Annotated in this window: 47 protein-coding genes, 2 tRNA genes and 1 pseudogene (1 of these 50 cut by a window edge); 25 read left to right on the top strand and 25 right to left on the bottom strand. The window is 27.9% G+C overall.

The genetic code is table 11. The features are described 5' to 3' along the window. Positions 1 to 72 precede the first annotated feature (72 nt). On the top strand, positions 73 to 594 hold the full coding sequence (locus QIA27_RS03325) for a DUF3996 domain-containing protein (protein WP_301353856.1): 522 nt from the start codon (positions 73 to 75) through the stop codon (positions 592 to 594). Positions 595 to 757: 163 nt separating this feature from the next. Continuing rightward, a complete protein-coding gene (locus tag QIA27_RS03320) occupies positions 758 to 1,303 on the top strand; it encodes a DUF3996 domain-containing protein (RefSeq protein WP_301386441.1) in 546 nt (181 codons plus the stop codon). A 20-nt stretch (positions 1,304 to 1,323) separates the two neighbouring features. Here QIA27_RS03320 and gnd read toward each other — a convergent pair whose 3' ends face one another. Beyond that, the gene (gene gnd / locus QIA27_RS03315; protein ID WP_301386440.1) at positions 1,324 to 2,718 is read right to left on the bottom strand and encodes a decarboxylating NADP(+)-dependent phosphogluconate dehydrogenase; all 1,395 of its coding nucleotides are present in this window, start codon (positions 2,716 to 2,718) and stop codon (positions 1,324 to 1,326) included. A gap of 112 nt (positions 2,719 to 2,830) precedes the next feature. Between gnd and htpG the strand changes: the two genes are divergently transcribed. Next, complete coding sequence (htpG, locus tag QIA27_RS03310) at positions 2,831 to 4,681, top strand: molecular chaperone HtpG (protein WP_301403596.1); 1,851 nt, start codon at positions 2,831 to 2,833, stop codon at positions 4,679 to 4,681. Positions 4,682 to 4,717: 36 nt separating this feature from the next. On the opposite strand, the gene crr is transcribed toward htpG, so the two are convergent. The 6 genes from crr to QIA27_RS03280 all read right to left on the bottom strand — a co-directional run bounded on the left by crr (position 4,718) and on the right by QIA27_RS03280 (position 10,606). Then, positions 4,718 to 5,287 (bottom strand): PTS glucose transporter subunit IIA, encoded by a 570-nt coding sequence (gene crr, locus QIA27_RS03305; protein WP_301353852.1) that lies wholly within the window; start codon positions 5,285 to 5,287, stop codon positions 4,718 to 4,720. Between the two features lie 4 nt (positions 5,288 to 5,291). Further along, entirely contained in the window at positions 5,292 to 7,013 is a 1,722-nt protein-coding gene (ptsP, locus tag QIA27_RS03300; RefSeq protein WP_301386439.1) for a phosphoenolpyruvate--protein phosphotransferase, read from the bottom strand. Positions 7,014 to 7,033: 20 nt separating this feature from the next. Then, the gene (locus tag QIA27_RS03295; protein WP_183219403.1) at positions 7,034 to 7,294 is read right to left on the bottom strand and encodes an HPr family phosphocarrier protein; all 261 of its coding nucleotides are present in this window, start codon (positions 7,292 to 7,294) and stop codon (positions 7,034 to 7,036) included. A gap of 133 nt (positions 7,295 to 7,427) precedes the next feature. After that, a complete protein-coding gene (locus tag QIA27_RS03290; RefSeq protein WP_301353849.1) occupies positions 7,428 to 8,297 on the bottom strand; it encodes an FAD binding domain-containing protein in 870 nt (289 codons plus the stop codon). After that, a complete protein-coding gene (locus tag QIA27_RS03285) occupies positions 8,290 to 8,757 on the bottom strand; it encodes a hypothetical protein (RefSeq protein ID WP_301353847.1) in 468 nt (155 codons plus the stop codon). The genes QIA27_RS03290 and QIA27_RS03285 overlap by 8 nt, the downstream gene beginning before the upstream one ends. Next, positions 8,744 to 10,606 (bottom strand): hypothetical protein, encoded by a 1,863-nt coding sequence (locus QIA27_RS03280; RefSeq protein ID WP_301403712.1) that lies wholly within the window; start codon positions 10,604 to 10,606, stop codon positions 8,744 to 8,746. The genes QIA27_RS03285 and QIA27_RS03280 overlap by 14 nt, the downstream gene beginning before the upstream one ends. Positions 10,607 to 10,888: 282 nt before the next feature. Between QIA27_RS03280 and QIA27_RS03275 the strand changes: the two genes are divergently transcribed. Next, positions 10,889 to 12,400 carry a hypothetical protein gene (locus QIA27_RS03275; RefSeq protein ID WP_301403595.1) on the top strand — a complete coding sequence of 504 codons (1,512 nt, stop codon included), beginning with the start codon at positions 10,889 to 10,891 and terminating at the stop codon, positions 12,398 to 12,400. Positions 12,401 to 12,424: 24 nt separating this feature from the next. Here QIA27_RS03275 and ligA read toward each other — a convergent pair whose 3' ends face one another. Beyond that, positions 12,425 to 14,407: an NAD-dependent DNA ligase LigA gene (gene ligA, locus QIA27_RS03270; RefSeq protein WP_301403594.1), complete on the bottom strand. Its 1,983-nt coding sequence runs from the start codon at positions 14,405 to 14,407 to the stop codon at positions 12,425 to 12,427. A 248-nt stretch (positions 14,408 to 14,655) separates the two neighbouring features. Between ligA and QIA27_RS03265 the strand changes: the two genes are divergently transcribed. The 6 genes from QIA27_RS03265 to QIA27_RS03240 are packed head-to-tail and all read left to right on the top strand — an operon-like array spanning position 14,656 to position 19,906. Then, positions 14,656 to 15,036, top strand: a complete 381-nt coding sequence (locus tag QIA27_RS03265; protein ID WP_301353842.1) for a response regulator — start codon at positions 14,656 to 14,658, stop codon at positions 15,034 to 15,036. 10 nt (positions 15,037 to 15,046) lie between these two features. After that, positions 15,047 to 15,463, top strand: a complete 417-nt coding sequence (gene fliS / locus QIA27_RS03260) for a flagellar export chaperone FliS (protein ID WP_301353841.1) — start codon at positions 15,047 to 15,049, stop codon at positions 15,461 to 15,463. Then, positions 15,453 to 15,854: a hypothetical protein gene (locus QIA27_RS03255; RefSeq protein ID WP_301403593.1), complete on the top strand. Its 402-nt coding sequence runs from the start codon at positions 15,453 to 15,455 to the stop codon at positions 15,852 to 15,854. The genes fliS and QIA27_RS03255 overlap by 11 nt, the downstream gene beginning before the upstream one ends. Further along, complete coding sequence (polA, locus tag QIA27_RS03250) at positions 15,851 to 18,577, top strand: DNA polymerase I (RefSeq protein WP_301403592.1); 2,727 nt, start codon at positions 15,851 to 15,853, stop codon at positions 18,575 to 18,577. Before QIA27_RS03255 ends, polA begins: the two co-directional genes overlap by 4 nt. After that, positions 18,559 to 19,176, top strand: a complete 618-nt coding sequence (coaE, locus tag QIA27_RS03245; protein ID WP_301386432.1) for a dephospho-CoA kinase — start codon at positions 18,559 to 18,561, stop codon at positions 19,174 to 19,176. The genes polA and coaE overlap by 19 nt, the downstream gene beginning before the upstream one ends. After that, positions 19,160 to 19,906: an SPOR domain-containing protein gene (locus tag QIA27_RS03240; RefSeq protein ID WP_301403591.1), complete on the top strand. Its 747-nt coding sequence runs from the start codon at positions 19,160 to 19,162 to the stop codon at positions 19,904 to 19,906. The genes coaE and QIA27_RS03240 overlap by 17 nt, the downstream gene beginning before the upstream one ends. Here the strand turns inward: QIA27_RS03240 and QIA27_RS03235 are convergent. From QIA27_RS03235 to QIA27_RS03215, 5 genes are all read right to left on the bottom strand, one after another. Continuing rightward, complete coding sequence (locus QIA27_RS03235) at positions 19,889 to 21,253, bottom strand: FGGY-family carbohydrate kinase (RefSeq protein WP_301403590.1); 1,365 nt, start codon at positions 21,251 to 21,253, stop codon at positions 19,889 to 19,891. The two genes, QIA27_RS03240 and QIA27_RS03235, sit on opposite strands and share 18 nt — an antisense overlap. A gap of 3 nt (positions 21,254 to 21,256) precedes the next feature. After that, entirely contained in the window at positions 21,257 to 22,477 is a 1,221-nt protein-coding gene (locus QIA27_RS03230; protein WP_301403589.1) for a ribose-phosphate pyrophosphokinase, read from the bottom strand. A 162-nt stretch (positions 22,478 to 22,639) separates the two neighbouring features. Continuing rightward, complete coding sequence (locus QIA27_RS03225; RefSeq protein WP_301386428.1) at positions 22,640 to 23,278, bottom strand: hypothetical protein; 639 nt, start codon at positions 23,276 to 23,278, stop codon at positions 22,640 to 22,642. Between the two features lie 124 nt (positions 23,279 to 23,402). Then, positions 23,403 to 23,930 carry a tetratricopeptide repeat protein gene (locus QIA27_RS03220; protein ID WP_301386427.1) on the bottom strand — a complete coding sequence of 176 codons (528 nt, stop codon included), beginning with the start codon at positions 23,928 to 23,930 and terminating at the stop codon, positions 23,403 to 23,405. A 233-nt stretch (positions 23,931 to 24,163) separates the two neighbouring features. Then, on the bottom strand, positions 24,164 to 24,391 hold the full coding sequence (locus QIA27_RS03215; RefSeq protein WP_004789464.1) for a KTSC domain-containing protein: 228 nt from the start codon (positions 24,389 to 24,391) through the stop codon (positions 24,164 to 24,166). A 296-nt stretch (positions 24,392 to 24,687) separates the two neighbouring features. On the opposite strand from QIA27_RS03215, the gene fusA reads away from it, so the two are divergent. From fusA to QIA27_RS03185, 6 genes are all read left to right on the top strand, one after another. Then, positions 24,688 to 26,769 carry an elongation factor G gene (gene fusA, locus QIA27_RS03210; protein ID WP_301353832.1) on the top strand — a complete coding sequence of 694 codons (2,082 nt, stop codon included), beginning with the start codon at positions 24,688 to 24,690 and terminating at the stop codon, positions 26,767 to 26,769. A gap of 31 nt (positions 26,770 to 26,800) precedes the next feature. Then, positions 26,801 to 27,499 (top strand): Bax inhibitor-1/YccA family protein, encoded by a 699-nt coding sequence (locus QIA27_RS03205; protein ID WP_301353831.1) that lies wholly within the window; start codon positions 26,801 to 26,803, stop codon positions 27,497 to 27,499. Positions 27,500 to 27,541: 42 nt separating this feature from the next. After that, on the top strand, positions 27,542 to 27,940 hold the full coding sequence (locus QIA27_RS03200; RefSeq protein WP_301403588.1) for a bactofilin family protein: 399 nt from the start codon (positions 27,542 to 27,544) through the stop codon (positions 27,938 to 27,940). Next, positions 27,937 to 28,581 (top strand): tetratricopeptide repeat protein, encoded by a 645-nt coding sequence (locus QIA27_RS03195; RefSeq protein WP_301353827.1) that lies wholly within the window; start codon positions 27,937 to 27,939, stop codon positions 28,579 to 28,581. Before QIA27_RS03200 ends, QIA27_RS03195 begins: the two co-directional genes overlap by 4 nt. A gap of 48 nt (positions 28,582 to 28,629) precedes the next feature. Beyond that, positions 28,630 to 28,702 (top strand) — tRNA-Lys (locus tag QIA27_RS03190). Positions 28,703 to 28,810: 108 nt separating this feature from the next. After that, positions 28,811 to 28,883, top strand: a tRNA-Lys gene (locus QIA27_RS03185). Between the two features lie 153 nt (positions 28,884 to 29,036). Here the strand turns inward: QIA27_RS03185 and QIA27_RS03180 are convergent. From QIA27_RS03180 to QIA27_RS03165, 4 genes are read right to left on the bottom strand one after another with little or no spacing between them, the layout of a single operon-like run. Continuing rightward, positions 29,037 to 31,838 (bottom strand): M16 family metallopeptidase, encoded by a 2,802-nt coding sequence (locus QIA27_RS03180; protein ID WP_301403587.1) that lies wholly within the window; start codon positions 31,836 to 31,838, stop codon positions 29,037 to 29,039. Then, on the bottom strand, positions 31,819 to 32,595 hold the full coding sequence (locus tag QIA27_RS03175; RefSeq protein WP_301353825.1) for a hypothetical protein: 777 nt from the start codon (positions 32,593 to 32,595) through the stop codon (positions 31,819 to 31,821). Before QIA27_RS03175 ends, QIA27_RS03180 begins: the two co-directional genes overlap by 20 nt. A gap of 15 nt (positions 32,596 to 32,610) precedes the next feature. Then, entirely contained in the window at positions 32,611 to 33,378 is a 768-nt protein-coding gene (xth, locus tag QIA27_RS03170; protein ID WP_301403586.1) for an exodeoxyribonuclease III, read from the bottom strand. A 20-nt stretch (positions 33,379 to 33,398) separates the two neighbouring features. Further along, positions 33,399 to 34,160, bottom strand: coding sequence for an MBL fold metallo-hydrolase (locus QIA27_RS03165; protein ID WP_301353822.1), 762 nt, complete (start codon positions 34,158 to 34,160; stop codon positions 33,399 to 33,401). Between the two features lie 199 nt (positions 34,161 to 34,359). On the opposite strand from QIA27_RS03165, the gene QIA27_RS03160 reads away from it, so the two are divergent. From QIA27_RS03160 to QIA27_RS03145, 4 genes are all read left to right on the top strand, one after another. After that, complete coding sequence (locus QIA27_RS03160; RefSeq protein WP_301403585.1) at positions 34,360 to 35,658, top strand: hypothetical protein; 1,299 nt, start codon at positions 34,360 to 34,362, stop codon at positions 35,656 to 35,658. 2 nt (positions 35,659 to 35,660) lie between these two features. Further along, on the top strand, positions 35,661 to 36,275 hold the full coding sequence (locus QIA27_RS03155; RefSeq protein WP_301353820.1) for a glucosaminidase domain-containing protein: 615 nt from the start codon (positions 35,661 to 35,663) through the stop codon (positions 36,273 to 36,275). Continuing rightward, complete coding sequence (locus QIA27_RS03150) at positions 36,259 to 37,068, top strand: TIGR02757 family protein (RefSeq protein WP_301386422.1); 810 nt, start codon at positions 36,259 to 36,261, stop codon at positions 37,066 to 37,068. Before QIA27_RS03155 ends, QIA27_RS03150 begins: the two co-directional genes overlap by 17 nt. Before the next feature lie 87 nt (positions 37,069 to 37,155). Then, positions 37,156 to 38,103, top strand: coding sequence for an aldo/keto reductase (locus QIA27_RS03145; RefSeq protein WP_301386421.1), 948 nt, complete (start codon positions 37,156 to 37,158; stop codon positions 38,101 to 38,103). A 21-nt stretch (positions 38,104 to 38,124) separates the two neighbouring features. Here QIA27_RS03145 and QIA27_RS03140 read toward each other — a convergent pair. Then, positions 38,125 to 38,914, bottom strand: a pseudogene (locus tag QIA27_RS03140) (type III pantothenate kinase). Then, on the bottom strand, positions 38,907 to 40,721 hold the full coding sequence (locus QIA27_RS03135; RefSeq protein ID WP_301403584.1) for a hypothetical protein: 1,815 nt from the start codon (positions 40,719 to 40,721) through the stop codon (positions 38,907 to 38,909). Before QIA27_RS03135 ends, QIA27_RS03140 begins: the two are co-directional and overlap by 8 nt. A 105-nt stretch (positions 40,722 to 40,826) precedes the next feature. On the opposite strand from QIA27_RS03135, the gene QIA27_RS03130 reads away from it, so the two are divergent. Then, complete coding sequence (locus tag QIA27_RS03130) at positions 40,827 to 41,246, top strand: hypothetical protein (RefSeq protein WP_301403583.1); 420 nt, start codon at positions 40,827 to 40,829, stop codon at positions 41,244 to 41,246. Between the two features lie 26 nt (positions 41,247 to 41,272). Here the strand turns inward: QIA27_RS03130 and QIA27_RS03125 are convergent, their stop codons facing one another. Continuing rightward, positions 41,273 to 42,127, bottom strand: coding sequence for an inositol monophosphatase family protein (locus tag QIA27_RS03125; RefSeq protein WP_301353814.1), 855 nt, complete (start codon positions 42,125 to 42,127; stop codon positions 41,273 to 41,275). A gap of 705 nt (positions 42,128 to 42,832) precedes the next feature. After that, positions 42,833 to 44,371 carry an NAD(+) synthase gene (nadE, locus tag QIA27_RS03120; protein WP_301403582.1) on the bottom strand — a complete coding sequence of 513 codons (1,539 nt, stop codon included), beginning with the start codon at positions 44,369 to 44,371 and terminating at the stop codon, positions 42,833 to 42,835. A 378-nt stretch (positions 44,372 to 44,749) separates the two neighbouring features. Between nadE and grpE the strand changes: the two genes are divergently transcribed. Genes grpE through rlmB form a run of 4 tightly spaced genes read left to right on the top strand, consistent with a single transcriptional unit; the run spans position 44,750 to position 49,081 of the window. Continuing rightward, complete coding sequence (gene grpE / locus QIA27_RS03115) at positions 44,750 to 45,313, top strand: nucleotide exchange factor GrpE (RefSeq protein ID WP_301353811.1); 564 nt, start codon at positions 44,750 to 44,752, stop codon at positions 45,311 to 45,313. 24 nt (positions 45,314 to 45,337) lie between these two features. After that, complete coding sequence (gene dnaK, locus QIA27_RS03110; RefSeq protein ID WP_301353809.1) at positions 45,338 to 47,245, top strand: molecular chaperone DnaK; 1,908 nt, start codon at positions 45,338 to 45,340, stop codon at positions 47,243 to 47,245. Beyond that, on the top strand, positions 47,245 to 48,339 hold the full coding sequence (gene dnaJ, locus QIA27_RS03105) for a molecular chaperone DnaJ (RefSeq protein ID WP_301353808.1): 1,095 nt from the start codon (positions 47,245 to 47,247) through the stop codon (positions 48,337 to 48,339). Before dnaK ends, dnaJ begins: the two co-directional genes overlap by 1 nt. Before the next feature lies 1 nt (position 48,340). Next, complete coding sequence (rlmB, locus tag QIA27_RS03100) at positions 48,341 to 49,081, top strand: 23S rRNA (guanosine(2251)-2'-O)-methyltransferase RlmB (RefSeq protein ID WP_301403581.1); 741 nt, start codon at positions 48,341 to 48,343, stop codon at positions 49,079 to 49,081. Positions 49,082 to 49,139: 58 nt separating this feature from the next. On the opposite strand, the gene trxB is transcribed toward rlmB, so the two are convergent. The 4 genes from trxB to QIA27_RS03080 form a co-directional block, all read right to left on the bottom strand. After that, positions 49,140 to 50,120, bottom strand: a complete 981-nt coding sequence (gene trxB / locus QIA27_RS03095; RefSeq protein ID WP_301403580.1) for a thioredoxin-disulfide reductase — start codon at positions 50,118 to 50,120, stop codon at positions 49,140 to 49,142. Positions 50,121 to 50,190: 70 nt separating this feature from the next. Next, positions 50,191 to 51,891: a phenylalanine--tRNA ligase subunit beta gene (gene pheT, locus QIA27_RS03090; protein WP_301403579.1), complete on the bottom strand. Its 1,701-nt coding sequence runs from the start codon at positions 51,889 to 51,891 to the stop codon at positions 50,191 to 50,193. Next, complete coding sequence (pheS, locus tag QIA27_RS03085; RefSeq protein WP_301403578.1) at positions 51,879 to 53,441, bottom strand: phenylalanine--tRNA ligase subunit alpha; 1,563 nt, start codon at positions 53,439 to 53,441, stop codon at positions 51,879 to 51,881. Before pheS ends, pheT begins: the two co-directional genes overlap by 13 nt. 11 nt (positions 53,442 to 53,452) lie before the next feature. Then, a protein-coding gene (locus tag QIA27_RS03080) for a SpiroCoCo family coiled-coil protein (RefSeq protein ID WP_301403577.1) crosses the window boundary here: on the bottom strand, positions 53,453 to 57,671 show its 3' portion. Its footprint extends 2,270 nt past the window's final position; 4,219 of the gene's 6,489 nt are visible here — the last part of the coding sequence; the start codon falls outside the window, past its right edge — the gene reads right to left on this strand; it ends in the stop codon at positions 53,453 to 53,455.

Genomic DNA, 57,671 nt, shown 5'->3' with positions numbered 1-57,671 from the left:
TTTAGATAAAAAAAAATATTGAACTAAAATTGTTTTAAAAGCTAAAGTGCTACACTTAGGAGGTAAAAAACAATGAGAACAAAAATAATAATTATCACGTTAATTATTATTTTATTAGTCCCAATCTCAGGGTTTGCTAATTCAACAAAATATGCAAGGGGTAAGTATGGAGCGGGGATCATACTTCCATTACCAATTGCTTTACACATTAATCTGGGAAACTTTGATCTTGACATTGGTCTTTACAGTGGAGTAAATAATTTATTTACAGACTGGAAAACACTGTTTATAGCATTGGATTATATTTTCTACACACATACATTCCCAGGGTCTGCTAACATTTTGGATTTTTCAGTTGGAGCTGGGGGGTATGGAACAATATGGTTTTCCAGATTTAGTGGCAGTCAATCGGGCTCTGGGCCAATAAGCATTGGAGCAAGATTGCCTTTGGCTTTAAATATTGCAGTATTTAGAAAAAAATTCGACATATTTTTAAGAATAGCACCAGGACTCGGAATGAATATTTGGAGCAATGGAATTGGATTTAGATGGGAAGTATTCGCGGGATTGGGACTAAGATTCTGGTTTGCTTAAAATACAATTTAAAAAAACAATTTTTACAATTGTAACAATTGTAAAAAACCGAGCAACTCAAAAGAGTTTAAACACAAAATTTAAATGGTCAAAGGTTTTTTTTATTGTTTTAAAATTCAAAAATAAAATACTATAATAATAAGACAAAATTTGGGAGACAATCGTGAAAAAAATCTTCATGTTCATGTTATTCATCATGATTGCAAATATATCCACAAATGGTTTTGCAAAAGATTCATATTTAAATAGAGGTATTGGCTTTGGAGCAAGCATTGGAAATCCAATTATTAACTTAATAATGTCACTCCCTTTTATTGACTTTGAAATAGGCTATGGCGGTAGCAATGGAATAAATTTATCGGGATTTAAACTTGAATCAAAATTTTATGATTTTAATTTATTAGCAATAGCAGTACTTGATTTCATTTTTACAATATCTTTGATAAAAAATTTAAATTTGGGAGTTGGAATAGGAGGAAATATAAGCCTCTCGTCTCACACATCTAAATTAATAAATATAGAATTAGGATTTGGAATAAGAATTCCATTAGTTATTTTTTACGACATTACAGAAAATTTAGAAATAGGTATAAAAATAGCACCTTCAGTAGAATTAATCTCAAACACAAGATCTCTTGCACATCACAGAACCTACTCAGGAATAAAATCAAATTTTGCCGGGGGAATATTCGCTAAGTACTATATCTAGATCCACACACCACATTAAATTTATTGCCAAGCACTATGAAAAAATTCACCTCGTTTTGAATCCAATCTTTCAAAAGAATGCGCACCAAAAAAGTCTCTTTGTGCTTGAATTAGATTAGAAGGTAAATAATTAGTGGAATAAGAATCTAAAAACGAAAGACTGGCATAAAATGCTGGCAAAGGAATCCCAATTTCACTAGCCTTTGAAATTATTCTTCTTAAAGATTGATGATTATTTTTTAATAAATCTAAAAAATAATCATCAAAAAGCAAATTAATAAGATGGGGATTTTTATCATAAGCTAATTTAATCTTATCTAAAAAACTGCTACGAATAATACAACCTTCTCTCCAAACTAAAGAAATTTTACCCAAATTTAAATCCCAACTATAATTCGCAGATGCGGTCTTAAGCATCATAAATCCTTGAGCATAAGCTACTATTTTTGAAACTAAAAGAGCATAATAAAGATCCAAAATCCAATCACTAAGCTCAAACTCAAAAGAAGCGGTATCCATCTTAAGCAAATCACTAGCAATAATCCTTTCGTGTTTTAAACCTGACATAAATCTTGAAAAAACAGATTCAATAATTAAATTTACAGGCATGCTAAATTCAAGAGCATCAATAGATGTCCAAACGCCAGTACCTTTTTGATTGGCAATATCTAAAATCTTATCAACTAAATATTCATTATTTTCCTTATACTTAAGAATCTTAGAAGTTATTTCCAGCAAATACCCTGAAAGATCTCCTTCATTCCACTTTTCAAAAACTTCAGAAATTTTTGAATTATCTAAATTGAAAGCTTTTTTCATGAAAAAATAAACTTCGCTGATAAGCTGCATATCAGCGTATTCCACCCCATTATGTATCATTTTAACATAGTGCCCAGAACCATTCTCTCCAATATAAGCTGAACAAACATCGTTGTTTTTAGTTTTAGCCGCAATTTTATTTAATATAGGTTCAAGAATTTCATAAGCTGATTTACTTCCTCCATACATTAAAGCAGGACCAAACCTTGCCCCCTTTTCTCCTCCAGAAATTCCAAGACCTGCAAAATAAATATCCTTAGCAAACAATTCTTTTTCCAATCTCATTGTACTCTTGTAATGAGAATTTCCACCATCAATAATTATGTCCGATTTATTCATAAAGGGCAAAATTTGGTCAATAACCTTTTCTACAGCCGAACTTGTCACCATTAAGATGATTTTTCTTGGGGGTTTTAAGCTTTTAACAAAAGATTCAACATCTTTAAAGCCATTTATCTTCTTATGAGAATTTTGTTTAACAAAAATTTCAGTTTTTTCACTATCTCTATTATAAACAGAAACATTAAAACCGTTATCAGCAATATTTAGAGCCAAATTACCACCCATAACACCAAGACCATAAATTCCTACATCCATTGCATTCTCCTTGATTCTAATTTTCTATTTTAAACAAACTGCTTTATTTATTATTTTTAGATTATGTTATATTATAAAAAAAGTAAAGATTAAATTGAAAAGGAAAATTTACATGAAAAAACAATTTGATACAGAAGTAAATGATTTGCTTTATTTAATCATTCACTCTCTTTACTCTCATAAAGAAATATTTTTAAGAGAATTGATATCAAATGCGTCTGACGCCATTGATAAACTCAAGTTTTTAAGTTTGACAAATGAAAAATTCAAAAACATTGTTTTAGAACCAAAAATAGAAATAACATTTGACGATAAAAGTATCCTAATTAAAGATAATGGCATCGGAATGAACGAAGAAGATTTAACTAATCATCTTGGGATAATTGCAAAATCAGGAACTAAAGAATTTATTAACAATTTAAAACAAGATGAAAAAAAATCTGCAAGTTTAATTGGTCAGTTTGGAGTTGGATTTTACAGTGCATTCATAGTATCAGAAAAAGTAGAAGTTACATCAAAAAAAGCACTAGAAAGCGATGCTTACATTTGGTCTAGCGATGGCAAAACAGGATATGAAATAGAAAAAGCAAAAAAAGAAGAGTCCGGCACAGAAATAAAGCTTTATCTTAATAAAGAAGGGCTTGAGTATGCTAATAAATGGAAAATTCAAGAAATTATCAAAAAATATTCAAATCACATAAATTATCCCATTTATATAAAATACAGCGAACCTATAATGAAGGACGGAAAACAAGAAGGAATAGAAGAAAAAGAAGAAAAATTAAATGAAACCACTGCTCTTTGGACAAAAAATAAAAGCGAAATTAAATCAGAAGAATACAATGAATTTTACAAAAATACAACCTTTGACTATGAAAATCCATTGCTGCATATTCATACAAAAGCTGAAGGGAATTTAGAATATACTAATTTATTTTATATTCCAAGTAAAGCTCCTTATGATTTATATTACCCAAACACTAAACCTGGGGTAAAGCTATTTATAAATAGAATCTTTATTACAGATTCTGAAGGCAGTTTGCTCCCAAACTATCTAAGATTTATAAAAGGAATTATAGACTGCCAAGATTTACCACTCAATGTAAGTAGAGAAATTTTACAGCAAAATAAAATTTTGTCTAAAATAAAATCATCTTCTGTAAAAAAAATACTAGGCGAGCTTGAAAAGCTAAGTAAAAAAAATCCTGAAAAATTTTCAGAGTTTTCCAAAGAATTTGGGAGATGCATTAAAGAAGGTGTTTATTCTGACTTTGAAAACAGAGAAAAGCTTATCTCATTGATAAGATTTAAATCTTCAAGCGTAGATGGATTTGTGTCTTTTAAAGAGTACAAAGAAAGAATGAATGAAAGCCAGAAAAGCATTTACTATATAACAGGTGGTAAAGAAAATATATTAAAAGAAAATCCAATAGTAAGCGCCTATAAAGAAAAAGGATTTGAAATCCTAATCATGGACGATGAACTTGATGAGGCTATTTTAAATCTAATTCCAGAATACGAAGGATTAAAATTAAAAGCAATAAACAAAAATGAAACTAGCAATGAATTAAAAGATGAAAATTTCAAAAAAATTGAAGAAGAGTTCAAAGATATTCTTACAAAAGTAAAAGAAATCCTTAAGGATCACATAAAAGAGGTCAATCTTTCGGCAACATTGATAAAAGAACCTTCAGCAATAATTGTTGATAGCAACGATCCAACTTACCAAATGCAGAAAATCATGCTGTCAATGGGACAAGAGGTAAAAGAAATTAAACCAATACTTGAATTAAACCCTAATAATAAAATAGTCCAAAATTTAAAAAATCTAGAGCCTGAAAAATTGGAAAAAATAAGTATTCTCCTTTTTGAGGAAGCTATGCTAACTTCAGGAATGCCTAGCAAAAATCCAGGAAAATTTATAAACATAATAAACGAATTTTTAGAAAAAGACTTGTTATGACTAAAAACAAAAGAGAGGGTTTAAAACTCTCTCTTTTTACTTTTTAACTCGCAACACTAAATCTTTACCTGCAGTAACAGGCTTTGTTTGAGATATTTTATGTCTAATTTCCTCTGTCAAAACAGTTGAAGACAGCAAAATATATTCGGCCTCATTTTCAAGCTTTCCAAAAGAATATTCTATACTTGAAACTTCATCGGAATTTGCAATAACAACCGGAGTAATAACGGATTCCGAATGCTCTTTTAAATATTCAAGATCGAGCCTAATAATAACTTCGCCTTGCTTGACATTAACGCCTTCTTCAGCAACTCTTGTAAAACCTTTGCCATTTAAATTAAGAGTATTAATTCCAAAATGGACAAAAATTTCAACACCTTCTTTGGTTTCAAGGCTAAAGGCATGATTAGTTTTAAAAATTTTACCTATTTTACCATCACAAGGCGCCAGCAACTCATTACTTGTTGGAAGAATTGCAATTCCATCACCGACTATTTTTTCAGCAAACGCTTCGTCGGGAACCTTATCAATTGACATAACTTTTCCACTAATCGGAGCAATCAAATCCAATGTAGCGGTTTTTTTAAAAAAATCTAAAAACCCCATATAACTAATCTCCTATAAATTTATCAAAATAACTTAAAGTTTCTTGCTCAGAATCGCTATTTAAAACCCTATTTGCCAATTCTTCCAATTCCATTATTGTATACTTTTTAAGCAAATATTTAATTCTAAGTGTAGCACTAGGAATCATACTCAAAGATCTAAATCCAAGACCTACAAGAAGTAACGCTCCAGCATCATCTCCGCCAAGCTCGCCACAAACAGATACATCAATTCCAGAACTAACTCCATCGTCAAGAACCTTTTTGATTAATTTCAAAACAGCAGGATTATACTTATCATATAAATTTGATATTTTTTGATTACCACGATCAACAGCTAAAACATATTGGGTTAAATCGTTAGTTCCTATACTAAAAAAATTCAATTTATTAGCAAGTTTAGAAGAAATTAAAGCTGCAGAAGGAACTTCTATCATGCAACCCACTTCCAAATTTTCATCAAAAGGCAAACTTCTAGACCTCAAATTGATTTTTGCATTATTCACAAAATATTCGATCGTTTCAATCTCTTCATATCTGGTAAGCATAGGCACCATTACCCTTATCTTCCCATAATGACTGGCTCTAAAAATAGCATTAAACTGTGCTTGGATTAATTCCTCATATTCCTTATACATCCTAAGCGCCCTAAAGCCCAAAAAGGGATTCTCCTCTTTTTTAAAATTAAGATAGGGAATTTCCTTATCCCCACCAACATCAAGAGTACGAATCGTAACAACCCCTTTCTTTTCCATTGTATCTATAACTCTTTTATAAGTTTCAAACTGCTCATCTTCTGTTGGGGGCTGTAAAGACTTCATATATAAGAATTCTGTTCTAAAAAGACCTATTCCCTCAACACCGTATTTATTAACATAGGTAACATCAACAGGTGTTCCAATATTTGCCTTTAAAAACACTTTTACGCCATCTTTTGTTTCAGCAGCTTTATCTTTTAAAGAAAAAAGCTCTTTTTCCATCTCTATTTGACGCAAAATCTTCCCTTCATAAAGATTAAGCTCATCAGAAGAAGGATTTTTAATAACAATAGAAGATATTGCATCAATGACTATTTTATCACCATCCTTTAACGCATCAATGTCTAGTAAAGTCATAACAAGCGCTGGAAGCCCCATTGTTCTTGCCAAAATAGCAGCATGAGAAGTTTCTCCTCCAACTGCAGTTAAAAATCCTTTAACATAATTTAAGTCAAACTGCATGGTATCAGACGGTGTTAATTCCTCGGTAACAAGAATAACATCTTTATTAATCTCAGAAAAATCGGTTACTTGACCTAAAATGATGGAAATTAATCTATTTCTAATGTCCTTATAATCAGATGCTCTTTCTTTTAAATAAGGATCTTTATAGTCTTCCACGCTTTTAACCAAATTTTCAAACGCCAAATAAATAGAATAAGCAGCGCTATAATTTTCCTTTGTAATAAACTCAATAACAAGCTCAGAAAATTCATCGTCTTCAACAATCAACACTTGACCTTCAAAAATACCTTTCTTGTCATCTCCAAATTGAAGCACGGCCTTTCTCTCAAGATCCTTAAGCGCTTCAATTGCTTTTGACTTAGCTTTATTGAATTTTGATATCTCACTATCAACTTGAGAAAAATCGATTTTTTCTCTACTTACAATTTTATCAAAATTTTTCCTAATACAAAGAACTTCTCCAATGCCTATCCCTTTAGATATTCTTTTACCCGATAAAGTCATAACTTAAATCCCTCTAAAATTCATTCCTTAAAAGATTCAATAAGCTTTGCAAGCTCTGAAGCAGCAATCTCCTCATCCTCACCCTCAGCACATATCAAAAGCTTTTTACCTGATGACAATTCCAAAGTTTGAAGCCTGAATAAACTCTTTCCGCTAACAGACTTCCCATCAGATTCTATTGTTATCTCACTAGAATATTCTTTAGCTTTTTTCACAAAAGTTGATGCAGGCCTAACATGTAAACCATTTACAGCCTTAATAATTGCTTCTTTTTTTACCATAAGTATAGAAACCCCTCATTATGAATATTATTTTTTGATTAACTTTTTACATTATAATACATAAAAATAAATATATTCCCTTTATATAAGAAATATAGCATACTAAAGATAGTAATTAAACTTATTTGGACCATTAAAAACTAAAACTCATTAATATATCTAAATAAAAATTCTTTATTAGCTTTAAATTTCTCTCTCCTATATTAAAATTTTTAGAATCTCTTATATTTTTATCCAACATTTTAAGAGAATTTTCTATTTCAGAAAATGAAAGCGGCAAAGATTTGTTTAAAAGTAAAATCTGAAAATCCTTTATGACGATCACTTTATCATCATAAAATATTTTTAACAAAAAATCATTTATAACATCTCTTTTTATGTTTAAAAGAATACATATAAAAATAATGTCCGTTTCTTCTAAAATGTCAAAAGACGAGGTATTGAAAAATACTTTATGATAAAAGCTTCTGTTCCATAGATTCATCATTGGAAATTTAAATTTAGTAACAAGAACAATACTTCGGTTTGCAATATACTCAACCCTATTTAAATTATAAGCACTAAAAACATAGGTTTTTTTAGTCAAAACATTTTTAAATTCAATTTGAGCATCAAGGCTCAACAATAAAGGATAAATATCAAAAATAGTATTTTTATAATAAAACCCATTTGCAAGGTTAATGCTATTTAAATATATTTTATCATTAAATTTTGAAATAAATTCATAAAGCAAACTTGGAATATTTTGCTTACCAATCTGAAGTATCTCGTTATAAGTAACGCACGGTCCCATTTCAAGAAAATTACCCCTTAAAGACACTTTATTAAATTTTTCAAAATTACCAACAAGAAAAAAATTATCAATGTGTGTTTCTTTATTGAATAAATTAGGATTTTTTTTAAAATCTAGCTCATTATAAATGATATAATTATTTAAATTTTTGTTAAATAAATTAGCGAGTATATTAAAACTTTCAGGATAATAAACCTTAACATTAACCATTTTTTCTATACAACTCTTCAGCTTTCAAATAGAGAGATAAAAAAGTATTAACATCCATACAATTACATTTTAATGAATTTCTATAGGCTAAAATATCCGATTTGCTTACAATCTTATTTTCCAAAAAGTAATAAAACAGCAAAATATTGGATTCAAAACAATTGCTACAAAAATTAAAATCATCTTCTAATAAAATCTTTTGCATGTACTGATAAAAACTTTTTTTCTTGAGTCCTTCAAGAGTAACTACACTACGACCATTTAAAATAAAAGCGGGAATTAAATTAGAATAAACAAGTCTAGAATCTAATAAAATTAAAAAAAATCTGTTATTATTAACGTACTCCAAACTATTACTCTTAGCAAAAAATATAGACTCCAAGAGACTTCTAGTCGCCAAAGAAAGACTAATCTTTTTTGAAACACTCTCCCCATTTAAATTGAAATTAATTAATATCAATTTTTACACTCCAGCTATTTAAAATTTCTTCAAAATCAAGAGGCGTACTACTTGTATTAAAAGCAAACATCTGGATCAAAGCAGTTCGAATTGCAGAAACAGAAACGATAAAAAAACTTCTAAAAGAAAAAACAAACTCGCCATCTTCAATAAATTCTAAGCTCAAACAATCTTTAATGTTGTAATTTACATTAGCACTGCAAAATACATAATCAACCGCTAACCCAAATATTGTACGAATTCTTTTGTTATTTAACTTAAGCTTGACAAATTTGCCTTGCTCTACAAAAAAGCTTACATTGCTAAAAACAACACTAAGAGAATAAAATTCAAATTTAAGCTCAACAGAACACCCAAGCATACAATCATTAACATAATCAACAGCTATTTTTTCTTTAAAAATAACAGGATATTCATTTATAAGATCTGCACTTATCAAAGAAGAAAAATTGTCCTTAATGCTTAAAATTGCTTTTTCAATCAAATAGGGATCTTTAAAAAGAAGACTATGAAAATCAGCAAAATCTAATACACTCTCATCTATTAAAAAATTTATGCTACTATAGGCCAAGCCCAATGTTTTTGCCAAACTATTTTTCAAATAGTTGCTTAAATTGTTGTCAATAATACTGTAGGGTAAAAATATATTTAATCCGTCCTTATATAAGAAAGCAACAACGTATTGCTCTCCACCTAAAAAATAAGTGTTTGAATTCAAATACGCAAAACCAACTCCCCTGCGACTAGTATCAAAAATATTGTAATTTTTATTAACACTTAAAACAGAAGATTTCTTTATCAAAGAATTCTTTAAATCTAATTTTTTAAAAATTTTAAAAAAACTACTATAATCACCTTTAATTTGCGTAAGCAAATAACCTATTGGCTCACAAGACATCACTAAAGCAAGATTGTAAAAATTGGAATAAATAAAATTATAAACAGAGGTCTCAAATGCCAAAAGATTGTCATAAAAAAATATGAAGTCACTTTTATCCTCAACAAAAGAAAATTCTAAAAATCCATCAAAAAACAAATTTTTAAAAATATTATTAATAAATTTAAAATAAAACTTATATAAAAAATTTAAAGGTCTATTTATTACAATTTTTAAAATAATCTTTGAAAGCTTGCCACCTTCCAATAAACAATTAGAAACTGAAAAGGTTAAATTTAAATTATCTAAAACTCCAAAATGCCTTTTGTAATAAACAACATTAACCTTTTTATTAATTCTTTTTGAAATTACAATGCCTTGCAAAATTGCATTAAAAGAAATAGGAAAAATAGAACTAGACCAGTAATTATTAATAGAATTGATTTTTATTTTGTCTTTATTCACACCAAAATTTTCACTAATAAAAAATTTCAAAAAAGAAATATTGTCTACGTTAGCATCAATAATTAAATTTTCAGAATCAAAAAATATTTTAACTAAAATAAAGTCGTCTGGAAAACTATTGTAATCACTAAATTCATAACAAGCATTCAAAGCATTGCAAGTTTCTGATTCTTTCTTTTCAAATCCAGAAGAGTAATTATTACTCCCATCGTCAATTCTTAGATTAAAAAGAACACTTTTTTCTGCTTTTAGTAAACAATCCAAATTATCTGAATACAAAACCAAGGGAATTTGACCTTCAAAGCTTATTTTATTATCAAAAAGCTTTAAATTAAATTCATTAGAATCAACAAAATCTCTAAACTTTAAAGTTATATTGTCTTTATAACTGATACTAAAAATTGAACTTACATGTTCATCTACAAAGCTAAAATCTTCAATAAAAGAATCTTTAACATTACAACAAACTGGCAAAGCCCAAAATTCATATGCATCTGCATTTGTCAAATTCACAAACTCCAACTAAACAAAAAAATTAAATCAGCAAGAACCTATCATTACATAAATAAAAAGGATTGGAAAATAAAACTTCAAAAACAGCTGACCTTGCCAACATACGTAACAATTTTAAAGCAACCTAATAAGAAATTCACTTAAAACTAATTTGAAATTAGTATCCACTTGTCAATAAAAATAGCATCTTCGTTGATTTTTATCGCTTTTGATAAATGGACAAACTATGCTAACATTATAAATTATAGATGTTTTCTAAATAAAAACAAGGACTTTATGAATAAAACAAAAAATCTAAGCTTTAAATACTTTATAATACTTTCATGTATATTATTGTTTGGAGCTAATAATACAATAAGCTACTCTAGCATTGAAATTCCCTTTGAAGACTTAAGTGAAGAATTCAAAGATACTGGGAATAAAAACGATCAAATAAATACCCCAAAACATTTAAACAAAAACATAGTTTCTTATAAAGACCCCAAAAAAGGTAAAGATCTAAAGTTGCCAGAAAATATAAGAGACAAAAAACTGTTTAAAAAAAGAATGGATGAAAATGATCTAAAATCTGTAATTGAAAATTATGAAAATAAAATTAAAAACATAGAAAAGCTTTTAAAAAACAAAAATCAAAAAGTATCAGCAAATGAAAAAGAAAAAATAGAATCAATTGAACGAAAAGCAAAAAAATATGAAATTTTAACCAATAAATTAAAAAACGAAATATTAGAAATAAAAAAGCTCCTTAACGAAAAACTCGGACCTAAAGAAGATGAAAATTATGAAAAAATAAATACCGAAAACATTGAAGAAGAAGATGATGATGATGATGATGATTTTGAAGAAAATTATGAATATAATGATGAAATTGAAGAAATAAATGAAGACAACCGTCCTTCTAATGAAAGAATAATAAACAATCTAAAAGAAACCCTTCATGAGAACGAAAAATATTTTGCTATTAATGAAAAAAAATTTGATGAACTTGAAGACAGAATTAATGATAACGAAAATACTATTTTGGACTTGCAAAGAGAATTAAGAAATTTTAAAAAAAAAGATGACTCAAATAAAAACTTAGAAGAAATTGAAGAAAACTTATCTTCAATAGGGAAAATAATCAATGACCTGAGAAAAAAAATTAGCACAAATGAAGCAATAAACAAAGAAAATCAAAAAAAAATAAGAACTGATAAACACAAACTCAAAGAGCTAGAAGATAAAATAAAGGAAAATGAAGAGACTATTTTAAAACTTCAAAAAGAATTAAATAATTTTAAAAAAAAAGAAATTTCTCAAAAATTATTTAACGAAGAAACTTTCGCTCCTCCAGTCATTACAAATAAAAATGATGACTTAGAAGAAAATAACGAATTAGAAAATAAATATTTGAAGCCTACTAGGCCCACAGAAAAAAATGAAAACCAAGATTTAGAAGAAAATACTAAAAGCACCCCCAAAACAACTATGATCAAAACAGCAGATTTTCAAATCTACCCTGACATATACCTTAATAACTATAAATTTAAAGAAAAAGGAGATCAATTTGCATTTAAAAAAGAAAACACATACTACATTGAAATAGATCCAACTAATAATTTAAATGAGGCTTTAAAAAATCATGAAATAATCTCAAAATATAAATTCGAAAAATATTTTATTAACCCTACTCTAAAAAATAAAGAAGAATTTTTTAGGAACTTAATAGAAGTCAAAAATATCCACGAACTAGGGATTATGTATAAAAGTCTAAAGCCTGAATTTAAGCAAATAAAAATAATTAAATAAAAATCAAACTCTCTTAAATCTAATTTAATCTAAGTAATTCTTAATGTCCTCAAAAGACATAATTTTTATGTTCAAATTCAAAGCTTTTTCAAGTTTTGACCCAGCTTTTTCTCCTACAACAAGAAAATCTAAATCCTTAGTCACACAAGCTTTAAAAATTGATCCTTTATTTTTTAACTTATCAATAATAATGGACCTAGAATAACCATTAAAAGCTCCAGTAATGCAAAACTTTTTATCAGCTAATAAATTGCTTTCATCATCAATCACAATACACTCTTCCATTTTAAATTCCAAATTTTCAAAAAATTTAAACTTATTAATCATTATTGAATCATTAAAAGCTTCAATAATATTAAAAGCAATTTTTTCTCCGATGCCTTTAATTTTCAACAATGTTAAAAAAGCAAAATCCTTATCTTGACAAAGCCTAAAAAGTTTTGAAAATGAATTTAAATTATTAAGAAATAATAACCTTATTGTGTTTTCCCCTAACTCTTTAATTCCCATGCTAAGAAGCAATTTACTAAATGGTTTTTTTTTGCTAGCTTCAATTGAATTTATCAAATTATTTATCCTTCTACCTTTAAACCCTTTAAATTTAAGAAGTTTATAAAAATCAAATGTATAAAGATCAATTTCTGAAGAAATAAATTTATTCTCAAAAAGAAAAGAAATAATCTTATCAGAAAATCCTTCAATATCCATACAATTTTTACTGCAAAAATATTTGATTCTCTCAACTGCTACTGAAGGACAATTATTATTTGTACAAAAAAAATGCGCTCCTTCTTTTACTACAACCGTTTTGCAAGCTGGACAATTCTCAGGAATCTTAAAAAATCCTGTTGAAAATTTATTTATCACCATTTCAACAGCAGGAATTACATCTCCCCTTCTTGAAACTTTAACAACATCACCAACATTTAAATCAATTGACATTATATAATCTTGATTGTGCAATGTTGCATTAGTAATAAAAGCTCCTGAAACAAAAACTTTATCAATATTAGCAACCGGAGTAATTTTACCACTACGCCCAACCTGAACAACAATACTATTTACCTTACTAAAACCTGAAAGCGCTTCAAATTTGTAAGCCATTGCCCATTTAGGGTGATGTGAAGTATACCCCAATCTTTCTCTTAGCGCAAAATCGCTGACCTTAAGAACAACTCCATCTATTTCATACTCAAAAGAATTTCTTTTTTTTGTTATATTTGCTATATAACTTAAAACTTCTTCGATTGAACTTTTTTGATCAAAAAACCTAATCAAAGGATTAACCTTAAAACCCAATTTTTTAAGTCTTGCAGTAGCTAAATTATTAGTCTTAAACTCCAACCCAGCATTCAAAAAATCATAAATGAAAATATTTAAAGGAAAATTAGCAACCTCTCTGCTATCAACCCTTCTAAGTATTCCCGAAGCTAAATTTCTAGAATTAGTGTAAGGCTTTTCCAAAGATTTATTTATTTTAAAAAAATTTTCTTTAGTAATATAAACTTCTCCCCTTAATACTAAATCAACCTTTTCATCAATAAATAAAGGAATATGCCTAATAGTTCTAACATTCTTAGTAACGTCATTACCAAATTTTCCATTACCCCTAGTAAGAGCTTTTTCAAGAATGCCATCTTTATAATAAAGAACAATAGAACATCCATCAATCTTTGGCTCAACAGAAATATTAAAAGAATCGTTAAAATCAATCTTATCTATCCATGTTTTTAGCAAATTAAGATCATAAACCTTATCAAGACTTAATATAGGAACAGAATGTTCAACCTCTTTAAAGTCATTCAAAAGATCACTACCAAATTTAAGAGTGGGAGAATCTAAAGTTTTGTATTCGGGATACTTACTTTCTAACTCTTGAAGCCTTAAAATATGCTTATCATATATAAAATCTTCAACACTAGGCAAAGAATCAACATAGTACTCTTTATCCCACTTTCTGATTAACTTCTTCAGGTCTGCAATTTCTTGCTGTACTTTGCTGGTCATAGGGTAAAATTTAACATATTCTTTATTATTTTATCAAATAATCTAAATTCAAAAGAAAAGCTTACTTTTTTATTATACAAATTATAAAAGAACACCAAAAAATATATATTATTTTTACCTATGTTTAAACTAAAATAATCTTTAAATAAAAATATCAATAAAAAGACAAAATTATAAAAAATGTGAATTATACTTTAATTGTCGTTAAAGATATTTTAATATGTTAGAATGAGTAAAGGAGCACTTGTTTGGAAGAAGGCAAAAAAGCTTTAATAGCTGATGACTCACTTTTTATGAGAAAAAACTTAATAAAAATCTTAAAGCAATTGGGATTTAAAGAATTTTTAGAAGCCGAAGATGGAATTCAAGCTGTTAAAGAATTTGAGAAGCAAAACAATATTGATTTAATAACACTCGATATAACAATGATGGGAATGGATGGAATTACAGCTCTTGAGAGGATGCATGAAATTAATAAGAAATTGACTAAAAAGCTTAATATATTAATGGTTACAGCTATTGGAAAGCAAGAATTAATACAAAAAGCTTTATCTCTTGGAGCTAGAGGATACATTACAAAGCCTTTTAAACAAGACCAAATAATAGAACAAATTAAACTTTTGGATTAGAGGGAAAATTTTGATAGCAAAAGAAAAAATATATAAACAAACGCAAATAAACACATCAAACCCCCTCTCAATATTGATAATGCTTTATGACAAAGCAATACAGGATTTAAAAGTTGCCAAAGAACTTATACAAGATGAAAATTGGCAAAATAGAATTAAAGCTAATGAAAAAATCTTTCATGCACAAGAAATCATTACTGAATTAATGTCAACCTTAAATTTTGAACAAGGTGGAAACATCTCTACAAATTTACTCTCAATATACTCATTTTTAAATAAAGAGCTCGAAAATGTTCTTTTAAAAAAAGAAATACACAAAATTGACAATGTTATAAAACAATTGCAAATATTAAGCTTTACCTGGAAGCAGCTAAAAAAAGAAAATAATGTTACTCAAAATAAATTAGGAATCAATATTGTCAGCTAATGAAATTTTAAAAAAATATTTTAGCAATTTATTATTAGAATTAAAAGAATTAAAGTTAATATTAACAATAGAAAGTAATGAACTGCAAAGAGAAGAAATAGGAATATTAAACATAACCAATCCTAAAAAAGATTTAATATTAGAATCAATAACAAACTATTATAAAACAATAAATGCATGGTTGAAATCTAAAAACCAAAAATTGGATAATTTCGACTATTTGATTAAAGAAATTAACTTACTAAAAGAAGAAATATATATTAAATATCAAATTTGTTCTAAAATATTACAACAAATTGTAAATGCAAAAAGAAAAATCCCAAAAATCAAAAAACATCAAAACCGTATTACAGTAAGCAATTCGCCTATAATGTTAGATATTAAAATATGAAAGAACTTTACCTAGTTGACGCATTAAACATAATATTTAGAAATTATCACGTAATGAAAAATTATCCGCTTTTAAACACGCAAGGAGAAAATGTAAACGCATTTATTGGCTTTTTTAAAACATTATTTTTCATAATAAAAGAAAAAAATCCTGAACATTTGATTATTACATTTGACTCAGAAATACCAACTTTTAGAAAACAAAAATATCCAAACTACAAAGCAACAAGAGATGCACCTCCTAATGATTTAATACCTCAAATCGGATGGATAAAAGAAGGTCTTTTAAAGGCAAAAATACCAATCTTTGAGATCGAAGGCTACGAAGCTGACGATCTTTTAGCTAGTTTTGCGAAAAAAGCTGCAAAAAACAACTATTTAACTTACATTATTTCCCCTGACAAAGACTTGCTACAAACAATGTCAGAGCACATCAAAATACTTAAAATTGAAAACAACAGCTTTATTGAAATGAATAATGAATACGTAATAAAAAAATTTGGAATAAATAGCTCTCAAATAAAAGATTATTTAGCTATTGTTGGAGACAGATCTGACAATATACCCGGAATAAAAGGCATTGGACCAAAAGGAGCAGCAAATTTATTAAGAGAATTTAAAACATTAAAAGGAATATATTCAAATATAGAGCGAATAAATAAAAAACATCAAGAAATTTTAATCAGAGAAAAAGAAAATGCTTTTTTAAGCTATGATCTTGTAAGTCTTGAAGAAAATTTAAAAATTCCAGAAATTGAAAACTTCGCCTTAAAAAATTTTAGTGAAGAGATAATATCTTTGTTTGAAAAACATTCAGCAATTGCTCTAATAAAAACTTATAAAAAGGACATCTTAAAACAAGAAAAAGAAAATGTAGACCAAAAAAGCTTATTTAAGCAAGAACCTACTATCAGCAACTTAGATACCCTAAATACAATTGACACAGAAAATGTCAAATACCATCCAATAACAACAAAAAAAGAGCTTGACAATTTAATAGAAAGCCTTAAAAAAGCTAAATACGTATCAATAGACACAGAAACATCTTCGCTTGACACCTACACAGCAAAATTAATTGGGATTTCCATTTCATTTAAAGAATTTGAGGGTTACTATATTCCAATCGAAGCTAAAGGAAAAGTTTACATAGAAAAACATTATATAATACAAAAATTTAACAATCTATTTGAATCAAAACCAAAAATAATTGGTCAAAATTATAAATTTGACTATAAAATACTTAAAAATAATGGATTTAACCCTATACCACCTTATTTTGACACAATGATTGCAGCATACCTTATTGACACAAACTCAAAAGTATCGCTTGATTTTCTTGCAGAAAAATATTTAATGCATAAAAATATTAAATATGAAGATGTAATACAAAAAACCGATAACTTCGCAAATATATCTTTAGAAATGGCAACAAGTTATGCATCTGAAGATGCTGATATTACATTTAGATTATTTAATGTATTTAACGAAAAATTAAAAGAAGACGGACTCGATAAGTTGATGTACGAAATAGAAATGCCTTTTAACAAGGTAATTATAGAAATGGAAGAAAATGGCATTTACCTTGATAAAGAATATTTAAAAGAATATGGAAAAGAACTTGGAAAAGAATTAGAACTAATCGAAAACGAAATAATAAAAAGCATAGGAATTGATTTTAATCTAAATTCTCCAAAACAAATGCATGAAATTTTATTTGAAAAATTAAATCTAAAATTACCAGAGAAAATGAAAAAAGATTCAACTGATATAAAAGTGCTTGAATCTCTAAAAGGACAGCATGAATCAATTGAAAACCTAATAAAACACAGACAAATTGCAAAATTGAAGAGTACTTACACAGATAATTTGATAGAACTAATAAACTATAAAACAAATAGGCTGCATACAAGCTTCATACAAACAAAAACAGCAACTGGTAGAATCACCAGCATAAATCCCAACTTACAAAACATACCAATAAAAGAAGAGAAAGGTCGAAAAATAAGAAAAGCATTTAAACCGGAAAATGGAAATATTTTTATTTCTGCTGATTATTCTCAGATTGAGCTTGCTATACTTGCTCATTTATCACAAGACGAAGTCCTTATTAAAGCATTTGAAAACAATAAAGACATTCATGCAGAAACTGCTTCTAAGCTTTTTAAAATAGAGGAAAAAGAAATTACTCCCAATTTGAGAAGAATAGCAAAATCTATTAATTTCGGAATAATTTATAGAATGTCAGATTTTAGACTTGCAAAAGAACTGGGAATTACAAAAGAAGAAGCAAAAGGATTTATAAACTCTTACTTTGACTCTTATCCAAAGATCAAAGAGTTTATAACAAATCAAATAAACTTCGTAAGAAATTCTGGATATAGCGAAACAATTTTAAAACGCAGAAGATATATAAAAGAAATTAATAGCAATAATTATCTAGAAAGATCTGCCGCAGAAAGAATCGCAATAAATAGCATAATTCAGGGAAGTGCCGCTGATATCATGAAAATTGCAATGATCAAAGTATTTAATGAATTTAAAAGTAAAAAAATGAAATCAAAAATATTATTGCAGGTGCACGATGAAATGCTCATTGAATCCCCTATTGAAGAGGAAAATGAAACAAAAAAAATATTAAAAAATATGATGGAGACCGCTTACACATTAAATCTACCTTTAAGAGCAAATATTGAAACGGGTAAATCATGGGGAGAAATCCATTAATCATTGGAATAACGGGAAGAATTGCATCTGGAAAAGATGCTGCTTCTAAAATAATTAGCAATAAATATGGATTTTACGAAATAAATGCAGACAAGCTTGGACATTCAGTCTTACATGAAAAAAAAGAAGAATTGGTTAAAATATTTGGTCAAAAAATATTAAATACTAAAAATGAAATAGACAGACTCTTAATAAGAAATCTTGTATTTAATGACAGTGGCGCATTAAAGAAGCTTGAAAGCATATCGCACCCAATCATACTTAATAAAACAAAAAAAATCCTAATTCAAAGCCAATCTACAAAAATACTAATCAATGCTGCTTTACTTTTTAAAATAAATTTAGAAAAACTTTGCGACTATATAATCGTGGTCAAAGCCAAGACTTCTATAATAAAAAATAGATTATCATATTCTACACCAAACATAGACTTAAATATAATCAATAAAATACTCAAAATTCAAAAAGATATTTTTTTTAAAAAAAATATTATAAACTTAAGAATAATCAATATAATTAATAATAAGAATTATGCATATCTAGAAAAAGAAATTGAAAAAAAAATGCGGGGGATCATTAACTATGAAAGATTTGAATGAAAACAATGATAACAACAAAGGATTTTTTGTAGCACTAACCTCGATTGCAACAGTTTGTATCATAATCTTTCTTGGGACAATTATTTTCTTTCCAAACAAAAATTTGGCCTCAGATATTGCAGAGAAAAATATTGTTTTAGAAGAAACTAAAGATGAAAGCACTTTAGAAAACGTTGACCAAAATGAAAAATCTTTAAAGGTATCTGAAACTCCAAATGAAATAATCATAGATTTAACACAAGATTTAAACAAAGAAAAAAAAACTACGACTCAAAAAATACCTAATGCTTCTCAAAAATTAAAAACCATTGAAAAATCTCAACCTACAACTCAAAAAATACCTAATGCTTCTCAAAAATTAAAAACCATTGAAAAATCTCAACCTACAACTCAAAAAATACCTAATGCTTCTCAAAAATTAAAAACCATTGAAAAATCCCAATCCTTAGCACAAAAAAATTTAAATATTGATAACATATATGACCCCAATACAGAATATTACATACAATTTGTATCACTCTCAGACCCAATCAATGCAGACAACTATATTCAAAAATTACTCAAATATAATATAGTTGCCAAAATATATTCTGCAACAGTAGATAATAAAGATATTTACAGAGTGAGATCTGGCCCTTATAAGACCAAATCAGAAGCAAAAACAGACCTTAAAAAAATAGCAGGAATAAGTGAATTTAAAGAAACTTACATATTACCCGTTAACAAATAAGCTATAATTATTAATATATTTTTGATATTTTTCTAAATATTCTTCATGAACCTCGATAATAGGCGAAACAACGTGCTTAATCTTTGCAAGCTTTAAAAAAGAATCATTTAAACTGCCAAATTCTTTTAACGAATAGAATACTTGAATTGCCCCTCCAATAATCTCTGAATGCTTAAAATCAAAAATCTTCAACTCTTTGCCAAGAATATTTGCTTTTATTTGATTTAAAAGCAAATTATCGGAATTAGATCCACTAACAAAAATACTTGAAATTTCTTTTTTACAGGCTTTTAATTCTACTAATCTGTTGTAAAAAGCAAAACATACAAACTCAAGTATTGCCAAACCAATCTCTAATGGATTTTTAATACTGCCAAAAATTCCTTTACTTAAATCTTTACTAATATAAGGATCTAAAATAAACAAATCATTAAAAAGTTTAATTTTGCTTGGATAAAAGTATACATCATTTAAAATGGCACTTTTAACAATCTTTTCTAAAAGAAACTCAAAAGTCAAACTTTTTTTATAAAAGCTGTCTTTTAATAGTTGAATCAAATATCCAAAAGGAACGATTCTCCCAACAATAAAATATCCTTCTAAAAAATAAGGATATTCCAAAGAAAATCCGGGTAAATATGCGCTTGAAACAAAATTAAATCCTTCACTTGTACCCATTCTATTTGACACAATCCCTTCTTGAAAAGCACCACTTCCCATCAAAACACTCAAATAATCTGATCCCGCATTAATTACACTAATTCCGCTACTTAGTCCAAATTCAACTCCTGCTTTATAAGTTACAACACCAATATTTTCTCCCATTCTTATGAACGGAGGGAATTTGTTCTTATCAAGCCCATATTTTTTTATCTCCACATCGTCCCAAATAAAAGGAATATAATCTATACTTGGAAAGCTTGTAAAAAGCTTTCCAGTAAGCAAATAAATAAAATACTCAAAACAAGAAACAAAATAGCTTATTTTAGAATATGTTCCTCTTTCAACAGTACTAAGCACATAGGGCAAAAATACAGACTTCCCCCTAAAATCAGGTTTAATTTTAAGGGAATTCCAATGTAACACTTCCAAAGGAATTAAATTTGAATTTAAAGCAATTAAACATGGTGAAATACCACTAACAGAAATGCAATCTATTTTGCTAGACTGAAAGTTGGATATGGCTTTTTTAAAAGAAAAAAGCCATATATTAAAGTCAAAATTTTCGAAATCGACATCAAAATAATCTGAATAACTAATATCGATATAGCTTAAAACTCCATTTTCAGAACTAACTAATGCTGCCTTTAAAACACTAGTGCCAATATCAATACTAAGAGCATTCATAAATTAACCTTTGGCAATCAATTTTTGAATATCATCCCTTCTGTCAAGAATTTTTTGTAAACCAACTTTATTATAAATTGCAAAGATTGCATCTGCAAAAAGATATGCAACATTAGCTTCATGATACCAAGGCTTATTTATTAATTCATCATTATGATAAACAGCATTTGTTCCAATTATTTTATAAAAATACCCTTCCTCATAAGCTTTGTCAAAATATTTAATAGCATCTCCATTAAAAAATGGCAAACTAATCCCACATACAATCTTTTTAGCGCCCATGCTTTTAAGCAATTTCATTGCCTTGATCAGAGTACCCCCAGTAGCTAACATATCATCACTCATAAAAACATTCTTACCTTCAACGTCTCCTAAAAGTTTGGTTACAGAAATATTTGAATCGGCAGCATCATTTGAAACTCTTGAATAATCTCTCTCCTTATAAAGCAAGGCAAGAGGACTCTTAAGGCTTGATGCAAAAAATTTATTCCTACTTACAGCACCCGTATCAGGTGAAACAATAACTAAATTGGAATCTTTAATGTCGAGCAAATCCCTAAGAGACCTAAAGATTTCATAAGAAACATTTAAATTTTCAAAATAAACCTTCCTAAATACATTCTCAATGGCCTTTGAGTGAATGTCTAAAGTCAAAATATGTCTAATCCCCAGTTCTTCTAAAAATCTTCCAATAAGACTTGCCGTTAAACATTCTCTTGAATGTTTTTTATCTTGCCTTGAATAAGGATAAGACGGAACAATAACACTAACAGAGTTGGCTTTAGCCTGCATGCAAGCATCTATTGTCGTCATTAAATTCATTATGTGGTCATTAACTGTCATAATTATTTTTTCATTACTATTTATTTCAACTTCGTAAGTATTAGCAACATCTTGAACAATAAAAATATCCTTATTCCTGATTGTTTTTAAAATTTCAGTTTTAAATTCACCATTGGCAAATTTAACAAATTTTACAGGAATTTCTAAAGGCTCTTTACTCTTAAGGGTAGATAAACTAAGGCCTTCTAAAAAAGGAGATAAAACTTTTTCAATCTTAAAAATTTCTTCCTTTAGAGCTTTAGAATCTTGGCATATACTATCTAAAATATCATTTTCAACATTTATAAATATCCTTTCAAGCTCTTCTATTATCTTACTGGCGAAAACTCTACCCCCAGGACAAGCAATAATTCCTATTGATTTTTTTTTAAGTAAATTCACCTAACTCCTCGTTTTTTTATAAGAAATATTTATATCTCAACAGTCTTAATTTGATAGTTAACATAATTTATACGCATAAAATAACTAAAAATTTTTAAAACAAGGTCATTAAAACATTTTAGCCTCAATAATAAAAAGAAAAATCAAAAAATACTGTGTGAATTACACAATTCCAAATTCAAATCCTATTCCAAACTTGAAATCAGAAAATTTAACGTTTTGAATATTCCAAACATAGTAACCTTCAAGAATTAAAAAAGAGAATGAAAGTCTAGCACCAATATCCCAACCCATTGTTCCCAATTCTGCTAAAACAGAATCTGCAGCAGAAGTAGCTATATTAATCTTAGGCCCAGTGAAAAACGCTAAAGCTAAAACAAAAAAATCTAATTTTGTATAAAATCTCGGTGTTATTGCCATAATAAACGAGAAATTTTCATTTGCGGTTCCATCTGAACGCTTTATTACTTTAAGAAGATTCATGTCAAACATGAGCTCAAATCCAACAGAAATAAAATCATCAAATTTAGCACCAAATTGAGCATAAGTCCCATATTTTACTCCAGCTTTAGCAATATTAGCCAAATCGGAAAAATTTTGGACTATCTCTTCTTTTTCTATTGGAGACAAATTTTGCTTAAGCTTCTTATTAATCTCTAAAGCCTCATTGTAAAAACTTGAAAAGGGACTAGCGGGAAAAGAAACACCACCACCAAAATTTAATTCAAAATTAGTATCTGTAAAACCATTAACCACAAAAATCCCAAATAAACACAAAATTAAAACTTTAAGCCTAATCATATACAAGCTCTCCTACAAAAATTTATGAAATTATGAAAAATAAAACAGGGTTTATATTGCACACCTTATTATATAATAATTATCATAAAGTAAAAAAGTAAAAAGTAAACAAAAAATTAAAAAATTAATTCTTAACAACAGAAGAAACCATTTCTTCTGCACCACTTGGTATAGGATGATTTAGCTCTTTATATCTTAAAATATATTTTTTTGCATTTTTTTTGTCGTTCTTTAAATGATAAATGTAAAAAATATTAAATAAAGCCTCTTTATTTGCAGGCGCAAATTCTAAGGTTTTCAAATAATAAATCAAAGCATTATCTAAATCATTTTTCTTAAAAAATAAATATCCCTTCAAATTAATTAACAAAATATTTTCTGGATCTTCTTTTATGATGGAATTAAGTTTCAACTCAGCTTCTTCATATTTTTTCAAATTAATGTAAGCTAAAATAAAATTGTAACTTGAATCATCACCAGCATTAATATTAAATTTAATAGATTTTTCATATAGCAAAACAGAAGTCTCATCATTACCAAGCTCTTCATTTAATTTTGCAAGCTTATAATATTCATCCGATATATTTTGATATTCCTTAAAAATAGAGCTACAAGACAAAACAAAACCAATAATAAACAACAATTTATACATAAAAAATTTACTTGAATCCTTAATATTATTTAAATTATTCAAAGCAGCAAAATAGCACTAAATTTAATAATAATCAAAATATAAAACTTCAACACTATTAAACTTTAAAATTAAACAAATCATATTGATGATTATAGAATAAATAGAATAAAACTTATCACTCTGCAAGCTAACTATAAATAAGCCCTCCTGTTTAAAAACAAAAGGGCTTTTATACTATCTAAAAAAACAAATTAAAGCTTTTCTTGGTCATACTTGTTAAATATATTTTCTGTTAAATATTTACCAACTGATCTTTTGTCCTCAATAAGTTTAGATATTACACTAAAATGTCTTGGTTCAATCTTAAAATATTTATAAGCTCTTCCATCCTTAAAAAATACAGAAAGCTCAGACACAGAAGAATCATAACCTACTTGCGATATTTTGCTTAATTCATTAGATATTGTTAAAGTTTCCAACTCAAATTCCTCCAAATAATTATTTTAGGAGTATAATAATAAAGTAAGAGTTAATTCACTAAATAAAAAGTTTAATCAATAAAATCAAAATCTACTAAATGATATATTCCCTAATATAAGGATATACATTAATACAACTTTAATCAAGCAAACTACAAATATGTTCTTAAATAGTTCAAATTTTAAAAGATTTAATAACATAAAATGATATAAGATAGATTTTTAAAAAAAAATTTTGTAAAATTACTAAGATAGTTAATCTTTTACTCACATATCATCAGGAGGGATAATGTCTAATGGACTACAATAAATTACGAAACATCGGTATTAGCGCTCACATCGACTCAGGAAAAACTACTCTTACGGAACGAATTCTTTTTTATTGCAATAAAATTCATGCAATTCACGAAGTAAAAGGCAAAGATGGAGTTGGCGCAACAATGGACTCAATGGAACTTGAAAGAGAAAGAGGAATCACAATAGCATCAGCTGCAACTCACGTTGAATGGAAAGATTTTCCAATAAATATTATTGACACACCAGGTCACGTAGATTTTACAATTGAAGTTGAAAGATCTCTTAGGGTGCTTGACGGAGCAATATTGGTTCTTGATTCTGTTGCAGGAGTTCAATCCCAATCAATAACCGTTGATCGTCAACTTAAAAGATATAGCGTACCTCGCCTTGCATTTGTAAACAAATGCGATAAAACTGGAGCAAATCCTTACAATGTAAAAGATCAACTAAGATCAAAACTTGACTTAAACTCCGTTTTAATGCAAATCCCAATTGGATTAGAAGACAAACATATTGGAGTTGTAGACCTTGTATTAATGAAAGCTTACTATTTTGAAGGAAAAGATGGAACCGAAATAATAGAAAAAGAAATACCCTCAGATATCTTAGAAGAAGCAAAAAATAAACGAGAAATAATGCTTGACGCTCTTGCCGACTTTAATGATGAGCTTATGGAATTGCACATGGAAGGAAAAGATGTCCCTGTTGAAATAATATATAATGCAATTAGAACAGGAACATTGGCTTTAAAATTATGCCCTGTATTTATGGGGTCTGCTTATAAAAATAAAGGGGTACAATTACTCTTAGATGCTGTAACCAGATTTTTACCATCCCCTCATGATATAAAAAACACCGCTCTTGACCTTAATAATAATGAAAAAGAAATCGATCTTAAAATTGACAACGATCTCCCAACTGTTGCTCTTGCATTTAAACTTGAAGACGGACAATACGGTCAATTAACCTATGTCAGAATATATCAAGGAACCTTAAAAAAAGGACAAGAACTTATCAACTCAAGAACTTCTAAAAAATTCAAAGTCGGAAGACTTATCAGAATGCATGCTAATAATACAGAAGATATTGAATTTGGAGGAAGTGGCGACATTGTTGCTTTATTTGGAATAGAATGTGCATCAGGAGATACATTTTGCGATCCGTCGATCAGCTATTCAATGACATCAATGTTTATTCCAGACCCAGTAATTTCTCTTTCTGTAAAACCGAAAGACAAAAAATCTGCTGACAATATGGCTAAAGCTCTTGGGAGATTTACAAAAGAAGATCCAACATTTAAAACTTATGTTGATATTGAATCAAATGAAACAATAATTCAAGGCATGGGAGAACTACACTTAGAGGTTTATATCGAAAGAATGAAAAGAGAATTCAAAGCAGAAGTTGAAACCGGAATGCCTCAAGTAGCATATAGAGAAACAATTACGGGAAAAGCTGAATTCAACTATACTCATAAAAAACAATCTGGAGGAGCTGGTCAGTTTGGACGAGTTGCCGGGTTTATGGAGCCTCTTAATAAAGAAGGAGAAACATACGAATTTGTTAATCTGATAAAAGGGGGAGTAATTCCAACAGAATACATCCCGTCATGTGACAAAGGATTCCAAAAGGCAATGGAAAAAGGGACATTAATTGGTTTTCCAATAGTTGATATAAAAATTACAATCAATGATGGCCAATATCACATTGTTGACTCATCTGATATTGCATTCCAATTAGCAGCAATTGGTGCTTTTAGAGAAGCTTACGAAAAAGCAAAGCCTACAATCCTTGAGCCAATAATGAAAGTTACCCTTGAAGGGCCTACTGAATTCCAAGGAAATATGTTTGGACTTTTAAACCAAAGAAGAGGAATAATAACGGGTTCACTAGAAGATGGAAGTTTTTCAAAAGTTGAGGCTGAAGTGCCTTTAAGCGAAATGTTTGGGTTTTCAACAGTCCTTAGATCCTCTACCCAAGGAAAAGCAGAATTCTCAATGGAATTCTTAAAATATGGAAAAGTTCCAAGCGCTATATTTGATGAACTTCGCAAAAAATTTAACGATCAAAACAAATCTTAATAATTAATATTAATAATAAGGAGGCTTTATTATGATCGATTTAACACAAGAAAAACAAGAGATATTAATAAAAAACAAGTTTTTAGCCAAAGTTTTTGGGCTTATGTCAATTGGACTTTTAATTTCAGCAATGTTTGCATATGCAACCTCAGAAAATCAAACAATCAAAGCAATGATATTCTCAAATCCAATGTCATTTATGACTATAATACTTATACAATTTGGACTTGTATATGCAATAAGCGGTGCTCTTAATAAAATATCAAGCAATACCGCAATAGCTCTTTTCTTGCTCTACTCAGCACTAACAGGAGTAACATTATCTTCTATATTTATGATTTATACACAAGGATCAATAGTATTCACATTTGGAATTACTGCTGGAACATTCCTTGGAATGTCTGTTTACGGATACACCACAACAACAGATCTAACAAAAATGGGAAGCTATATGATAATGGGCTTATGGGGAATCATTATCGCATCTCTTGTTAATATGTTTTTTAGAAGCTCAGGCCTTAATTTCCTTATATCTATTTTGGGCGTAATCATATTCACAGGACTCACAGCTTATGACGTTCAAAATATTGCTAAAATGGATAACATGCTTCAAGACGATACTGAAATAAAAAATAGAATGGCAGTTGTAGCATCACTTAAGCTTTATTTAGATTTTATAAATTTATTTTTATATCTTTTAAGATTTTTGGGCCAAAGAAGAAACGATTAAATAATAATAAAAAAACCATTTTTATAAAAAATTCAATCAAAAATGAATGCTTATATGTTAAAGCATTCATTTTTAGAGGTTTTAATGAGCATAGATAGCTTAGAATTCGAAGAAAGTAGCACTCAAAATGTAATAAAAAAAAATTTTGAATTTGAAGGATATATTGAAAGTAATAAGCCAATAATAATAGAAGGAAAGCTTAAGGGCTTTATAAACTCATCAAACTCAATCTATCTAAGGGAAAAAGCTAATGTTGAAGCAGAAATAAAATGCCAACATTTACTAAATCATGGCAAAATAAAAGGAAATATTGAGGCGTTAGAAACAATTAAAATCTACAAAACTGGAAAATTAATAGGAAACATTAAAACCAAAGAACTTTTTATTGATTCTGGAGCAATATTTAAAGGGAATTGCGAAATGGAGGATTTTGAAGAATGAGATTTTTTTTTCTATTACAAATAACTTTAATTCTGCTATCCAATTCAAGATTATTATTCGGACAATCACAACTTAAAGATAAAGAAGACTCTTTCCTTCTTTATAAAGAAGGAAAATTTAAAGAAGCTATTTTAAACACATTAGAAGAAATTCGGTTAAATCCTAGTAACTTAGATGCTAGGACAATATTGATATGGAGTTTAATAGCTATAGGAGAATACAAAAGAGCCGAAAAAGAGGCTATTATAGGCCTTGGTATTAAAAAATATGACATAAGAATTATTCAAGCACTAGGAGAAGCTTATTTTTTCCAAAAAAATTATGAAAATGCATTAAAATATTTTCAAGAATATATTAGTCTTGATTCTAAAGGAGCAAGAATAATAAAAGTTTATAATTTGATTGCAGATTCTTTCTATGAACTAAAAAGATATAATGAAGCGGATTTTGCATACGAAAATGCATTACGATTTGCTCCTAATAACCAAAACCTATTAATAAAATTAGCAAGATCAAGAATAAATGCAAAAAATAAAATATTAGCAAAAGAGGCACTAATTAAACTTCTTACAATCTATCCTAATAATCTAGAAGCAAAAAATTTACTAGAAGAATTAAAAAAAAGCAGCAATACGCCTTGACATTCAATTTATAAAAACTTATTCTTATTGTTAGCAAATTAATAAATCGGGCTGCTAGCTCAAGTGGTAGAGCATCGGACTCTTAATCCGTTGGTTACAGGTTCAAGTCCTGTGCAGCTCAAATTGTTAAGTATCTTTTTGGTATAAATTGCTAATTTTATGCCAATTTAACTTGACATTATTGGAAATTAAATATATCATTACTTTTGATGGTCATAAAATGACTTTTGGGCTCATAGCTCAGGTGGTAGAGCAGCGCCCTTTTAAGGCGTTTGTCGTAGGTTCGAGTCCTACTGAGCTCACTTTTGTCCTCTTCGTCTATCGGTCAGGACTCCAGGTTTTCATCCTGGCAAGAGGGGTTCGATTCCCCTAGAGGATGTCTCGTTAAAAAAATCGCATTTAACTTGCTTTCTAATAAACTTAGAAAGCAAGGGTTTTGTTTCAAATAGAATAAGCTATTCGGGTATTAATAATATTTCTGCTCTTTCGTCAAGATTAATTTTCTTAAAAAATTCATTTATCAAATCTTTGCTTAAATTTGTCTCTACAAACTTAACGCCAAAATTATTTTTGAATACTTCATACCAGGATAATGATGCCAATATATTTGAAATCCAATAACTATTCTTCTCTGAATTTATTTTTGTATTTTTAATATAATTTTTCTTAACATAAGAAAAATCTTTATCATTAAAATCTATTTTTTGCCTTTCGCTCATATAGCTATTAATAGAATTTAAAACATTATCCAGCTCCTTAGGCTCAGTAGTAAAAAATATAGACAAAATGCCATCAGAATCTGCATTTTTCCTTAAATTGGAATCAAAAGAAGCCTGAATTGCATAAACACTAGACATTTTTTCTCTAATATTTTTTATAAGGCCATCCGTTAAAAGATCCGCTAAAGCATTTAAATTTAATGAGGTCTCTGCTAAATAATTAAATTTAAAAGGATAAACTACATACGCAAAGCTAGTTGAATTTTTTCCCTTTCTTACAATTATTTTATTAAAATTTTTACTGTAAGAATAATCTAAATCTTTGTATTCGCTTATTTTTTTAAAGTCAAGATTACCCAAATATTTCTTAGAATAAGCTTTTATTGTTTGAATATCTGAGTCTCCAACAAAGACAAACTTAAAATTATTTGCATAAGTAAACCTTTTCTTATAAAAAGATAAAATATTTTCTTTTGTAAAATATTGCAAATCACTATCTTTTACATCTCTAAATCTAGGATCATTATTGTTTAAAAATTTACTAATAGCTTTTTTAAAATGATAATTAGAACTATTCTCATTGCTTTTTATTAACGCTTTTATATTATTAATAGCATTTTGCAAAAAAACATCATCTATTTTGGGTTCTTTAAAAGTAAAATATATAAGCTCAAAAAGAGTTTCAAGATCTTTTTTATCTGAACTTCCAGCAATATATGATTCTTGAGCCCCAACAGCAACACTCAAAGAAACAGCTTTATTTGATAAATATTTTTCAATCTGTAATGCAGAATAATCACCATATCCGGAACCAGATACTACCCTAGGCGCAAAAGATAGCACAGGAATAAGCCTTGAATCCTCATTGAGTAAACCGCCCCAAGAAGTTGCACTAAAATCAATTACACCTTTTTTTTGATCATTATATTTAAAATAAACTTCAACCCCATTTTCAAGAATAAATGATGAAATTTCATTTTCAAACTTATTTTCTTTAATAATATCTTTACTATCTAAAGACTTATTAAAGAATTTACCTTCAATTGAAGAATTTTCATAAGACTTAAATTCTCTTTTTAAAGCTATCTTTTGGAGATTATCAATATCTTCAAAAGCCAAAGTAGGATGTACTTTCCCATAGTAAGAATAAAAAATTGCACAATTTTCCACATCAAACTCTTTTTCTACAAGATTATTTATTGTCTTTAAATCAATTTTTTCCAAATATTGAACAGAAAGATCACAATATTCACTCATATCGAATTTATTAGAACCATCAATAGCAATATCTATTAAATCTTGAAAAATGGTCCATGAATTTGTTTTATTTATATTCTTTTTTCTTAATTCCAAAGATTTGAAAAATTGAGATTTAATTTTTTCAAACTCACCCTGGGTAAATCCAAATTTTCTTATTCTCTCAAGCTCATAAAAAAAATCTTCTATTCCTTCGTTCAAATAATCTGGATTAAAGCTTAAGGAAATCGATCTTGCAACAATAATATTGTTGTCTGATTTAAATGAAAAAAAATCTTTATTTGAAACATTTTTAAAATGCTTTACACCAGCGGTCTTTAATTCAGAAAATCTGTTTTCAAAAAGAGCCGCCAATAAAGACCTTTTAAGGTCATTTAAAACGTCATCTTTAGTTCGAACAAGGTTAACAATATCCTTTTTAAAGAACATTAAACCGGGTTCCCCTACTTCTAAATCTTCTAAAAGTAAAAACTTATCTTTAAGCTTTACATCTAAATTTACTTTTACCTTTTTAATTTTATCAGTTGGATTTTCCCAAGAAATAAATTGTTTTTTTATTTTCTCTTCAATTTCTATAGGATCAATATCTCCTACCACAATAACACTTGCAAGTTCTGGCCTATACCACTTTCTATAAAATTTTTTGAAATCTTCTGCCTGAAACGACAAAATCTGCTCTTCAAGTCCAATAGGATCTCTTAATTCATAAATACTTCCACTTGTCAAAAACTTATACATTTTTTCATAAATCCTTCTAGGATAAGTTTCACCAAGCTTTTTTTCCTCAATAATAATATTGCGCTCAAGATCTATTTCTTCTTTCATGAAACTGATTTGAGAAGCCCAGTTCTTCAAAATATTCATAGATTCATCAATTTCATCTTTATTATTACCGTCTGACAAATCAAGCCTATAATAAGTGAAATCAAAACTAGTAGCCGCATTAATATCAGCACCAAATTGCATTCCAAATTTTTTAAGAACATCAACAATAGAATTCCCTGGATAATCTTTTGTACCATTAAAAGCCATATGTTCAAGATAATGAGCTATGCCCCTTTCATTATCTTCTTCATTAAGAGAACCTACATTAAAAACAATTCCCATATTAACAGCATTCTTTGGGGTTTGATTTTTATAAATATAATACCTCAGTCCATTAACAAGCTTTCCCCTTACCAAACTTTTATCTAACTTTAACTCATTAGAAACACAGGAAAACAAAAAAAATAGTAAAATACTTGTAAATTTACAATAATTTTTAATTTTTTGATAATTCATTTGCACTACTCCCTCTTCTTGAATTTATTTTTTCAGAATAAATTTTATTTAATGCTTTTAAAATAGATGAAAATCCAAAATCATTCCAATCTTTTAAACTCCTTAGCTTAGAAACTGGAAATAGTTCGTAAAACAAAAACAACAACTCTTCTTTGCTTAATTTTGGAATATCATTTAAGTAAACGTTTTTATTAAAATCTTCAAGATAAACAAAAGGATTTGATCGATTATCTAAAAGAAATTTATTTAAATTGGGCTTTAAAATGCTTTTATTATAAATTTCAATAGTAGTATATTCATTTGATACATCATCATAAAAATAGTTATTTAAAAAAGAATCTAAAATAATAAATTTATTATTCTTAACACCTACATTCCTTCCATCTAAAGTCTTTAAAAGCCCATCCTTGCCAATATGAACTAAAGTATTTAAATCCTTTGTAGCGTTAAAAATAAGCCTTGTATTATTGTAAGTCTTAGATTGTCTTAAATGCTTAATATTGCTATCTACTACTAATTCTTTGTCATTTTTTAATAATGAATTTATATTTTTTTCTTTTAACGCCTTATAAGCTAACTCAATATACTCTAAAGCACAACTATTTGCCAAAGTAAGTTGCTCTCTTTTTAGCAAATTAATAAGAAAGATCAATTCTTCCTTTTCAAGACTACGGTAAAAATCAAAATCATTTAAATCAATGCCAAAACTAAAAGTAACAATAAATATTAAATAAAAAATTGCAATGTTTTTTTTCAATCTAGCTTCCTCCCTTTAACTAACTGCATCAGCCAACTCTAAAAAAACAGGACAATGATCACTTCCTATTACTTTGTCTAAAATTAGAGATTTTTTAACATTTCTCTTAAAAAATTCATTAACAATAAAATAATCAATTCTCCAGCCCATATTTTTCTCCCTAGCTCCTGTTCTATAACTCCACCAAGTATAATAACCAGGCTCCTTATTAAATATCCTAAATGTATCTACATATCCTTTGTTCAAGAAACTATCCAGCCACATCGTTTCTTCAATATAATATCCGGGAGAGTCTCTATTAGAATCAGGATTTATAAGGTCAATCTCGGTATGAGCAATATTAAAATCACCACAAATTATTACATTTTTTCCGTCATTTACAAGAGAATCTATAAGATTCTCAACATAAGATAAAAAATCAAGTTTATAAACAAGCCTTCTTCTTAAAGCCTGAGAATTAGGAAAATAGCTATTAATCAATACAAAGTCATTGTAGTAGGCTATTAGACCTCTGCCTTCATTGTCAAAAATTTCTTTTCCAAGAAAATTTACAGCAATAGGCTCAACTTTGGAGTAAATACAAACGCCACTATAACCTTTAATCTTTGACTTTGAAAAATAAGAATAATAATTTTCAAGAATTAAATCCTTTGGCAACTGTTCTCTTAAAGCTTTAGTTTCTTGAACACATAAAATATCTGGAGCATATTCTTTTACAAATTCAAGAAAACCTTTTTTTAAAACAGCTCTAATTCCATTTACATTCCATGAAATTAATTTCATAAATCCTCTCTAAGCTTAAATCAAATATAAATCTTTAATCCATCATAAGCCAAATAGATATTGTCTTTTTCTAAATAATCAAATTCTTCATGCATTATATCGTGTGCAATATGTGTAAAGTAAGAAATTTTGGGATTGATTTTTTTAACCTCACAAATAGCCTCTGAAAAATTTAGATGAGCAGGATGAGGTTTAATCCTCATAGCATCTATTATAAGTAGATCTAAATTTTTCAAATAATCATAGGACTCTTCGGGAATAAATTTAACATCAGTAAGATACGCTAAATTGCCTACCCTATAACCCAAACTAACTATCTCTCCATGAATCAAGGGAATTGGTATTATCTTTAAACCTTTAAAAAAAATGGGCTCAAAATCTCTAACCACATTAGGAATAACATCTGCCTTTCCACTTACAGAAGGTTTGGATGAAAAATTATGCGAAAAAGCATTCATTATGTGAACCATGGCAGTATCTCTAGCATAAATGTTTAAAGGAGCATTTCGTGTATAAAACTTAATATCATCAAAACCCATAATATGATCATAATGCTCATGGGTGTACAGCACCAAATCAAGCTTATCGATATTTTCTCTTAAGAGTTGTTGCCTAATATCAGGACCTGTATCAATCAACAATTTGATGCCAGAAGATAGCCTAAGAAAAAAAGAACTTCTCAATCTTTTATTTTTGCTAAAACTTGAAGCACAGACTCTACAGTTACAATTTAACATAGGAACACCACTTGAAGCTCCAGTTCCTAAAAAGGTTCCGACCATATGTTACTACCTTTCGCCTGTAAACATAATTTATTTTAGCACAACATTTTATATTAAACAAAACTAAACTTTATTAATCAAAGCTCTCCCCTTAAATCTAAAATTATTGTTAAATTAACGCTATTAAATAAGCAATTCTGTAGCCTATTTTGGAAAAAGCACTTTTATGCTTATAATTATTTAAGGAAAAATTATTTTTATGGATACGCAAATTTATGAACTCATTTTCTTAACTAGTTTTAGCATATTTTTAATAGTAAATTTATTTAATTTTAAAAAAGAATTTACTTATGAAGACTACTTCATAATATTACCGGGTACATTTTTTGTAATAACTTTATATTTCACAGAAATCAAACCATTAATGTTGTATATTGGCAGTATATTCTTAATCTTTATGATAATCATCTTCTTTAAAAACATAAAAACAATAGTAAATAGAAGAAGACGTAGCAGTAGTAACAATAAACCTGTAAAAAAATCAAAAGGAATATTTTTTTCAATTTTGCTAAAAACAATACTTGTAATGCCCTCTATTTTAACTGTTATTATTGCGACCATTTTTTCATACTTAGCGCTTTTTGTAAATTATCCTAAAGATGAAAACAATGGCTATCAAATCGGATTCATAAGAATTAAAGATCACAAAAATGATTTAAGCTTATCGATTTGGTATCCTGTAAGCTCAATATTGGGCCTAAAAAAACAAAATCCATTTCTTTTATACGAATTTAATCCTTTTTTCATAAACGAAATGAATTATTTACCAAAGCAGAATAATGTATATAAACAAGCCTTTATTAGCGATAACCAAAAACTATATGATTCTATTTTGCTTATACTTCCTTATTATTCTCACGATTCAATGTTCAAATCCTTAATCAGCAGGCTTGTTAAAAAGGGCAAAATTGTTTATTTATATTCACCAAAATATAAACATATGAAAAGCTACGATTTTATTAAAAACAGCCATAAAAGTATATTTAGCTATGCAATCAACAAAAGCATTAGCTATTTAATTGAACCTGCCAACATCTTTAATGAAAAAGCTGATATCGCATCTAATGAAAATGATATTCAAAACATTATTGAACTCGCAAAATCAAGCCAAAGTTTAAAATTTTTAAATTCAAAAATGAACCTTAATAAATTAACGTTAATTACACTGGGAAATCAAGCAAATATTGCTAATTTTATCCTTGAAAAAAACACAAATATAACAAAATATATTAATATAGGAGGTAAACCACAAACAATAAAAAATTTAAAAAACCTGCAACTAATTCTAAAAGAAAATGAAAAGGAACTCCCTACAAAAGTTACTAATATAAATTCTATAAAGCCAATAGACATAAATAATATTGCAGAAATTTCTGATCTTATTTTTAGCAGGAACTATTTAAAAAGTTTTAATTTTCTAAAAAACAAAAAATCAATGCTATCAAAATTCAATTTTATAGTTACTGAAATTAATAAATTTATTGAAGAGGGAAAATAATAATGATAAAAAAAATTTTGCTATTTGTAATGATTAACATCTTTTTAACAAATAAAGCTCATAGTAATGAAGAGGTAATCGAAATAAGTACTGAAATAGAAAAAGAAAAATACATTCCCTTTCTAATAAGTAGAGGAAAAACTCAACTTGAAGACCTTGTAAAATATACTCTAGAAATAAATCCAGACCTTGACAAAAACTATGTAAATACTATTGCTAAAACTTACATAGATGAGTCTTTGATTGAAGGAATTAATTACGACATTGCTTATGCTCAAATGCTACTAGAAACGGGAGTTCTAAAATTTAATGGAATAGTCTCAAAAGAGCAACATAATTTTTCAGGAATAGGCGCTACTAACAATCTTACAAAAGGAAATTCTTTTTCCAATATTACAGAAGGAATTAAAGCTCATATTCAACACTTAAAAGCTTATGCATCAAAACAAAATATCAACTCAAATGTGGTTGATCCCAGATTTTACCTTGTTGAAAGAGGATCTGCCCCAACAATATATGATTTGACTGGAAAATGGGCAAAAGACAAACTTTACGATAAAAAGCTTAAAAAAATATTATTAGAACTATTAAAATATAATAATGCAAATAAAAGCTAAAAACTCACTATATGATTTTCTAGAAGAAATATATTCAAAATATAATAAAAAAAAATTTATACATCCTGATCCTTTAGAATTTTTATACAGATATAAAGAAAAAGAAGACATTGAACTTGTAGGCCTAATTAGTTCTTCATTGTCACTCGGAAGAGTAGAAAAAATTTTAGAAGCAATAGAGAAAATACTCAAGCCACTTGGCAAATCCCCTTCTGAGAACCTTAAGCTAGTAAATAAAAAAGACTTAAAAGAAATATTTAAAGGATTTGTTTATAGATTTTTTAAAGAAGAAGACATTGTAAACCTACTACATACCCTCAAAATAATAAAAGAACAACATCATACACTTGAAAATCTTCTTTACAGTATTTATTATAAAAATCAAAATTTTATACTTAGCATAGATGAATTAATAAAGCATATGGAAAAAATAAATGGAAAAGAATTTGGGATGCTACTTCCAAAGCCTTCAAAGGGAAGTTCTTGTAAAAGACTTTTTTTATTCTTAAGATGGATGATACGCAAAGATGACGTCGATTTGGGCATTTGGAACAAATTTAATCCCAATAATCTTATAGTACCAATGGACACTCATATGACAAGCATTGCCTCAAAACTATTTAAAATCAAAGAAATAAAAAACGTAAATCTTAAAAAAGCAATAAAAATTACAAGCTATTTTTCAAAAGAAAATAAAGAAGATCCTGTAAAATACGATTTCTCTTTAACCAGATTTGGAATAAATAGAGATTTTAATAAAGAAAAATTATTAAAAAATATTGACAAGTTGTAAAATTTTATTTACAAAACCTTTAAAATAAGAAATACTTAAATCATTAAAACAAAACCGCCGTTTATCATAAAATAAAAAGGAGAATCTATGAATAATCTTAAAGAAGAAATAAATACTTATAGCAAACTAATTTTGGGGTCTTGGCAATTTGGAGGAGGATATTTTAAACAGGTTGAAAAAGAAACCGCCAAAAAAATATTAAAAAAAGCATATGATCACGGGATTAGAAATATTGATACTGCAAAAGCTTATGGAAATGGAATTTCAGAAAAAATAATTGGTGAAATAATATCAGAAGATCCAACAATAAGAGAAAATATTTTAATTGCAAGTAAATGCTATCCAATGGAAATTTCAGAATATACAAAAAACTTTAATGAAAGTCTTAAAAATTTAAAAACTGATTATATAGATATTTACTATATCCATTGGCCCAAGAGCAATTTTGACCTAAGACCAATCGCATCATTTCTTGAAGAAATGAGAGCAAAAGAAAAAATAAAATATGTAGGTGTAAGTAATTTTGAAATATCACACATGGAAAGCATAAAAAAAGTTTGCAAAATTGACGTAAACCAAATAGGATACAACCCCTTATTTAGAAATAAAGAAAAAGATGTAATTCCTTACTGTGAAGACAACAATATCGCCATCATATCATATTCAACAATTGCTCAAGGACTTTTATCTAAAGATAATATAAAAGACAAAAGCAAATTTAATGATAATATAACAGGAAAATTAATACTTTTTAAAAAAGAAATTTGGCCTTATACTTTAAAAACCATAAATGAACTTACAAAGATAGCAAAGAGAAACAACTTAACAATTTTAGAATTAACATATTCATGGCTTAAAAAAACAAAATTAAGTGGATTTATAGTGGGGTTCAGCAAGGAAAGTTATGTAGAATCAAACTTGAATTCATTTAAAGCAGAAATTAATGAAGAGGTATATAAAGAGATCACATCAATTTTAGATAATTTTAATCACCAAACAAAAAATTTCCCAAACTTATTTAACAAAAAAATTTAAAACTTTATAAAAATAAATATTTTAATTAATAAACTTAAAAGACAATAGAATTTCCTAAAATTCTAATACCTTCTACAGTTAAATGAATATTAAAAATAAACTCTAACTCAATTAATGGTAAAAGCAGGTTTGCATTACCCCCAGTAATTATTAAATTAAATTCTTTTCTATACATCTTTTTAATATCACGATAAACACCTTCTATTAAATATTTATATTGATAAAACAAACCGCTGTTTACACTCTCAGATGTAGTTCTCTCTAAAAGATTACATGGGGTGCTAATGGGAAATTTCTTCAAAAGATAGGCATTATCTAATAAAGAATTAAAATTTATCAAAGGACCAGAATTAATAAGACCACCAAGTATTCCATCCTGCCTACTAACAGCAAAAATAGTACAAGCTGTTCCAAGATCTACTACCAAAGCATTCTCCAATGAATAATTTTCAATAGCTGCCACAAGATTTGCAAAAACGTCTGAACCTAATAAAAATTTACCACTTTTGTAAGGATCAAATGTTAAATCATAATCCAAATCAAAACTAATAAACAAAGGTTTTATCTTTAAAAAAGAAAAAATGACATTTTCAAATATTCCATTAAGAACAGGAACAACACTACTTATAAAAACTTGATTTACATTAAAATTAAAATTTTCTTCAAAAAACCTACAAGCCTCATCATACCTTAACATAAGATTTGTCTTCATTTTAATAAATAAATCAACTTTATTATCTTTAAATAAGGCAAAAGCAATGCTAGTATTTCCAATATCAATTATTAATTCTAATAATAAAGGCTTATTCATAAATATTTATTTTTTTTGCAATTTTGTCAAATCTTAATAAAAGATTAAAGATCTTCTTTTTCTTAGGTGTTGCTTTAATAACCAAAATTTTACTCAAAGGATAATACTTCCAACCATCAGAATATACGTAAAACTTATAATCTGTAAACCAATCAATTTCTCTAAATCTAACTAATGTTGGATTTAATATATTTCCAAAAAATATATAGTTTGAATAATTAATCTCTTGATCAAAATTAATTATAACTTTGTCATCAGTAATTTCACTATTTAAAACCCTAGACGCAGCATATATCCATCTGATAGATCCACGGTCAGAAATAAAGATAAATTGGGGCATGTATTTATTATCAATAATATCAGAATAATAGCTTTCATAAGGAATTTCTTTAACATAATCACTAATTAAAGAATAATAAATCACATTAAATGAAAGCTTTAATATTAAATTATCTTTCAAATAAGATGATATTCTTTTAAGAACCCCAGAAATTTTTAATGCATACTCAACAACATCAGATGAATTAATATTATTATTTAAAATATACACTTTTCCTTCATCTGTAACACCAAATAAAGTAAATACAAATTTATAAAGTTCCTTTTTAAAACTTGAATAAACAGAATCATCATTGCTAATCTTAAGAAACGTAAGATAATTAGATAGAATGTTGTAAGTTTGGCTAAAATCAAAATTAGAACTTAATATTTTTTTAGGATTTTTGAGAAGATTTAAAGCATAGTCCAACTTGGAAACGTTTTCTGATAAAAAAATTTTTTCCAAAAGACGAGGATCTTCCTTTAAATAAACCATAAGTCTGTCTTTCTCAAGAGAGTCAATAAAAGTTTTATTTCTTGATAAATAAGAAAAAAATTTATCAATTTGATCTGAATTAGCATAATAATTCAAACTTAAATAAGTAAGTTTATGTTCATTTTTAACTAATAAAGAATCTAATTTTAAAAATATTGATTCGTGCTCTCCTCTAATTAAAGATTCTGCTAAAAAACAAACCATTAGATTTTCATCAAAGCTATAAGCACCGTATTTAAGCCATCCCCCCCTTGAAACATTCAAATTAACAGGATTGTTCCAAAAATCATAAGCGCTTTGTCTAAAATTATTTAAAGTTTCATTAAAAATTTTACTATCCACCTCTTTAATTTTTGAATGCATAATAGAATGATCTAATATATTGCTTTGATTACCCTCTATAATGGAACTTGGAATATTTTTCTTTGGCGAATCAATATAAATAGCATTTCCAATTTTAAATGTTGACTGGGGAAAAATTAAAATATCTTTTTTTCTTATTTTTACATTTTCTCCTAAAAAGACTTTATATTCCAAATTTTCTCCTTGCCTTATTGAAATAGTAGGCTTATTTAATAAAACTTCATAATGATCTTCAACCTCATAGCTTAACAAAAAGCTCTTAGAGAGATTTGATTCAATACTAAAATTATTTTCTGAATCAAAAAAAAATCCTAGAAAAATATTATTTTCAAAATAAACATAAATACCCATGTCTTGCACTTTATAAGATATGGGTAAAAGATTTAACCCTGTTTCTAAAACAATAAGTGGATTAAGTTTGGACAAAAGTATCCTAAGTCCCCTAACATTAACAACAATATCATTTAAAATATATTCGCTATTTTCAACCTTATTATTTACTTCTAATTTTACATCTTTTAAAAAAAATATATTTACGTTTAAATTCCTAAATTGCAAAAATATAACAACAAATAATATTAAAACACCAAGTAATAAATTAAAAGCTACCGCCTTTAAAAGCCCCTTCATATGATGATTCTAATCATAAAAAATCAAAATATCAATATTGATTGCATAAAAACAAAAAAAATAATAAAATGTATAGGTTAGTTAATCGAGTAGGAGCATAAGTATATGAAAATTCCTAAAAATTATATTCCAGGAACAAATCCTTATAAGTCTCTACCTAAAAAACCTGTTATTGAAAATAAGAAAAAAATTACCAAAAAACAAGAGCAAATTAATTCAGAAATTATGAAATCGCAAGAGCGTATTTTGAAATTATATATGAGACGCTTGCAAAAAAAAGATCAAATAACTCTTCAAAATTTTATTCTAGAAGGACATAAGATTGGTTCCAAAATTTTCAACAATTTGCCAAAAACATTAAAAGAAATAATAGCTTTAATGAACATGGAATCTTTAAAAGTGCTCAAAAAATATACAAAAAATCCAATTAAAATGCTTTACATAAAATTTTCAAGCTGGACCTTAAATAAGCTAATCAAAACACTCGACATTGAATCTAATAATAAAACTGCAAAACATAAATAACTATTTTCAAGTTATTTTTAAATATCTTACTTATTAAATTTTTTATTCGCAATTTTTCTTACAACGTCTATTGTTGATTTATTATCAGAATAAATAAAAAAATCTTTCAAGGACCATCTTTTATGATTATTAGACTCTAAAATGTACATTGAATCTAGGATATCCAATGTCATTTTATTGCCACAATAAAATTCACCAACCATACCCAATTTATCCCCAATGGCTAAACACGCTGCAATATCCCAAAGTCCTACAAAAGAAAAATAGGCCTTATAAGAACCTGTAAAAAGTTTAGCAAAAGAATATACACAAGAGCCATTAATATGAATATGAGAAGAAACATTAAGATTAAATGACCTTATAATAGACTTTGAAATTGCAAGCAAACTGTGGGTATTATAACATTCAGAATTGGTAAAAATAAACTTACTAAAATCTTTTCTTAAAGGATAGCTACCAATGTTTTTTTTAGCATAAAATACACTGTCTTGAAAGGTAATAAAAAACTCTCCGCTTAAAGGAAGAGAAATAGCTCCTTCAATAATTTTTCCACCACTAGCAAAAGCTAGCGATATTCCATATGAAGGAAGACCTGCTGCAAAAGAGGAAGTTCCATCAATCGGATCAATAATAAAAGTATTCTTTGACATTAACGCATCTTTAATATACTCTTCTCCATAAGTAGATATTGTTTCTTCCCCAAGAATAAAATTACCGGGCTTTTTGATTTCTTTGGATAAGAATTGCTCAATTTGCTTATCAACCTGAGTTACAATAGACCCATCAGATTTAAAATCCAAACTTAATTTATCACAACCACTTAATGCAAGCCTAGTTGACTCATTTAATAAAAATATAATTTTTTCAAAATCCCAATCCATTTTTATCTCGATTCTTTTATTAATAATAAATTTTAAAATTGAAAAATCATCTCTAAAAGCATAACTTTGACAAATTAACTATTTTTTAATAAAGCATTTATAAAATAAAATGTTCTAAATTAAAATAACTTTTACTAAAAATAGTATAAAAATCATAAATATCCATACCCCCCAAACTTTTTTATTCTCAATCTCATAGATCATTAAATACTAAAAGCTGAAAAAATTTATTAAACACAAATTCTTTTTTCTCAGGCATACATAGTTTCCAATTACAAAAGTAATACACATAACACTTCTAAATTCAATAAAAATAAATATTACTAAAAGTCTTCATCTACTTTATTTAAAAGTATATAAAAATTCAATTTGAACTTAAAAAGCTGTTTTAAATTTTTTGGTAAGTAAATTTTCAACATTGCTAACCAAATTTAATTATATTAATATCAAGGCACTTTGTGCTTTCAAATAATAACTTTAAATACTTTTGTTATTAAACTTTTAAAAAGTAAATACTCTGTAATTTTTTGATACAAACAGCATCATGATATAAAATTTAAATCCTATTGCTTTTTTGAATTGTATTTTTTTTATTTTCAAACACATTAAAAGATATTAAATCTCAAATTTTTACCGTAAAAAATACTATTAATAAAATTCTAAAAAAGAAAGAGAATTTAAAAAAAACTAAGCCTATCCATAATTTCAAACCATATTATTTAAAATAGGAATTGAAAGTTCAAAACCAAAGGTCTTTTTAGAAACCTTAACTATAGGAACTCCTTGTCTTCTTTTGTATTCATTTTTAAAATAAAGATTTAAAACTTTATCGACTATGCCTTTTTCAAAATTAAGATAAATTGAATCTACAGATTCATTGCTAATCAAATATCTATTTAAAATATCATCAAGAACTTCATATACTGGAAGATAATCACTATCTTTTTGGTCAAACCTTAACTCAGCCGAAGGTTCCTTTAAAATAATATTAACAGGAATAATACATTCATCAAACTTTGCATTAATATACTTTGCAAGATCATAAACCTCCCTCTTAAAAAGATCTCCAATCAAAGCTAATCCCCCACAAGTATCTCCATATAGGGTACAATAACCAACTGCTATCTCACTTTTATTGCCAGTATTTAAAAGCAAAGAATTTTGAGAATTACTATAAGACATTAATAAAAGTCCCCTTAATCGAGCTTGTAAATTTTCTCCAGTAACGCCTTTAACATCAAAATACCCTTCAAAAAATCTACTACTTACCTCAAACAAGTCTTTTATTGGCATTTCAATCAATTTAAAACCTAATTTTCTAGAAAGCTCTTTGGCATCAGAAATAGAATCTACTGATGAAAATTTACTAGGCATAGAAATTCCAACAACATTCTCAGCGCCCAAAGCAAAACATGCAAGACACGCAACAAGGGCAGAATCAATACCACCAGATACTCCCAAATGAACCTTAGAAAATCCCGAAAAATAAATATATTCTCTTAAAACAAGAGATATTGCTAAAATAATTTTTTCAAAAAGCTCATTACATGTATCAAATTTTAAATCTTGAAATGCATCATTAGATATAAAATCAAATTCAAATCCTTTAGCTTGTTTTAGCTTCCCAAAACTATTAATAAAAAAACTACACCCATCATAAACTGCAGAATCTTCAGTTCCATAATAATTTGAATAAACAACATCCAAATTATTCTCAACAGCAATTCTTTCAAAGAATTTTAACCTAAGATTATTCTTTTCCCTGGTGAAATAAGATTTGGATGGTACTATTAAATACTGAGCCTTCTTTAAATTCTCACCAAATTGAGGATTTAATTCTTCAAATAACAAAGAATCCTCAAAATTTAATACAGCAAACACATTGTCCTTATAATTAAAAAACTCGGGTAAATTGTATTGTGATACAGTTAGAATAACTTTATGATTACTGATGACAGAAATAATATCTACAAATTTGCCACCCTTATAAGCACTATGACCAAAAACAATTAAAGTTCTATCATTAACCTGTTCTTTCATAAATTCAATGAATTTACATATATTTTGATAATATTTAGAACGCTCAAACAACTCAACATACTTAATATTGCCTAAAAACATAGAAGGGAAAACTAACACGTCTGATCCTTTTAACAAGGCTTCACCATAATTAATTTTAAAATCAGCAATACATTTATCAAGATCTAAAACTCTGTATTTCGTTTGAGCAATGCTTATTTTCATAGGTAAATAATAAGCAATAATACATTAAATTACAATAAAAATTTAATAGCTTAGCAAAACCAATACTGATCCATATTTTAACAATATCCTAAAATTGCGGGTATCTATAAACTCACAAAAAACAAACAAAATCAAAAAATGATCCCAAAAATATTCTAATAAATAAAAAAATTAAAATTTTTTATTTTGACAAAAAAATACACACGAACATTTTTGCCAAATAACAATATGTATCAATACAACACTATTACTAAAAGCTTAAGAAAAATATATATCTTGCAAATGATCAAAATGAATCAATTTTAGTAAATTTTAAGAAAGAAAAAAATTTGTAAAATATTTTTTTTAAAGATAAAATGCTTTATCAAAGGAGGGAAAATGGAAAAAAAAGAAACTAAAACCGAAACCGAAAAACCCAACAAACAAGATAACAAAAATACAAAATCTCAAAAAAAAGAAAACTTAAATCTGGTAAATTCTGATAAAAAAATTACCGAGCTTGAAAATGAAATTTCCAATCTTAAAGATTTGTATTTAAGAAAACAAGCAGAATTTGAAAACTTCAGAAAAAGATTAGAAAAAGAAAAAGACAATTTTGTTAAATTTGCAAATGAAACAATAATGAAAGATGTCGTTAATTTTCTTGATAACCTAGAACGAGCTATTAACTCTTCAAAAAAATCTAAAGATTTTGACAACCTATTGACAGGAATCAGTATGATTGAAAATGAAATACTATCAATCTTTGATAAAAAATATAATTTAAAAAAATTTGGAGAAAATGGTGAAAATTTTGATCCAAGTCGTCATGAAGCAATAAGCATTGAAGAGAAAGAAGATCTTAAAAATCCAGAAATAGTGGAAGTATACCAAAAAGGTTATTGCTACAACGACAGAATATTAAGAACGGCAAAAGTTAAAGTTGCTCAAAGTAAAAATTAATTAGAAAAGAAGGAGGTTTATAATATGGGCAAAATAATAGGTATTGACCTAGGAACAACAAACTCATGTGTAGCTATAATGGAGCATGGAAAGCCAGTTGTAATACAAAATTCAGAAGGAGGTAGAACCACTCCATCTATTGTTGCATACACAAATAAAGGCGAAAGACTTGTAGGACAAGTAGCAAAAAACCAAATGGTTACAAACCCAGAAAACACAATTTATTCTATTAAAAGATTTATGGGAAGAAGATTTGAAGAGGTTGCAAGCGAAATAAAAATGGTTCCTTATAAAATAGAAAAAGGACTAAATGGCGATGCACGAGTAAACATTTCCAATATAAAAAAGCAAATGTCGCCGCCCGAGATTTCAGCAGCAACTCTTACAAAAATGAAAGAAACAGCAGAGGCTTACTTAGGTGAAAAAGTTACAGAAGCTGTCATTACAGTCCCTGCTTACTTTAACGATGCTCAAAGACAGGCTACAAAAGATGCTGGGAAAATAGCGGGTCTTGAGGTGAAAAGAATTGTTAACGAACCAACTGCTGCTGCTCTTGCTTACGGAATTGAAAAAAAACACGAAGAAATTGTTGCTGTTTACGATCTTGGTGGAGGAACATTTGACATTTCAATATTGGAGCTTGGAGATGGTGTTTTTGAAGTAAAGTCAACCAATGGAGACACACACCTTGGAGGCGATAATTTTGACGATGAAATAATAAAGCATTTAATTTCAGAATTCAAAAAAGAAAGCGCTATTGATTTGTCAAACGACAAAATGGCTCTTCAAAGACTTAAAGAGGCAGCCGAAAAAGCTAAAATAGAACTTTCAGGCGCACAAGAAGCTTCAATAAATCTTCCATTTATTACAGCAGATGCAAATGGTCCAAAACACTTACAACATACTCTAACAAGAGCAAAATTTGAACAAATGGTAGACCATTTAGTTCAAAAAACAAAAGAACCATGCCTTAAAGCTATTAAAGATGCTGGACTTAAAGCTTCTGACATCAATGAAGTAATACTTGTAGGCGGATCAACAAGAATTCCTGCTATTCAAAAAATTGTAAAAGATATATTCGGACAAGATCCTAACAAAGGAGTAAATCCAGATGAAGCCGTAGCAATTGGAGCTGCTATTCAGGGTGGTATTTTAACTGGAGAAACTAAAGACATGGTACTCCTTGACGTTACTCCACTCTCACTAGGAATAGAAACACTAGGTGGTGTGATGACTAAACTTATTGAACGAAACACTACAATTCCTACAAAAAAAAGTCAAGTATTCTCAACAGCTGCTGACAATCAAACCTCTGTTGATATTAAAGTCCTTCAAGGTGAACGTGAAATGGCAGCACAAAATAGAATACTTGGTAATTTTATACTTGATGGAATACCAGCAGCACCAAGAGGAGTGCCTCAAATTGAAGTCAGCTTTGACATTGACGCTAATGGAATAGTTCACGTGTCTGCAAAAGATATGGGAACAGGAAAAGAACAAAAAATTAGAATTGAATCATCATCGGGACTCTCTGAATCAGAAATAGATCGCATGGTAAAAGATGCAGAAGCTCATGCGGAAGAAGATAAAAAATTAAAAGAAAATATTGAAGCAAAAAATACAGCTAATTCTTTAATTTATCAAACAGAAAAATCATTAAAAGAATATTCTGAAAAAATTTCAAGCGAAGACAAAGAAGCTATTGAAAATAAAATAAAAGAATTAAAAGAAAGTCTTGAAAAAGAAGACATCTCACTTATAAAATCTAGAACAGAAGAACTTCAAAAAGCTTCTTACAAGATAGCTGAAATGATGTATAAAGATTCTTCTCAGCAAAATGCAAGCAGCCAACAAGAAAATAGTACCCAAAGCAATACAAGCGAAGAAGGCAAAGAAGCTGATTACGAAGTTGTTGACGAGGATAAAAAATAGTGAAAAAAGATTATTATGAAATTTTGGGGCTCTCGAAAGGAGCCTCAAAAGATGAAATAAAAAAAGCTTATAGAAAAATAGCAATTAAATATCACCCCGACAGAAATCAAGGGAATGAAGAGGCCGCTTCTATCTTTAAAGAAGCTACTCAAGCTTATGAAATTTTAATAGATGACAATAAGAAAGCCAAATACGACAGATTTGGACATTCCGCTTTTGAAGGAGGAGGATTTGAAGGGTTTTCAGGTGGATTTAGTGGATTTTCAGATATATTTGAAGATTTTGGCGATATTTTTGATTCATTTTTTACTGGAAACAAAGGACAAGAAAAAAACAGAAAACATGCAAAAGGTGAAGACGTAGGATATAACATAGAAATATCTCTTGAAAATGCATACTTTGGTTACAAAAATAATATAAACATAACAAGACAAATACTCTGCCATTCTTGTTTAGGAAAAAAATCCGAAAAAGGTTCAAGCCCTTCAATCTGTAACATGTGTAATGGCAGCGGAAGAGTAGTACAAGGCGGAGGATTTTTCAGAGTTACAACAACATGTTCTAAATGCTACGGTGAAGGTAAAATAATATCAAACCCTTGTAAATCTTGTAAAGGAAAAGGAAGCCTTACAAAGCAAGAAACTATTCAATTAAACATTCCTTCAGGTATTGATAATAATCAACAAATAAAAATGAAAGGCAAAGGAAATGTTAATCCAGATAACCAAGAATATGGTGATCTTTATGTAAAAATATTAATAAGATCTCATAAAATATTTAAAAGAAATGGTAAAGATCTCTACGCAATGCTTCCAATAAGCTTTACTCAAGCAGCCCTTGGAAAAGAAGTAAGAATAAAAACAATCGCTTCAAAAGAGATCAAAATACAAATTCCAAAAGGAATAGAAAATGAAGAACAAATTTTAATTAAAAACGCAGGAATGCCAATTCTTCAAACCGAAAAGTTTGGAAACTTAATATTAATCACCAAAATAAAAACACCTAAAAATTTAAATTCTAATGCTATCAAACTTTTTGAAAGCTTGAGCAAAGAAATAAGAGATGGTGATGAAATAGATTTACTCAAAGTATAATATGTATATAACTCATGCCAATTCAATAATTGAAAGCATAAAAAATAATAAAGGATTTGAACTTTATATATCAAAAAAAAGTTCAAAAACTAAAGAAATTGAAAAACTGGCTAAAACACAAAATATAAAAATAAGAAGAATAAGTATAAATGAACTTGACAAAATTCTTAAAAACAAAGACCACAGAGGATTTGCATTAAAATTAAAACTTGAAAAAAATAAAAATGTAAAAACACAAACCAAAGACTTTGAAAATTTACTAGAAACATTTAAAAAAAAAGAAAATGCTTTCATCTTACTTCTAGATGGAATAGAAGACCCCCAAAACTTCGGAGCAATCCTTAGAACAGCAGAACAGTTTAGCATAGATCTTGTAATTACTACTCAAAAACGTAGCGCAAAAGACAATTTGACAGTTTTGCGCACTAGCTCTGGTGCAAGTCAATATGTAAAAAAATTAACAGTGGCAAACATAAACAATACAATAAATTTTTTGAAAAAAAATGGCTTTTGGATATACACTGGTGATGTTAAAGGACAAGATATAAACAAAATTAAAATAAACGACAAAAAAATTGCACTTATTTTAGGAAATGAAGGGAAAGGCGTACACAAGCTAATAAAAGAAAACTCTGATTTTTTAATAAGGATACCAACTAGCGGCAAAATAGACTCACTTAATGTTTCCGTATCCACAGGCATTTTAATCTTTGAAATCAAAAGGCAACTAAATCTACTCTAAAACATTAAATTAAATAAAAACTTCATTTAAAAAAAACAAAAAACCATTTTAATAAAAACTATTTTAAAAAATTTCCTAACTCAACAGAAGCAATAAACCCCTCAGCAGCAGCAGTAATGGCTTGGGCATAAAGTTTATTACTAACATCTCCACATGAAAAAACACCCTCTACGCTTGTTTTAACAACATCCTTAGTTACAATAAACCCTTCTTCATCTAAATCTAAAAACCCCTTTAAAAATTCTGTATTCGGTTTATAGCCAACAGCCATAAATACAGCATTTGCTTCTAATTCATAAACAACATTATCTTTTTTATTAAAAATCTTAACCGAAGAAACAGAAGATTGGCCATCTACTTCTATGGCTTCTGAATTATACAAAATTTCAACATTTGGCAACTTCGCAACACTATCTCTTAACATAGCAATAGCTTTAAGATAATCTTTTCTCACAATAATATAAACCTTATCCGCTAATTTGCTTAAATAAATTGATTCTGAAAGGGCAGTATTGCCTCCACCAATTACCGCAACCCTTTTCCCTTTGAAAAGATGTCCATCACAAATAGCACAAACAGAAATACCCTTATTCCAAAATAAATCCGAATTTTTAAGAGTTTCAAGTTTTTGGGGTTTTGATCCTGAAGCAATAATAACAGCTTTACTTTTATAAACATAATTTTCTGTATAAAGGTAAAAAATACTATTATCCCTTTTTATATACAAAACGGTTTCGAGAAAAGTTTTAGCTCCAAGATTTACCGCTTGCTCCCTCATATTTAACATCAACTCTCTACCACTTATTCCATTTTTAAAGCCAGGATAATTATAAACTTCTGTGGTTGTAGTAAGCTGTCCCCCAGGTTCAGGACCTTCTAAAATAGCAACTTTATAATTACTCATAACAGAATAAATCCCAGCTGTTAATCCAGCAGGACCAGATCCTACAATTATTACATCTTCAATAAATTCTACCTCTTTTTGAGATGAATTTTCCTTTTTAATCAAATTTATATCAATGGTTTCAAATTCTAACATATCTAAATTTCAAGTTTCTCTTAAAATCTTTAATACAAATCTTAATATTGCTGAAATTAATATTCAATGCTTAAGATTGACTCATAAGTTTATTGATATTAACCTCAAAAACAGAACATGGAATAAAAATGCCAAAATTATTTAAAACATAAGGTGAAATTTCACCAAAACTACCTACATTAAAGCCTTCAATCAAAATATCTGCCCCCCTGCCACTAATATAAAAAGTGGTTTTTGATTCTCTTAAATTAATCTCAATATTTAAATAATAAAAAAGTGTTGCAACAATTGAATTAATCTCATTAAAAGAAATTTCTTTACCGGCCATTAAAAAAGCTAAATTGGTAAAAGTACTTGTTCCTTCAATAGTATCCAAATTTTTTAAAGCCACCTTACCAACTTCAAAAATTTTATGTGGATAAGGAAAATTAGAACTAATACTTTCTGATTTTAATAAATTAGGAATTATTGATGCCCTAATATATTCATAATTCTCTGTCATTGGATTAGATACTTTTAGAAAATTTTGATCATTAATATTCATTCTATCAATAAAATCTTTCTTAGAGCCCATATAATTATAAATCATCTCTTGAAATCCCATACCCACCATCAAATTTCTAACATCCCTTGAAAACTCTTCCAAAGCACTAAGCTTTCCCACTGTAAAGGATTTGGGAAGATCTGGACGAAAACTTGCAAGACCTTCCCCTATCATTACATCTTCAATTACATCAACCTCATGAAGAAAGTCGTTTCTATAAAAAGGTGGAATAACATAGTTTTTTAAGTCTTTAGAATAAGAACTTACTCCCATTTTCTTTAAACTAAGGCAAATACGTTCTAATGTTAAATTGCTTCCAAGCAGTCTATTAACATTTTTTACATTAAACTCTACTTCTTCTTGAAAATAATAAGGGCATACTAATTCTTCAAAACCTAAATCAAAAGGCTCTCTAAACACAGTTTTTACGGGCAAAATTTCAAAACCCATATCATAAAAATCACAAGCTGCTACAGATAACGCTAACAAAGTTGCTTCAAAATCAATACCCGTAACCTCAATAAATAAATCGGTATCACCAACCCTTAAAGATCCAATATTGTTAGAATTAATTATTGGGGGATAAGAGACTACATTGTTATTATTATCTAATAATAACGGATACTTATCAAAATTTTTAATAATATGGGAATATTCTAACCCTTTGGGATGCTTTTCATTTATTTCTAAAAGAGAAAGTTCAAAATCCATTCCCAAGGGAACAAACTTGTGATTAGGAGATGAAGCAACATAACTTATTGGAAATTCAATAAAATTAGAATTATACATCCCCATTGCGACTCTTCTTCTTTTTTGTCCATAATTTTGACAAAGTTTTTCTTGAAATTGAATTAGTGTCTCAAGCATTCTGTCATTAATAATTAATCCTTTTGCTAAAAATCCAAAAATAAACGGCCTGATTTGAGACATTTTATTATCAACTAAAATTTCACCATAATGCCTTTTAAAATCTCCTTTTTTTGAAAAAAAATCATAATAAGGCATTTCTCCAAAAAAATACGTTTTTATTTGACGCGCAAGTCCAGTATAAGACCACAAATCTGGTCTATTTGTATCATTAAATTCTATTTTGATTTTTCCCGAACTTTCATCAAACCCATCAAATTCTGCTTTAAATGGTTCAAGTAATTCTGAAATTTCTAAATTTGTAAAATTTTTTCCTATTTTATCTAAAAAAAGATTTTTGTAAATTTCTACCTTTGGCATCTCATCTTTCCTCGTCTTAAAATAACATCGCCAATATCATAAGTAAAAAGATCTCTTAAATCATTTAAACCTAAGTGCATTAAAGCCATTCTATCTATTCCAATCCCCCAAGCAATAACAGGAAGATCAATGCCCAAAGGCTTTGTAACTTCTGGTCTAAAAATTCCACTTCCTCCAAGTTCAAACCAACCAAGAACAGGATGTTTTACATGCATTTCAATCGAAGGCTCAGTAAAGGGAAAATATGCGGGAACATATTTAACTTCTGTAGCGCCCGCAAGCTCCTTGGCAAAAATTTCAAGAAGGCCCAGCAAAGTTTTAATGTTAGCGCTATCCTCAATAACAATCCCTTCGGTTTGATAAAAATCGACTCCGTGAGTTGCATCTACTTGATCATATCTAAAACATCTAATAACTCCAAAATATCTACCTGGGTTTTTGGCATTAATTAATTGCTTTGCAGAAAGAACAGTACCCTGAGTTCTTAAAACTAATCTCTTAGAAAGATCTTCACTAAAACTATACCTCCAACCTCTTGAACCTGTTGCATATCCTGTTTCATGAGCTAATTTTACATTAGAAAAATAAGGTTCGGGTAAAGATTTTTGCATACTAGGATCTGAAATATAATAAACATCCTTAATGTCTCGAGAAGGATGGAATTGGGGCATAAAAAGAGCATCGTTGTTGAAAAATTCTGTTTCTACTAAAGGACCGTCAAACTCTTCAAAACCAAGACCTACTAATTTGTCTTTAATTTTAGAAATATAATCTAAATAAGAATTAAAGCGCCCAATAAAAGTTTTAGCTGATGGAATATGAATATTATAAGCTCTAAATTTTTTATTCTCATACGTTTTATTCTTTAAAATTTCGGGAGTAAGCTTAGTAAGCTCATCTCCTGTCAATTTACTTTTCATTAAAAAATTTTTTACTTCCAACCCAAAACTAGATAATCTAAACTTCAAATCAAGTTTTTCTATTATTTTAAAAAATACAGAATCTGCTCCTTTTTTTTTAGAAAAATTTGATATTAATAAAAGCTCTTCAGTTGTCAAACTTTCTCTGAGAAGATCACCTCTTTTTGCTCTTTCTAACAAAACACGTATTTTTTGATAATTAGCCTCTATGTCGTCTAAACAATTTACAATAATCTGTTTATTTGAATCAAGAGAAATAATGCCTTCTTTTAATAAATTACCAAACGCTTTTCTCACCTCTTTAACATCAAGATCAAGCTCTAAGGCTAAATTTGAAGCCAACACTGCTTTTTTAGATACCAGATTTATTATTTTTTCCTCAACAAATCCAGTTCTTAAAGCACCAAGACCCCTTTCTGTTGCTTTATAAAATACATTCAATTTTCTATAAATTTCTTCAATAATTCTTTTAGAATTTAACCATTCAATTGTTTTATTTGCTTGACCTTCATTAAACCCCAATTTTTCAATAATAATTGAAGCAGAAATATTATCCTCTTTTTTATTATTTAAAATTACTTTTATTTCAAGAGGATGTAATGTTTTTATTAAATTTAAATCTGCCTTCATAAATATAACCCTTAATCACCCTTGTTGCTTATACCAAGCTCTAAAATAAGCTCAACTTCTCCAATAGATAATTTAGTAGCTCTAGAAATTTCTTCAGCACTCCATCCCTGCCTCATTAATTTTATTACAGAATTTCTAACAGTTTCATTATTAAGACCAACATTATCTTGATATTTAGAATCTGTTTTGACAAGAATGCCAAGAGTTTTGATTCTCTCTTCTGCTGCAAGATTTAAATTCTCTAGCCTTGTTTCAGATTTCACTACCTTCTCTCTCATGGTCAAAGTGTTTTGCAGCCTATTTTCAATATCTAAGAGCATTTCCTTTAAATTTTGAGCATTAATCAAAACTTCTTCTGACAATCCTTTGTTTAATAAGAGATTTGAAACAATATTTTCCATATCCTTGAGATTGTTCTGAAACTTAGTGCTCTCTTTACTTAAAGCATTAAATCTTTTCTCTACTTCATTTATTAAATCAAAATTTTTATCAACAGACTCTATAGTATTCTTTAATATACTCTCTTTGTTGCTAATTCTTTCATAACTATCAAGAATAGTTCTCTGCTCATCAGCTATCTCTTTTATTTTGGCTTTATAAATTTGCATTTCATCATAAGATTCGATTAAGCTCTTATATCTACTGTCAAATGAAGAGTAAAATTCAAAAAATCTATTAAAATCATTCTTAATAGCCTTAATAGATTCCTGCTCTAACTTTAACTCATTAAAAGTTTCTATGATACCTAATGTTTCTTTTTGAATACTATAAAACTCTTTGTTAACGTTTTCAAAATTATTTTTATATTCCTGAGCAAGATCTATCTCATTTTTTAAAGTTTTCCATAATTCTTCCAACTTGTCCTTAAGAGAATAAGCCTCCAAAAATATCGAATTATTTTTTTCAAGCTCAGCGTCTAGTTTTTTAAAATTTTCAATTTGAAAATTTATTTTATTATAACTCTCTTCAAATTCTTCTCTCAAATCAGCTTTATATTCAACCAAATTGTCTTTAATATCACTAACAAATTTATTAAACTTAACATCACAATTTGATATTTTAGATTCAAGTTCTAAAATATTAGTATCCACTTCTTTCAATAACTCTTTATGATTTTTCTTAAATTCAACCTCAAATTTATCAATTTGTTTTTGTAAGTCATTCTTTACGGTTTCAATTTCCAAAGTTGAATGTTTTAAACTTTTTTTAAGCTCATCCTCAAATAAACCAAAATCTGATTTTATAGATTTAGAAAACGAATTATATTCATTCTCAATTGATGTCTCAATACTATTTCTGTATAAACTAATTTTTTCAGAAAATTCTGAAATATTTTTATGCATTAATTCAATTTGCCCTTCAAAGCTTTCTTTATCATTAGAAATTACATCAACCATTTCCCGCCTTACTTTATCAAGATTAGCAGACAAAATTGTAAACTCTTGCTCTAATTTTTGATTAAGCTCAAAAATCCTATCTTCAAGATTCTTTTGTTGAGTCAAAAATTTCACTTCTGCTTGAATTAATATATCTTCGGTTTTCTTATTAACCCTTTCGTCTATTTTTTCTACTTTAAAATCAACAAATTTTTCAAGATCTAAAACTTTAAGATTTAACGACTCACCAATATTTTTAAAATCAATATGAACTGATTGTTCGATTTTTTTAGCCTCGCTTTGCAAATTGCCAAAAATCTCTTCAGCCTTAATCTCAAAACCATCTTTAAAAGATTCTAAGCCAATTTTAACATTAAGAATATCATTCTCAAACGATCTAATTCCAAGTTCAGCAAGATTTATTCTCTCCTCTATTGCACTATAAGATTTTTCTTGCCAATTTTTTACATCATCTTTAATATTTAAAAACCAAGAATCAATAATATTTTGTTTATTATTTACAAAATCAATAAATTCATCTACTCTCCCAGTAATATTGGTTTCCATTAAAGCTATCTCGCTCTGCATATCTTTTTTTTTAGAAGAAAATTCTTTAGTAAAATCCAAATAAAAATTTTCTTTATCTTTTTTCATTTTTTGTTCAATATCTAAATGGAAACTTTGAATAAGCTCTGTTTTGTTTTCCAAATTTTTAGACAAATCGTATTCTAAATTTTGAATTTTATCATTATATGAAGCAATAAAATTTTCCAAAGAATATTTAAGCTCTTCGCCTCTAATTTTCAAATCTTTAAAAAAATCTTCTTCTAATAACTTAAGATGCGACGAAACATTGTGATAAGACTCTTCTTTTAATCTAATAATATCTTTTTCAACATTATTTAAATTAGATTCTAGATTTTTAAGATTTTTTAGTTGAGATTCAAGTTCAAAAATCATATCTTTATTTGAATGTTTAAATTCCTCACTTAAAGTTGTAATATAGGAATTTGATCTCTCTAAAAACTCATCGTACATATCAGCATACTTTTTCTCAAGACCATCATATTGACTTAAAGCTAAATTATCAATGGTTTTAATTTTGCTATCAATTTTACTCTCCAAATTTAATTGCCCCTCATTGCACCTTTCTTCAAGTTCAATATACTTAAGATTAAAATCATTAGTTATTTTATCAATACATACATTCACCTTATCATTCAAATTTTTCTCTATGCTATCAAAAGTATTTTCAATAGATTGTAAAGAATCAATTCTCTTATGAATTTCATTTTCATACTTTACAATGTCATCATCAATTAAAGTGTTTGCCTTTTTTATACAAAACTCAAAATGATTTTTTATATCCTCTTCAACGCTTGCCTTAATCTCTCCAAATTGAGAATTTATAACACTGTAACAATCCTTAATTTTATCTCGCAATTCCTTTTCAAACTCTAGAATATCTTTTGACCTTTGCTCTATTATCTCAAAATTATGATCCATTTCAGAAATCTTAATCTGCAAATTTTCATCATTATTTGTAAGTGTTTTATAGATTTCATCTCTAATTTTTGAAATAGCTCCCTCACTTTCAATTAAAAACGTAGAATATCTCTCTTCAAAATTGCTCTCAATAAGTTTAAATCTTTCCTTATAAAGATCGTTTAAAAACTCAGACTTACTCTCAATATTATTCTTAAGATCATTTGTTATCTCTCCAAATCTCTCTTTTGCTTGCATAATATCACTATCAATCATTCTCCTATAATCAATTGCTTCCTCTAATCTAGATTTATAATACTGTTCAATCTCTTTGACAAACTCACTAATTTTTGCCTCTCCATCATCTGTTAGATCTTTAATTTTTAATTCAAATTTTTCAACTTGATATTTTGATACATCAAAAGATTCCTTAAGTTTTTGAAGATTTTCATCCATACCTTTGCTAAGACTATCTATTCTATCTGTTAATCTTCTATTTAGATTTTCAATCTCATGCATTATTTCATTTTCAAGTTTACTAGAAATATTTTCTGAATACCCTCTATAATTAGATATAACCTCATTATATTTTCCATTAATTTCTTTGTTTATATCATTAAACTTTACACTAAGAGAATCAAGAGTAATGTCTATATTAGCCTGAAAAGAAGCAATATCGGTTCTTTTATCCTGTAATAGACTATCAACCTCTTTAACAAATTCCTCTGAATTATTTAAAACTACAGCAAACTTTTTTGACAAATTTTCCTCAAGATCTCTAGTCTCTTTATTGAAATGGTTCATTATATCCTGCAAAAGCTCATCAGAATATATAGCACCTTGATTTCTAAACTCATCTATTTTTTCAAGATAATAGCTCTCAAGACTTTCTATGGAAAATTTAAGCTCTTTAATTTTTGTAGTCACCTCAGAATCTATTAGATCCAGATCCACTTTACCCGAAGACAATAAATTTTCAATTTTAACGGTTATTTCGTTTAATTTGCCTTGCCAATCGCTAAGCTTGCTGTCTACTTCGTTGTTAATTGAATCTTTCCTATTTAAAATATCTTTAGAAATTCTATCTAAAAAATCATCAATTTGCTTCTGATTGTCCGATTTTATATTAGAGACAATCTGTAGTTTTGATTCAATAAATTCATTAAGATCAGATTTAAAATTATTTAAAACATCTTCTGATTCAATCTTGAAATCTTTTAATTTATAATCACATTCTTCAATTTTACTGATAACAAAAGCGTTCTTATCATCAAATTTTTTGTTCAAATCTTCAAGCATAAATACACTTTTATCTTTAATTATTTCTGTTTGCCTATTAATAAATTCTTTAATTTCTAATATAGCCTCA

The organism is [Borrelia] tanukii (genome assembly GCF_030439725.2).
Taxonomy (GTDB): Bacteria; Spirochaetota; Spirochaetia; order Borreliales; family Borreliaceae; genus Borreliella; species Borreliella tanukii.
This window is presented reverse-complemented; position numbering and strand designations above follow the sequence as displayed.

What these genes read in the sequence shown, in the direction of transcription:
- QIA27_RS03180 (WP_301403587.1), bottom strand. Translation starts at nt 31,838, where the DNA reads ATGAATTATCAAAAAATTAAAAATTATTGTAAATTTACAAGTATTTTA.
- QIA27_RS03125 (WP_301353814.1), bottom strand. Translation starts at nt 42,127, where the DNA reads ATGGATTGGGATTTTGAAAAAATTATATTTTTATTAAATGAGTCAACT.
- nadE (WP_301403582.1), bottom strand. Translation starts at nt 44,371, where the DNA reads ATGAAAATAAGCATTGCTCAAACGAAATACAGAGTTTTAGATCTTGAT.
- QIA27_RS03150 (WP_301386422.1), top strand. Translation starts at nt 36,259, where the DNA reads ATGCAAATAAAAGCTAAAAACTCACTATATGATTTTCTAGAAGAAATA.
- QIA27_RS03130 (WP_301403583.1), top strand. Translation starts at nt 40,827, where the DNA reads ATGAAAATTCCTAAAAATTATATTCCAGGAACAAATCCTTATAAGTCT.
- QIA27_RS03165 (WP_301353822.1), bottom strand. Translation starts at nt 34,160, where the DNA reads ATGGTCGGAACCTTTTTAGGAACTGGAGCTTCAAGTGGTGTTCCTATG.
- pheS (WP_301403578.1), bottom strand. Translation starts at nt 53,441, where the DNA reads ATGAAGGCAGATTTAAATTTAATAAAAACATTACATCCTCTTGAAATA.
- QIA27_RS03155 (WP_301353820.1), top strand. Translation starts at nt 35,661, where the DNA reads ATGATAAAAAAAATTTTGCTATTTGTAATGATTAACATCTTTTTAACA.
- QIA27_RS03275 (WP_301403595.1), top strand. Translation starts at nt 10,889, where the DNA reads ATGAATAAAACAAAAAATCTAAGCTTTAAATACTTTATAATACTTTCA.
- coaE (WP_301386432.1), top strand. Translation starts at nt 18,559, where the DNA reads ATGGGGAGAAATCCATTAATCATTGGAATAACGGGAAGAATTGCATCT.
- pheT (WP_301403579.1), bottom strand. Translation starts at nt 51,891, where the DNA reads ATGCCAAAGGTAGAAATTTACAAAAATCTTTTTTTAGATAAAATAGGA.
- QIA27_RS03295 (WP_183219403.1), bottom strand. Translation starts at nt 7,294, where the DNA reads ATGGTAAAAAAAGAAGCAATTATTAAGGCTGTAAATGGTTTACATGTT.
- polA (WP_301403592.1), top strand. Translation starts at nt 15,851, where the DNA reads ATGAAAGAACTTTACCTAGTTGACGCATTAAACATAATATTTAGAAAT.
- QIA27_RS03240 (WP_301403591.1), top strand. Translation starts at nt 19,160, where the DNA reads ATGAAAGATTTGAATGAAAACAATGATAACAACAAAGGATTTTTTGTA.
- crr (WP_301353852.1), bottom strand. Translation starts at nt 5,287, where the DNA reads ATGGGGTTTTTAGATTTTTTTAAAAAAACCGCTACATTGGATTTGATT.
- QIA27_RS03160 (WP_301403585.1), top strand. Translation starts at nt 34,360, where the DNA reads ATGGATACGCAAATTTATGAACTCATTTTCTTAACTAGTTTTAGCATA.
- QIA27_RS03325 (WP_301353856.1), top strand. Translation starts at nt 73, where the DNA reads ATGAGAACAAAAATAATAATTATCACGTTAATTATTATTTTATTAGTC.
- QIA27_RS03235 (WP_301403590.1), bottom strand. Translation starts at nt 21,253, where the DNA reads ATGAATGCTCTTAGTATTGATATTGGCACTAGTGTTTTAAAGGCAGCA.
- ptsP (WP_301386439.1), bottom strand. Translation starts at nt 7,013, where the DNA reads ATGACTTTATCGGGTAAAAGAATATCTAAAGGGATAGGCATTGGAGAA.
- xth (WP_301403586.1), bottom strand. Translation starts at nt 33,378, where the DNA reads ATGAAATTAATTTCATGGAATGTAAATGGAATTAGAGCTGTTTTAAAA.
- trxB (WP_301403580.1), bottom strand. Translation starts at nt 50,120, where the DNA reads ATGTTAGAATTTGAAACCATTGATATAAATTTGATTAAAAAGGAAAAT.
- htpG (WP_301403596.1), top strand. Translation starts at nt 2,831, where the DNA reads ATGAAAAAACAATTTGATACAGAAGTAAATGATTTGCTTTATTTAATC.
- QIA27_RS03290 (WP_301353849.1), bottom strand. Translation starts at nt 8,297, where the DNA reads ATGGTTAATGTTAAGGTTTATTATCCTGAAAGTTTTAATATACTCGCT.
- gnd (WP_301386440.1), bottom strand. Translation starts at nt 2,718, where the DNA reads ATGGATGTAGGAATTTATGGTCTTGGTGTTATGGGTGGTAATTTGGCT.
- dnaK (WP_301353809.1), top strand. Translation starts at nt 45,338, where the DNA reads ATGGGCAAAATAATAGGTATTGACCTAGGAACAACAAACTCATGTGTA.
- QIA27_RS03220 (WP_301386427.1), bottom strand. Translation starts at nt 23,930, where the DNA reads ATGTATAAATTGTTGTTTATTATTGGTTTTGTTTTGTCTTGTAGCTCT.
- QIA27_RS03205 (WP_301353831.1), top strand. Translation starts at nt 26,801, where the DNA reads ATGATCGATTTAACACAAGAAAAACAAGAGATATTAATAAAAAACAAG.
- grpE (WP_301353811.1), top strand. Translation starts at nt 44,750, where the DNA reads ATGGAAAAAAAAGAAACTAAAACCGAAACCGAAAAACCCAACAAACAA.
- QIA27_RS03135 (WP_301403584.1), bottom strand. Translation starts at nt 40,721, where the DNA reads ATGAAGGGGCTTTTAAAGGCGGTAGCTTTTAATTTATTACTTGGTGTT.
- fusA (WP_301353832.1), top strand. Translation starts at nt 24,688, where the DNA reads ATGGACTACAATAAATTACGAAACATCGGTATTAGCGCTCACATCGAC.
- QIA27_RS03145 (WP_301386421.1), top strand. Translation starts at nt 37,156, where the DNA reads ATGAATAATCTTAAAGAAGAAATAAATACTTATAGCAAACTAATTTTG.
- QIA27_RS03200 (WP_301403588.1), top strand. Translation starts at nt 27,542, where the DNA reads ATGAATGCTTATATGTTAAAGCATTCATTTTTAGAGGTTTTAATGAGC.
- QIA27_RS03225 (WP_301386428.1), bottom strand. Translation starts at nt 23,278, where the DNA reads ATGATTAGGCTTAAAGTTTTAATTTTGTGTTTATTTGGGATTTTTGTG.
- QIA27_RS03195 (WP_301353827.1), top strand. Translation starts at nt 27,937, where the DNA reads ATGAGATTTTTTTTTCTATTACAAATAACTTTAATTCTGCTATCCAAT.
- ligA (WP_301403594.1), bottom strand. Translation starts at nt 14,407, where the DNA reads ATGACCAGCAAAGTACAGCAAGAAATTGCAGACCTGAAGAAGTTAATC.
- rlmB (WP_301403581.1), top strand. Translation starts at nt 48,341, where the DNA reads ATGTATATAACTCATGCCAATTCAATAATTGAAAGCATAAAAAATAAT.